The sequence below is a fragment of the Enterococcus camelliae genome, from assembly GCF_042685105.1.
In the GTDB taxonomy this organism is placed as follows: Bacteria; Bacillota; Bacilli; order Lactobacillales; family Enterococcaceae; genus Enterococcus_G; species Enterococcus_G camelliae.
In genome coordinates, this window is the sequence record NZ_JBHUMO010000044.1 from 156075 (window position 1) to 213745 (window position 57671).

57 protein-coding genes, 1 pseudogene and 1 riboswitch (2 of these 59 cut by a window edge) are annotated in these 57671 nt (G+C 40.2%); of the genes and pseudogenes, 15 read left to right on the forward strand and 43 right to left on the reverse strand.

The annotated features are described in order from the left end of the window. From deoB to ACFSR0_RS07795, 10 genes are all read right to left on the reverse strand, one after another. Positions 1–1079, reverse strand: partial view of a phosphopentomutase gene (gene deoB / locus ACFSR0_RS07750; protein WP_379981539.1) — the 5' portion only. The gene continues 88 nt to the left of window position 1, outside the view; the window shows 1079 of its 1167 coding nt (coding positions 1–1079); the start codon lies at positions 1077–1079; the stop codon falls past the left edge of the window. Positions 1080–1197: 118 nt separating this feature from the next. Then, positions 1198–2151 carry an ABC transporter permease gene (locus ACFSR0_RS07755; protein WP_379981541.1) on the reverse strand — a complete coding sequence of 318 codons (954 nt, stop codon included), beginning with the start codon at positions 2149–2151 and terminating at the stop codon, positions 1198–1200. After that, positions 2151–3302, reverse strand: coding sequence for an ABC transporter permease (locus ACFSR0_RS07760; protein WP_379981543.1), 1152 nt, complete (start codon positions 3300–3302; stop codon positions 2151–2153). Before ACFSR0_RS07760 ends, ACFSR0_RS07755 begins: the two co-directional genes overlap by 1 nt. After that, the gene (locus ACFSR0_RS07765) at positions 3295–4860 is read right to left on the reverse strand and encodes an ABC transporter ATP-binding protein (RefSeq protein WP_379981545.1); all 1566 of its coding nucleotides are present in this window, start codon (positions 4858–4860) and stop codon (positions 3295–3297) included. The genes ACFSR0_RS07760 and ACFSR0_RS07765 overlap by 8 nt, the downstream gene beginning before the upstream one ends. A 191-nt stretch (positions 4861–5051) precedes the next feature. Continuing rightward, positions 5052–6158 (reverse strand): BMP family lipoprotein, encoded by a 1107-nt coding sequence (locus ACFSR0_RS07770; RefSeq protein WP_379981547.1) that lies wholly within the window; start codon positions 6156–6158, stop codon positions 5052–5054. 60 nt (positions 6159–6218) lie between these two features. Beyond that, positions 6219–6623, reverse strand: coding sequence for a cytidine deaminase (locus tag ACFSR0_RS07775; RefSeq protein WP_379981549.1), 405 nt, complete (start codon positions 6621–6623; stop codon positions 6219–6221). A gap of 15 nt (positions 6624–6638) precedes the next feature. Then, positions 6639–7301, reverse strand: a complete 663-nt coding sequence (deoC, locus tag ACFSR0_RS07780; RefSeq protein ID WP_379981551.1) for a deoxyribose-phosphate aldolase — start codon at positions 7299–7301, stop codon at positions 6639–6641. 12 nt (positions 7302–7313) lie between these two features. Continuing rightward, a complete protein-coding gene (locus tag ACFSR0_RS07785) occupies positions 7314–8615 on the reverse strand; it encodes a pyrimidine-nucleoside phosphorylase (protein WP_379981553.1) in 1302 nt (433 codons plus the stop codon). Between the two features lie 133 nt (positions 8616–8748). Further along, positions 8749–9765 (reverse strand): LacI family DNA-binding transcriptional regulator, encoded by a 1017-nt coding sequence (locus ACFSR0_RS07790; protein ID WP_379981555.1) that lies wholly within the window; start codon positions 9763–9765, stop codon positions 8749–8751. Positions 9766–9777: 12 nt separating this feature from the next. Continuing rightward, positions 9778–10386 carry a class I SAM-dependent methyltransferase gene (locus tag ACFSR0_RS07795; RefSeq protein WP_379981557.1) on the reverse strand — a complete coding sequence of 203 codons (609 nt, stop codon included), beginning with the start codon at positions 10384–10386 and terminating at the stop codon, positions 9778–9780. A gap of 165 nt (positions 10387–10551) precedes the next feature. Here ACFSR0_RS07795 and coaA point away from each other — a divergent pair, with 165 nt between their 5' ends. Both coaA and guaA read left to right on the forward strand, forming a co-directional pair. After that, the gene (gene coaA, locus ACFSR0_RS07800; protein WP_379981559.1) at positions 10552–11475 is read left to right on the forward strand and encodes a type I pantothenate kinase; all 924 of its coding nucleotides are present in this window, start codon (positions 10552–10554) and stop codon (positions 11473–11475) included. Between the two features lie 103 nt (positions 11476–11578). Then, entirely contained in the window at positions 11579–13144 is a 1566-nt protein-coding gene (gene guaA, locus ACFSR0_RS07805; RefSeq protein ID WP_379981561.1) for a glutamine-hydrolyzing GMP synthase, read from the forward strand. 48 nt (positions 13145–13192) lie between these two features. Here the strand turns inward: guaA and ACFSR0_RS07810 are convergent. The 4 genes and pseudogenes from ACFSR0_RS07810 to ACFSR0_RS07825 form a co-directional block, all read right to left on the reverse strand. Next, positions 13193–13489: pseudogene (locus ACFSR0_RS07810) on the reverse strand (tyrosine-type recombinase/integrase); the annotation flags it as partial. Next, a complete protein-coding gene (locus ACFSR0_RS07815) occupies positions 13441–13584 on the reverse strand; it encodes a cysteine-rich KTR domain-containing protein (protein WP_379981563.1) in 144 nt (47 codons plus the stop codon). The pseudogene ACFSR0_RS07810 and the gene ACFSR0_RS07815, both read right to left, overlap by 49 nt. 39 nt (positions 13585–13623) lie before the next feature. Next, positions 13624–13824 carry a helix-turn-helix transcriptional regulator gene (locus ACFSR0_RS07820; RefSeq protein ID WP_379981565.1) on the reverse strand — a complete coding sequence of 67 codons (201 nt, stop codon included), beginning with the start codon at positions 13822–13824 and terminating at the stop codon, positions 13624–13626. Positions 13825–13837: 13 nt separating this feature from the next. Beyond that, positions 13838–14134: a hypothetical protein gene (locus ACFSR0_RS07825; protein WP_379981567.1), complete on the reverse strand. Its 297-nt coding sequence runs from the start codon at positions 14132–14134 to the stop codon at positions 13838–13840. A gap of 584 nt (positions 14135–14718) precedes the next feature. On the opposite strand from ACFSR0_RS07825, the gene ACFSR0_RS07830 reads away from it, so the two are divergent. Beyond that, positions 14719–15270, forward strand: a complete 552-nt coding sequence (locus ACFSR0_RS07830) for an NADPH-dependent FMN reductase (protein ID WP_379981569.1) — start codon at positions 14719–14721, stop codon at positions 15268–15270. A gap of 79 nt (positions 15271–15349) precedes the next feature. On the opposite strand, the gene ACFSR0_RS07835 is transcribed toward ACFSR0_RS07830, so the two are convergent. Further along, positions 15350–15850 carry a GNAT family N-acetyltransferase gene (locus ACFSR0_RS07835; RefSeq protein ID WP_379981571.1) on the reverse strand — a complete coding sequence of 167 codons (501 nt, stop codon included), beginning with the start codon at positions 15848–15850 and terminating at the stop codon, positions 15350–15352. Positions 15851–15988: 138 nt separating this feature from the next. Next, complete coding sequence (gene tenA / locus ACFSR0_RS07840) at positions 15989–16654, reverse strand: thiaminase II (RefSeq protein WP_251854438.1); 666 nt, start codon at positions 16652–16654, stop codon at positions 15989–15991. Positions 16655–16758: 104 nt separating this feature from the next. Continuing rightward, a riboswitch (TPP riboswitch) is annotated at positions 16759–16847 on the reverse strand. A gap of 518 nt (positions 16848–17365) precedes the next feature. Here tenA and msrA point away from each other — a divergent pair. Then, the gene (gene msrA / locus ACFSR0_RS07845; protein WP_379981574.1) at positions 17366–18190 is read left to right on the forward strand and encodes a peptide-methionine (S)-S-oxide reductase MsrA; all 825 of its coding nucleotides are present in this window, start codon (positions 17366–17368) and stop codon (positions 18188–18190) included. Between the two features lie 57 nt (positions 18191–18247). Here the strand turns inward: msrA and ACFSR0_RS07850 are convergent, their stop codons facing one another. Beyond that, the gene (locus ACFSR0_RS07850; RefSeq protein ID WP_449260601.1) at positions 18248–18616 is read right to left on the reverse strand and encodes a winged helix-turn-helix transcriptional regulator; all 369 of its coding nucleotides are present in this window, start codon (positions 18614–18616) and stop codon (positions 18248–18250) included. A 353-nt stretch (positions 18617–18969) separates the two neighbouring features. On the opposite strand from ACFSR0_RS07850, the gene ACFSR0_RS07855 reads away from it, so the two are divergent. Then, positions 18970–20088: an S-(hydroxymethyl)glutathione dehydrogenase/class III alcohol dehydrogenase gene (locus tag ACFSR0_RS07855; RefSeq protein WP_379981576.1), complete on the forward strand. Its 1119-nt coding sequence runs from the start codon at positions 18970–18972 to the stop codon at positions 20086–20088. Position 20089: 1 nt separating this feature from the next. Then, entirely contained in the window at positions 20090–20926 is an 837-nt protein-coding gene (gene fghA / locus ACFSR0_RS07860) for an S-formylglutathione hydrolase (protein ID WP_379981578.1), read from the forward strand. A gap of 122 nt (positions 20927–21048) precedes the next feature. Here fghA and ACFSR0_RS07865 read toward each other — a convergent pair whose 3' ends face one another. The 5 genes from ACFSR0_RS07865 to ACFSR0_RS07885 all read right to left on the reverse strand — a co-directional run bounded on the left by ACFSR0_RS07865 (position 21049) and on the right by ACFSR0_RS07885 (position 26835). Next, on the reverse strand, positions 21049–21825 hold the full coding sequence (locus tag ACFSR0_RS07865) for an ABC transporter ATP-binding protein (protein WP_379981580.1): 777 nt from the start codon (positions 21823–21825) through the stop codon (positions 21049–21051). A 1-nt stretch (position 21826) separates the two neighbouring features. Continuing rightward, a complete protein-coding gene (locus ACFSR0_RS07870) occupies positions 21827–22876 on the reverse strand; it encodes a taurine ABC transporter substrate-binding protein (protein ID WP_379981582.1) in 1050 nt (349 codons plus the stop codon). A gap of 1 nt (position 22877) precedes the next feature. Then, positions 22878–23663: an ABC transporter permease gene (locus tag ACFSR0_RS07875; RefSeq protein ID WP_379981584.1), complete on the reverse strand. Its 786-nt coding sequence runs from the start codon at positions 23661–23663 to the stop codon at positions 22878–22880. Positions 23664–23795: 132 nt separating this feature from the next. Further along, positions 23796–25499 carry an FAD-dependent oxidoreductase gene (locus ACFSR0_RS07880; protein WP_379981586.1) on the reverse strand — a complete coding sequence of 568 codons (1704 nt, stop codon included), beginning with the start codon at positions 25497–25499 and terminating at the stop codon, positions 23796–23798. A 22-nt stretch (positions 25500–25521) separates the two neighbouring features. Then, on the reverse strand, positions 25522–26835 hold the full coding sequence (locus ACFSR0_RS07885) for a YeeE/YedE family protein (protein ID WP_379981588.1): 1314 nt from the start codon (positions 26833–26835) through the stop codon (positions 25522–25524). 233 nt (positions 26836–27068) lie between these two features. Here ACFSR0_RS07885 and ACFSR0_RS07890 point away from each other — a divergent pair, with 233 nt between their 5' ends. Then, positions 27069–27938, forward strand: coding sequence for a LysR substrate-binding domain-containing protein (locus ACFSR0_RS07890; RefSeq protein WP_379981590.1), 870 nt, complete (start codon positions 27069–27071; stop codon positions 27936–27938). Between the two features lie 150 nt (positions 27939–28088). Here the strand turns inward: ACFSR0_RS07890 and ACFSR0_RS07895 are convergent, their stop codons facing one another. From ACFSR0_RS07895 to ACFSR0_RS07930, 8 genes are all read right to left on the reverse strand, one after another. Continuing rightward, entirely contained in the window at positions 28089–29147 is a 1059-nt protein-coding gene (locus tag ACFSR0_RS07895; protein ID WP_379981592.1) for a zinc-binding dehydrogenase, read from the reverse strand. A 13-nt stretch (positions 29148–29160) separates the two neighbouring features. Further along, a complete protein-coding gene (locus ACFSR0_RS07900) occupies positions 29161–30429 on the reverse strand; it encodes a PTS galactitol transporter subunit IIC (RefSeq protein WP_379981594.1) in 1269 nt (422 codons plus the stop codon). A 17-nt stretch (positions 30430–30446) separates the two neighbouring features. Beyond that, complete coding sequence (locus ACFSR0_RS07905; protein ID WP_379981596.1) at positions 30447–30743, reverse strand: PTS sugar transporter subunit IIB; 297 nt, start codon at positions 30741–30743, stop codon at positions 30447–30449. Between the two features lie 14 nt (positions 30744–30757). Then, on the reverse strand, positions 30758–31231 hold the full coding sequence (locus ACFSR0_RS07910) for a PTS sugar transporter subunit IIA (protein WP_379981598.1): 474 nt from the start codon (positions 31229–31231) through the stop codon (positions 30758–30760). Position 31232: 1 nt separating this feature from the next. Next, complete coding sequence (locus ACFSR0_RS07915; protein WP_379981600.1) at positions 31233–33302, reverse strand: BglG family transcription antiterminator; 2070 nt, start codon at positions 33300–33302, stop codon at positions 31233–31235. 289 nt (positions 33303–33591) lie between these two features. Continuing rightward, complete coding sequence (locus tag ACFSR0_RS07920; protein WP_379981602.1) at positions 33592–34959, reverse strand: MFS transporter; 1368 nt, start codon at positions 34957–34959, stop codon at positions 33592–33594. 156 nt (positions 34960–35115) lie between these two features. Further along, complete coding sequence (locus tag ACFSR0_RS07925; RefSeq protein ID WP_379981604.1) at positions 35116–36348, reverse strand: L-lactate MFS transporter; 1233 nt, start codon at positions 36346–36348, stop codon at positions 35116–35118. 274 nt (positions 36349–36622) lie between these two features. Continuing rightward, positions 36623–36916, reverse strand: a complete 294-nt coding sequence (locus ACFSR0_RS07930) for a hypothetical protein (RefSeq protein ID WP_379981606.1) — start codon at positions 36914–36916, stop codon at positions 36623–36625. A 78-nt stretch (positions 36917–36994) separates the two neighbouring features. Between ACFSR0_RS07930 and ACFSR0_RS07935 the strand changes: the two genes are divergently transcribed. Beyond that, positions 36995–37348: a MerR family transcriptional regulator gene (locus ACFSR0_RS07935; RefSeq protein ID WP_379981608.1), complete on the forward strand. Its 354-nt coding sequence runs from the start codon at positions 36995–36997 to the stop codon at positions 37346–37348. Here the strand turns inward: ACFSR0_RS07935 and ACFSR0_RS07940 are convergent. Continuing rightward, entirely contained in the window at positions 37345–38361 is a 1017-nt protein-coding gene (locus ACFSR0_RS07940) for an NADP-dependent oxidoreductase (RefSeq protein WP_379981610.1), read from the reverse strand. The two genes, ACFSR0_RS07935 and ACFSR0_RS07940, sit on opposite strands and share 4 nt — an antisense overlap. 189 nt (positions 38362–38550) lie before the next feature. On the opposite strand from ACFSR0_RS07940, the gene ACFSR0_RS07945 reads away from it, so the two are divergent. Then, the gene (locus ACFSR0_RS07945; RefSeq protein WP_379981612.1) at positions 38551–39498 is read left to right on the forward strand and encodes a Gfo/Idh/MocA family protein; all 948 of its coding nucleotides are present in this window, start codon (positions 38551–38553) and stop codon (positions 39496–39498) included. A 38-nt stretch (positions 39499–39536) separates the two neighbouring features. Here the strand turns inward: ACFSR0_RS07945 and ACFSR0_RS07950 are convergent, their stop codons facing one another. The 3 genes from ACFSR0_RS07950 to ACFSR0_RS07960 are packed head-to-tail and all read right to left on the reverse strand — an operon-like array spanning position 39537 to position 43102. Continuing rightward, positions 39537–40424 carry an ROK family protein gene (locus tag ACFSR0_RS07950; RefSeq protein ID WP_379981614.1) on the reverse strand — a complete coding sequence of 296 codons (888 nt, stop codon included), beginning with the start codon at positions 40422–40424 and terminating at the stop codon, positions 39537–39539. 13 nt (positions 40425–40437) lie between these two features. Continuing rightward, the gene (locus ACFSR0_RS07955; RefSeq protein WP_379981616.1) at positions 40438–41802 is read right to left on the reverse strand and encodes a glycoside hydrolase family 1 protein; all 1365 of its coding nucleotides are present in this window, start codon (positions 41800–41802) and stop codon (positions 40438–40440) included. Next, positions 41792–43102 carry a PTS sugar transporter subunit IIC gene (locus ACFSR0_RS07960; protein ID WP_379981618.1) on the reverse strand — a complete coding sequence of 437 codons (1311 nt, stop codon included), beginning with the start codon at positions 43100–43102 and terminating at the stop codon, positions 41792–41794. Before ACFSR0_RS07960 ends, ACFSR0_RS07955 begins: the two co-directional genes overlap by 11 nt. Positions 43103–43130: 28 nt before the next feature. Here ACFSR0_RS07960 and ACFSR0_RS07965 point away from each other — a divergent pair, with 28 nt between their 5' ends. Next, positions 43131–43931: a MurR/RpiR family transcriptional regulator gene (locus ACFSR0_RS07965; protein ID WP_379981620.1), complete on the forward strand. Its 801-nt coding sequence runs from the start codon at positions 43131–43133 to the stop codon at positions 43929–43931. Here the strand turns inward: ACFSR0_RS07965 and ACFSR0_RS07970 are convergent. The 9 genes from ACFSR0_RS07970 to menB all read right to left on the reverse strand — a co-directional run bounded on the left by ACFSR0_RS07970 (position 43919) and on the right by menB (position 54350). Next, on the reverse strand, positions 43919–45301 hold the full coding sequence (locus ACFSR0_RS07970) for a glycoside hydrolase family 1 protein (protein WP_379981622.1): 1383 nt from the start codon (positions 45299–45301) through the stop codon (positions 43919–43921). The two genes, ACFSR0_RS07965 and ACFSR0_RS07970, sit on opposite strands and share 13 nt — an antisense overlap. Before the next feature lie 149 nt (positions 45302–45450). Then, positions 45451–46185: an alpha/beta hydrolase gene (locus ACFSR0_RS07975; RefSeq protein ID WP_379981624.1), complete on the reverse strand. Its 735-nt coding sequence runs from the start codon at positions 46183–46185 to the stop codon at positions 45451–45453. Between the two features lie 127 nt (positions 46186–46312). Further along, a complete protein-coding gene (locus ACFSR0_RS07980; RefSeq protein WP_379981626.1) occupies positions 46313–46990 on the reverse strand; it encodes an HAD family hydrolase in 678 nt (225 codons plus the stop codon). A gap of 92 nt (positions 46991–47082) precedes the next feature. After that, a complete protein-coding gene (gene menC / locus ACFSR0_RS07985) occupies positions 47083–48183 on the reverse strand; it encodes an o-succinylbenzoate synthase (protein WP_379981628.1) in 1101 nt (366 codons plus the stop codon). Next, a complete protein-coding gene (gene menH / locus ACFSR0_RS07990; RefSeq protein WP_379981630.1) occupies positions 48180–49007 on the reverse strand; it encodes a 2-succinyl-6-hydroxy-2,4-cyclohexadiene-1-carboxylate synthase in 828 nt (275 codons plus the stop codon). Before menH ends, menC begins: the two co-directional genes overlap by 4 nt. Continuing rightward, entirely contained in the window at positions 49004–50725 is a 1722-nt protein-coding gene (gene menD, locus ACFSR0_RS07995; RefSeq protein WP_379981632.1) for a 2-succinyl-5-enolpyruvyl-6-hydroxy-3-cyclohexene-1-carboxylic-acid synthase, read from the reverse strand. The genes menH and menD overlap by 4 nt, the downstream gene beginning before the upstream one ends. Continuing rightward, positions 50697–52070, reverse strand: a complete 1374-nt coding sequence (locus tag ACFSR0_RS08000; RefSeq protein ID WP_379981634.1) for an isochorismate synthase — start codon at positions 52068–52070, stop codon at positions 50697–50699. Before ACFSR0_RS08000 ends, menD begins: the two co-directional genes overlap by 29 nt. Continuing rightward, positions 52048–53535, reverse strand: coding sequence for an o-succinylbenzoate--CoA ligase (menE, locus tag ACFSR0_RS08005; RefSeq protein ID WP_379981636.1), 1488 nt, complete (start codon positions 53533–53535; stop codon positions 52048–52050). The genes ACFSR0_RS08000 and menE overlap by 23 nt, the downstream gene beginning before the upstream one ends. Next, entirely contained in the window at positions 53535–54350 is an 816-nt protein-coding gene (menB, locus tag ACFSR0_RS08010) for a 1,4-dihydroxy-2-naphthoyl-CoA synthase (RefSeq protein ID WP_379981638.1), read from the reverse strand. The genes menE and menB overlap by 1 nt, the downstream gene beginning before the upstream one ends. 98 nt (positions 54351–54448) lie before the next feature. Between menB and ACFSR0_RS08015 the strand changes: the two genes are divergently transcribed. From ACFSR0_RS08015 to ACFSR0_RS08035, 5 genes are all read left to right on the forward strand, one after another. Continuing rightward, complete coding sequence (locus tag ACFSR0_RS08015; protein ID WP_379981640.1) at positions 54449–54826, forward strand: PaaI family thioesterase; 378 nt, start codon at positions 54449–54451, stop codon at positions 54824–54826. 231 nt (positions 54827–55057) lie between these two features. Then, positions 55058–55768 (forward strand): amino acid ABC transporter permease, encoded by a 711-nt coding sequence (locus ACFSR0_RS08020; protein ID WP_379981642.1) that lies wholly within the window; start codon positions 55058–55060, stop codon positions 55766–55768. Next, entirely contained in the window at positions 55761–56495 is a 735-nt protein-coding gene (locus ACFSR0_RS08025) for an amino acid ABC transporter ATP-binding protein (RefSeq protein ID WP_379981644.1), read from the forward strand. The genes ACFSR0_RS08020 and ACFSR0_RS08025 overlap by 8 nt, the downstream gene beginning before the upstream one ends. Before the next feature lie 26 nt (positions 56496–56521). Beyond that, positions 56522–57400, forward strand: coding sequence for a transporter substrate-binding domain-containing protein (locus ACFSR0_RS08030; RefSeq protein WP_379981646.1), 879 nt, complete (start codon positions 56522–56524; stop codon positions 57398–57400). A gap of 30 nt (positions 57401–57430) precedes the next feature. Then, a protein-coding gene (locus ACFSR0_RS08035; RefSeq protein ID WP_379981648.1) for a M20 family metallopeptidase crosses the window boundary here: on the forward strand, positions 57431–57671 show its beginning. Its footprint extends 947 nt past the window's final position; 241 of the gene's 1188 nt are visible here — the first part of the coding sequence; the start codon lies at positions 57431–57433; its stop codon lies off the right edge, out of view.

Sequence of the window (57671 nt, forward strand, 5' to 3'; positions counted from 1 at the left end):
TGGCCTTGACTTAACGCTCCTTGGTTGACCATTTTCTTGCTAAATGCTAATAAAGGAACATATTCACGGGTATGATCGGTTCCTGGGAAGGTTGGGTCATTCCCATGATCTGCCGTAATCAGCAACAAATCATCTTCCTGCATTGCTGCAATGATTTCGGGAATTCTGGCATCAAATTCCTCGATTGCACGCGCGTATCCCTCAACATCGCGGCGATGTCCAAATAATGCATCGAAATCGACCAAATTGGTAAAACTCATTCCTTCAAAATCAGTTGCCATGACCTTTAATAATTGGTCAACGCCATCCATGTTACTCTTTGTGCGGACAAAATCAGTTATTCCTTGACCATTAAAGATATCATTAATTTTCCCAACAGCAATAACTTGCTTCCCATTTTCTTTCAAGGAATCCAATACAGTATGTCCGAATGGGTCCAAGGCATAGTCATGACGGTTGGCTGTCCTTGTAAAGTTTCCGGGTGTCCCTACGTATGGACGAGCGATGATGCGACCAATCATATATGGATCATCTTTGGTAATGTCCCGAACATATTGGCAAATGCGGTAAAGTTCTTCTAATGGGATAATCTCTTCATGTGCAGCAATCTGTAAAACTGGATCGGCAGAAGTGTACACAATTAAATCCCCTGTTTCCATTTGATGCGCGCCATAATCATCAATCACTTTTGTGCCTGAATAGGGCTTGTTACAAACAATTTTTCTCCCAGAAAAATCTTCAATTTTTTTCAACAGTTCTTCAGGAAACCCATTTGGAAAAACGCGGAATGGCGTCTTAATATTTAATCCCATAATTTCCCAATGACCCGTCATTGTATCTTTCCCTACTGATACTTCTTCTAATTTTGTCGCATATCCTTGATGATTCGCCAATGCTGCGACCCCTTGCAAGGGACGAATCGTACCTAGACCTAGTTGTTCCAAATGAGGGATTGTTAACCCTGCTTGTTCTGCAATATGACCTAATGTATCCGCACCAACGTCGTGAAATTTCTCTGCATCGGGTGCTTCACCAATTCCTACAGAATCCATCACAATCAAATGTACACGTTTAAACATAATCTCCCTACTTTCTCTCAATCATTATTAGTGATTCTTTCCTGATTCACAATTATTATACAACACGAAAAGATAAGAGAAGATATCTAGCCCCCTTCTCTCACCCTTTTCCCATAAATTATTTAGATTTAATATAGTTTTTCCCATTGGCTTTTGGTCCAGAAGCTTTTCCTAAGAATAGAACCAATACCAGAATTGTTAGGACATATGGTGTTATTTGTAGATACACATTCGGAATCGATTTAACAAATGGAATGTTTCGGCCAGCTATACTCAAGTTTTGTGCAAAGCCGAAGAAGACAGCTGCACCCATCGCGCCTAATGGATTCCATTTACCAAAGATCATTGCGGCCATCGAGATGAACCCTTGACCGGAAATCGTTGTCACTGCAAAACGACCAGAAATTGATTGTGCAAATAACGCACCACCCATACCACCTAAAAAGCCAGAAATCAAAACCCCTGCATAACGCATCCCATAAACATTAATGCCTAATGTATCTGCCGCTTGTGGATGTTCCCCCACTGAACGTAGCCGCAAACCAAATTTCGTTTTAAAAATGATAAACCAAGCCAAAACGGAAATCAAAATAGCTACGTATGCGGGTAACATGGTTTTCGTAAAAAAGATTCGGCCGATAATTGGAATATTACTCAATACTGGAAATGTGTAGTAACCAAAAATTTGCGTAATATCATCGGTTTGCCCTTTATTGTAAATAACTTTTACTAGAAAAATGGCAAGCGAGGGTGCCATTAAATTCAGGACCGTCCCACTAATGATATGGTCTGCTCGAAAATTGATGGTGGCCACGGCATGCAAAACTGAAAAGAGCATCCCAACAAATCCACCAAATAAAGTGGCCAACCAAGGCGTCCAAGCACCAAATTGACTCGCAAACTCTAAGTTGAACACAATCGCACTGAACGCGCCCATTACCATGATGCCTTCTAAACCGACATTAACAATTCCACTGCGTTCAGAGAAAACACCACCTAAAGCAGTTAAAATCAAAGGTGCTGCATAAATCAACGTTTGGGTAAATAGGGATGCAATCATATCAATATTCATCAGATTGTGCCTCCTTTTTGCGAATCCTCTTCGTCTGTATCTGCCATCTCTTTCACAACAACTACTTCTTTTTTCGATTGGAATAGTTTTGCTAGAACGAAGTGAATCACAAAGCTAATCCCTACAAAGAAGATGATAATTGCAATATTTACATCCACTAGTTCTGAAGGGATACCAGCAAATTGCATTCCTTGACCACCTAGCTTCAAAATACTAAATAGTAATGCCGAAAGCAATATTCCAATGGACGATCCTCCACCGAGTAATGAGACCGCCATACCATCAAAACCAATACTTAACGATGAGCCTTGGACAAAGAAATTACCGAATGTTCCTAAACCTTGAATAACTCCTCCAAAACCAGCTAAAGCGCCCGAAATAACCATCGAAATGATGATTGTTCGTTTACTACTCATCCCTGCATATTCCGACGCGAATGGATTCAAACCAACCGAACGAATTTCAAATCCTAATGTTGTTTTTTTCATCAAGAACCATACCAACACGAGAAAGAGAAAAGCGAAAAAAATCCCAATATTCAATCGCGACCCATTACTCAAGGAGGCTAGCCAACTTGTTTGCATGGAGGCATTGGCGGAAATAGCTTTCGTTACTCCCTTGGTAGAAATGATGTTTTCTCCCATAACATCATTGACCAAATAAGTGCTGATATATAATAGAATATAATTCATCATAATGGTTACAATCACTTCGCTCGTGCCAAAGTATGCCCTAAGAATACCTGGGATAGCCGCTGCAATCGCTCCAGCAAGCACACCTACGACAATTGCTAAGGGTAACACAACCAATCTTGGCGCATCTGGCAATAGCAATGCCACCCAAATACTTGCAACCCAACCACATAACGCTTGACCAGATAACCCGATATTAAAGAAGCCCGCTGAATTTGCGACCGAAAATCCTAATGCTGTAAATATTAAAGGGGCGGCTGAAACAAAGACTTCTCCAATATTTCGTGTGTTTAAGCCACCAACTTGCATATCAATAAAAACAGTACGAAACATGGTCCGATAGCCAGCAACAGGATCATATCCAAAAATTAGCATGATAATCCCACCCAATACAAATCCTAGTAATACTGCAATAATTGGGACTAAGCCATTTCTTATTTTTTCCGAACGATTATTCACCTGTCTCACCTACCTCTGCCAATTCTTTTTGCGCATCTTCCAACGAATATCCTGTCATAAGCAAGCCAAGTTCTTTCTCAGATGTGGCCTTTGGATCCACAATACCAACGATTTTCCCAGCATGAATAACAGCGATTCGATCGGATACATTCAAAATTTCTTCTAATTCAAAACTAATCAGTAAGACGGCCTTCATCTTATCTCGTTGCTCAATTAATCGTTTATGAATGAATTCAATTGCACCAACGTCCAAGCCCCGAGTCGGATTGGCCACAATCAACAAATCGGGATCGCGACTGACTTCTCGAGCAATAATTGCTTTTTGTTGATTCCCACCAGACAATGCTTTCGCTGGAACCAATTCACTAACCGTTCGAACATCAAATTCCTGAATGAGTTCTTTTGCATGTTCATTGATTTCACCATAGTTCAATACACCCATTTTACTGTATGGTTCTTGATAGTAGGTTTGGATGCCAATATTTTCCGCTAGCGTCATCTCTAAAACCAAGCCATACTTGTGACGATCTTCCGGTACATGACCGACACCTGTTTCTGTAATTTTCCGTGGAGAAAGATTGGTGATGTCTTCTCCGTTAACGGTAATCCGGCCACTCTCTACCTTTCGCAAACCAGTCAGAGCTTGCAACAGCTCTGATTGGCCGTTACCATCAATACCAGCAATTCCTAATACTTCACCTGCACGTACTTGCAAACTTAAATTTTTTACAGCTTCGATGCCTCGGTTTTCTTTGACGACCAAATCTTTGACATCAAGAACCACTTCTTTGGGTTCCGCAGGTTTCTTAGTTGTTTTGAAAGAGACAGCCCTACCAACCATCATATCTGCTAGCTGTTGCGAGGTTACATCTTTAATTGCAACCGTCCCAATGCCTTTGCCTCTTCGAATTACTGTACAACGATCTGCAACTGCTTTAATTTCATCAAGCTTATGCGTGATAAGGATAATTGATTTTCCTTCTTTGACCAATTCTTTCATAATCGTTATCAATTCTTCAATTTCTTGTGGGGTTAGGACAGCAGTTGGTTCATCGAAAATAAGCACCTCTGCTCCTCGATACAACGTTTTTAAAATTTCGACACGTTGTTGCATACCAACAGAAATATCACGAACATAGGCATCTGGATTAACAGCCAAACCATATCGCTTTGAAACTTCTTCAATTTCTTGACGTGCTGCTTTTTTATTCAGCATCCCCAAATGTGATTTCTCACTGCCCAAGATAATGTTTTCCGTTACGGTGAACGCATCTACCAACATGAAATGTTGATGCACCATGCCAATCCCTAATTTATTTGCGGTAGTTGGACTCGTAATTTTTACTTCTTTCCCGTTCAAATAAATTTCACCTGATGTTGGCTCCAGAATACCCGATAGCATGTTCATTAAGGTCGACTTACCAGCACCATTTTCTCCAAGTAAAGCATGAATTTCCCCTTTTTTAACTTGTAAATTTACAGCATCGTTTGCTTTAAATGCACCGAACTCTTTTGTGATGTTGCGCATTTCGATAACGTAGTTTTCTTCTTGGGTCATTCTTTCTTCACATCCTTCTCTTTTCGTAGACACGCTCAAGGAATTTTTCCTTACCAAAAAAGACGGCTTCCGCATGCTTTGGTAAAAAATTTTTCTTGTTGTCATTAGTGAAGAGTTTGAATGACAAATCAAAACAGTGTTTTGATTTGTCATTCTTCCTCAAATTTTTGAAGCAATCCTTTTGCAAATAACTAATTTTTGGCAGGTTTTTCAGGTACTTCAATCTTGCCATCAATAATTTGTTGTTTTGCATCTTTGATGGCTGTTTTTGCATCATCAGATAAGAAACCTTCTGTAATATCAACACCACCATCTTTCAAACCGTAAACTAAATGTTCCCCACCAGGGAATTTATCATTCAATGCACGAGTTGAGATATCTTCAACCGCTGCACCAACACCTTTTAGCGTTGAAGCAAGGGTAAAGTTATCATCTTTACCATCTTTGGTTGTGTATTTTCCTTGATCTTGTTGATCGCTATCCACACCAATAACCCAAACTTTTTTGCTATCTAAGTCAGCTTCGTTTAATTGGCTATTCACTGCTTTGGCTTCTTGGAAGACACCTGCTCCGGTACCACCTGAAGCATGGAAAATAATATCAGCGCCATTTTGGTACATTGAAGCTGCTAAGGCTTTTCCTTTAGCAGGATCCCCAAATGAAGCCGCATATTGTGAATCAACTGTAACTGTTTTGCCTAATTTTTTGGCTGTATCAGCGACACCTTTTTCAAAACCTGCTTGGAAACGGTCAATTACAACGCCTTCTTCCCCACCAATAAAGCCAACCTTATTGGTTTTGGTTGTTTCAGCCGCTGCAATCCCTGCTAAATATGCTGCTTCATTGTCTTTAAAGGTTGCAGAAACAACATTTTTCGCATCAATTGTACTATCAATGATGGCAAATTGCACATTTGGATTTTGCTTTGCTGCTTCTGTAATAGCTGGTTGTAATAAATATCCAATCCCAAAAATGGTTTTAAAGCCATTTTGTACAGCACCTGATACATTGGTTGTATATTGGCTAGCATCATCTGATTGGATGTAATCATAGCCACCTGTACCGCGTTTGATATCGTGTTTTTTACCCCATTCTTGTAACCCTTCCCACGCAGATTGGTTAAACGAACGGTCATCAACACCACCAATATCTGTCACAATCATAACGCTGTGATTGTCAGATTTTGAGCTACTGCTATCGCTTGAACTTGTTGTACTTTTCTTTCCTCCACATGCTGTCAGTAACATCACACTTGCTAATGCTACTACACCGAAACCAAGTATTTTTGCTTTTTTCATTTCTGTAAAGCCCCCTATAGTTTTATTTTTCAACAGTCGTTACCGACCGAATGAACAAAGTTAAATAGATAAATCTTCTTCTTTGAAGAAATACGGCAATAAATCCTCCACCGTCATTTCTTTTGTTACCCCATTTTCACCGACTAACGTGACCGGCATATCAGCTTCGCAAAACTCTGATATAACTTGACGACACGCCCCGCAAGGCGAAATTGGCTTTGGCGTATGGCCTGCAATCACCAAATGTTCAAAAGAACGTTCCCCTTCAGATACGGCTTTAAAGATGGCCGTTCGTTCTGCACAATTACTCAGACCATAGGATGCATTTTCAATATTAAGTCCTTGGTAAAGCTTGCCATCTTTTGTAACCAGACAGGCCCCCACTGGAAAATGTGAATAGGGTACATATGCCTTATCCAATGCAGCAACCGCTACGTCAATCCATTCTTGCTTTGCTTTTGCCATTTTCTCGCTCACTCCCTAATATCCCGCTCCTGTTTGACCAGAAATAATTGCGATACTTGCGCTTGTTCCGAGACGGGTTGCACCTGCTTCGACCATTGCTAAAGCTTCTGCTTCATTATGAATTCCACCAGAAGCCTTCACGCCCATTTCTGGCCCAACCGTCGCGCGCATGATTCGAATGTGCTCAATTTTGGCACCTGCTGTTGAAAAACCGGTTGAAGTTTTAACAAAATCGGCTCCAGCTAATTTTGCCAACTCACATGCGCGGATAATTTCTTCATCAGTTAACAATGCAGTTTCGATAATCACTTTGACCAATGCTCGATCTTTGGCTGCTTCCACCACTGCTTCAATATCTTGGCGAACGTAGGCATCATCGCCATCTTTTAACGCCCCGATATTAATAACCATGTCAACTTCATCTGCACCATTTTGAATTGCATCGGTCGTTTCAAAGGCTTTTGTAGCTGTCGTATTCGCACCCAAAGGAAAACCAATAACAGTACAAACAGCAACTGGCTCATTTTTTAATTGCTCTGATGCGTAAGAAACCCACGTAGGATTGACACACACTGAGTAAAAATGAAACTTTTTGGCTTCATCAATTATGTTTTGTACACTCTCTTTTGTGGCATCAGCTTTTAATATCGTATGATCAATCATTCGATTTAATTCCATTTTTTTCGTCCCCTATTCTGTAATCATTTCATGAATCAAAATTGGTTCTTCACCTGAATCACCAATAGTTATGCTTTGCTCGATACGATCAATCACTTCTTGAATTTCCTCTTGATTGCTATAGATTGTCAGCAAGACTTCCCCTTCTTTGACTTCATCGCCGACTTTTTTATGCAATTTTATCCCCACTGCATAATCGATAGCATCTTCTTTTGTTTTTCTACCAGCACCCAGCATCATTGCAGCGATACCCAAATCATTTGCGACCATTTTTTGAATGACACCTGATTGTTTGGCTGGCAAAGCAATTTCATAGCGAGCGGTTAATAGTTTTTCAGGACAATCAACGACCGATTCATCTCCGCCTTGATTGCGAACCATCTCACGGAACTTGTTCAACGCTTTTCCATTATTCAAGGCCTCGGTCAAAAGGGTTCGTGCTTCGGTTAAAGAGGCTGCTTTTTTAGCAAGTACAACCATCTGGCTTCCTAAAACCATACACATCTCTGTTAAGTCAGCTGGCCCCTTCCCTCTTAACGTCTCAATCGCTTCGACCACTTCCAAGCTATTCCCGATTGCTTCTCCTAATGGCTGCGACATATCAGAAATTACCGCCATTGTTTGCCGATGAGCCAACGCTCCAATTCGAACCATTGTATGGGCCAATCTTCTAGCATCTGGCAAGTTCTTCATAAATGCTCCATCACCAGTTGTAACATCTAGGACGATTGCATCTGCCCCAGCAGCTATTTTTTTGCTCATAATTGAACTGGCAATTAACGGTATTGAACTAACTGTTCCCGTAACATCTCGTAACGCATATAATTTTTTGTCTGCCGGTGCCAAATCTCCTGATTGACCAATCACCGCCACTTTGCTAGTATTCACCATTTCAATAAAGGCTGTGTCCGACACTTCAATTTTGAATCCTGGAATGGCTTCTAGCTTATCAAGCGTTCCGCCTGTATAGCCAAGGCCTCGTCCAGACATCTTAGCAACGGGAACGCCCACACTTGCTACTAATGGTGCCAATATTAATGTCGTGGTATCACCAACCCCACCGGTAGAATGCTTGTCTACCTTCACTCCATCAATCGAAGACAAATCCATCACTTCTCCTGAATGAGCCATTGCTAATGTCAAATGAGTGATTTCTTCATCCGTCATATCGACAAAATAGATTGCCATCAAAAGTGCACTCATCTGATAATCCGGAATTCGATTGTTCGTGTATTCAGAAATAACCCATTCAATTTCTTCTTTGGTCAAAGCATGTCCATCACGTTTTTTTTCTATCACATCGACCATGCGCATAAAACTGATCCCCACTTCCTCAATCTGCTTTTATTATACATGAAAATACGTTCTAGTAAACCATTTTAGTAAACCGGTTTACTATATATGCTTTCACAAAGAAAGCCCTTACAAATCTAACTATACATGGGAATTACTCCCCTGTCAACGGTTTTACGCTCTCACGAATAATTAATTTTGTATCAAAAATTTTATTCGGAACCCGGTGTTTTGGAAATTCAATCGCATCTACCAAGAATTTGGCAGCTGTAAACCCTATATCAAAGGTTGGTTGCATCACGGTGGTAAGTGGAGGATTCATATATTCTGAAAATTGGATATCATCAAAGCCAATAATTGAGATATCGTCTGGTACTTTTTTACCACTCTCATAAATTGCTTTGTAACACCCCATCGCCATTAAATCATTGCTACAGAAAATCGCCGTAATCTCACGCCGGCGCAATAATTCTTTGGCTGCTGTATACCCTCCAGTAATCGTTAGTTCATTTGTAGCAACATACTGTTTACGAAAAGCAAGCCCGGCATCCTTTAAGGCTAATCGGTAACCATTAAAACGTTCTTCTAGCTGATAATAGCCTGTGTTTTCTTTTAACATGCCAATGTTACGGTGTCCTTGCTGGATGAGATATTTCACTGCTAAGTACGCACCTTCGTATTCTTTGATAATTAATCTTCCCGTATCACGCTGATTAATGCCTCGATCAATCAAAATAAGCGGCATTCTTTGAAAAAAAGGACTTTTTACTCGATAATGTTCAGGTAATAAATGAGGAGTAGCTAATAAAATACCATCAACAGAACGATGAGCAAGTTCTTCCAAAAATTGAATTTCCTTCTCTTGATTTTGATGCGAATTGCACAACACAAGCATATAACCCAGCGGATTCATATACCGCTCAGCACCTTCTACAATTTTAGAAAAAAATGCATCCGTCACATCAGGGACAATCATGCCGATTGTTTTCGAGTTACGCTTGATAACGTTCGATGCAAAAAAATCAGGTTTATAATGATTTTCTTCCACAATTGTCAACACGCGCCGTCTAGTTTCTTCGCTAAAGCGACTGCCTTTATTATTTAAAATTTGTGAAACGGTCGTGACAGATACTCCGGCTAATTCAGCAATCTGACGGATAGTCAGTTTCATCCCCCATCCTCCTTATTCTTTTTCTTTCACACTTTTGATAATGTAATACCCTTTTTCTTTTGCTACAATTTCAGCATTTCCAAATACTTCAACCATTTTTTTCTGTGCACTAGGAGCCCCTTGCTTTTTCTGAATTACAATTGTCAGTGTTCCTTTTGGCAGCAATCGTTCATAGGCATCAGCTAAAATAGCGTGAACTACCTTTTTTCCTGCACGAATGGGGGGATTACTGACAATAGCGGCATAGTTTTTTTCAAGAACCTCTTCATACAAATTTGATGAATGGATAGTTACATTTGTTAGTTGATTCAACGCTGCATTCTGTTGTGCCAAATGGACTGCACGTTCATTAATATCTACCATTTCTACCTTACGATTGGTTGCATAGACCAAGGCCAAACCAATTGGTCCATAGCCACAGCCGATATCCAGCACCGTTCCTTCAGGTAAATTTTCAGTCGAAAACGTGTCAATCAACACACGCGAACCAAAGTCAACGGTTCCTTTTGAAAAAACCCCACTATCGGTAGCAAAACGAAACACTCGATTTTTTAATTCAAAGGTCCACTCGTTCACATGATGAGCGGCATGGGGTTGCTTTGTATAATAATGATCTGCCATTGCTATTCTCCTTTACTCATTGCCTTTATCATACCAATTATTTCCAGATGAAACAAACATCTTTCGTGGCGCTTCACCAAAAAATAATTGAAAAAACAAGTCTTGTATGCGTTTTGTTTATTTTTTATGTTACACTGTTTGGGAATAAACGAAGGAGACCTTTTCATGAAGGAAATGACCAATTATTATCTAATACCACGAGAGGAATGGCAGGGTTTTTATGCAAAAGGCCATACCCCGCTTACCCAAGAAGAACTGGACAACATTAAAAGTTTAAATGATCGTATCTCGATGCAAGATGTAGAAGATGTTTATATTCCGCTATGCCACATGATCCATCTTTATATGAAAGAATTTGAGTCTTTGACTTTAAGTAAAGGACTGTTTTTGCATCGTTACGTCAAAATGCCTCCTTTTATTATCGGGATTGCAGGAAGTGTAGCTGTCGGCAAAAGCACAACAGCTCGTCTCTTACAGACCTTACTCGCACGTCTTTTTCCACGTCGCAACGTTCAGCTAATCACAACAGATGGCTTCTTGTATCCAAATCGAATTCTTGAAGAACGTGGCATCATGGATCGAAAAGGGTTTCCGGAAAGTTATGACATGCAAGCACTGATTAACTTTCTAAACAATGTAAAATCCGGGCAACCCAACATTCCTATTCCCATCTACTCGCATAGTGTTTACGACATTATTGATGACGAATATGAATTGATTGATTGTCCCGACATTCTACTAGTTGAAGGAATCAACACGTTGCAGTTACCTGCCAATGAACAAATTTATGTGAGTGACTTTTTTGATTTTTCAATTTTCGTTGATGCAAAACCTTCGTTAGTTGAAAAATGGTATTTGGAACGATTTGAGTCGCTACTTGATACCGCCTTTCGCGATCCAACGAATTATTACTATAATTTAGCAATTGGTAATCGCCAAGATGCAATCGAACTAGCGGAAGAAATCTGGCAAAAAATAAATTTAAAAAATTTGGAAGAGTATATTCTTCCAACACGTAGTCGCGCTGATATTATTTTACACAAAACGAATCATCATGCGATTGATAAAGTCTATTTGCGAAAATATTAGAAAATGAAAAGAAGTTTTTGCAAATTTTCACTTGCTCGCTTATTATAGGTAATAAACTTGTTTTAGTAGTAAAAAAATTCAGAAGAGAATAGGGGTAATAATCGTGACAAACGTTGACAATATGCCTAACGTTGAAAAAATCATTGTGCTGGATTACGGAAGTCAATACAATCAATTAATCACGCGTCGCATTCGTGAATTTGGCGTCTTTTCAGAGCTACTAAGCCATCGTATCACGGCTGAAGAAATCAAAAAAATGCAACCGAAAGGAATCATTCTCTCTGGGGGACCGAACTCGGTATATGATAACGGCTCTTTTGGCATTGATGAAGCAATTTTTGATTTAGGGATTCCAATTTTGGGTATTTGTTATGGTATGCAATTAATGACCAATCGACTGGGCGGCACTGTTGAAGCCGCTAAAAACAAAGAATACGGTAAAGCTGAACTGGAAGTATTGTCGAGTGACGCTGCTCTTTTCACGGCCACGCCTGAAAAACAAACTGTCTGGATGAGTCATGGTGATTTGGTCACAAAAGCTCCTGAAGGGTTTACAATCGTGGGTACTAGTAAAGATTGCCCCATCGCTTCAATCGAACATTCAGAACGAAAAATGTATGGAGTCCAATTCCACCCTGAAGTGCGCCATTCTGAATATGGCAATGATTTGTTGCGAAACTTCGCTCTAACTGTGTGCGGATGTAAAGGCGACTGGAGCATGGAAAACTTCATTGATATGCAAGTGAAAGCGATTCGTGAGAAAGTCGGCAAGAAAAAAGTTTTGCTTGGCCTATCAGGCGGTGTTGATTCAAGTGTTGTGGGTGTGTTATTACAAAAAGCAATTGGCGATCAATTGACCTCTATCTTTGTTGATCACGGTCTACTACGCAAAGGTGAAGCCGACCAAGTGATGGACGCACTGGGTGGCAAATTTGGCTTGAACATTATTAAAGTGGATGCTAAGGAGCGCTTCCTAAACAAACTAGCTGGCGTAGCTGACCCCGAACAAAAACGAAAAATTATCGGTAATGAATTCGTGTATCTGTTTGATGACGAAGCAACCAAATTAGCTGGAAAAGAAGGAATTTCCTTCTTAGCACAGGGAACACTATATACAGATGTAATTGAATCTGGAACGGAAACAGCCCAAACCATCAAGTCCCACCATAACGTAGGTGGTCTACCTGAGGATATGCAATTTGAACTGATTGAGCCGCTAAATACTCTTTTCAAAGATGAAGTGCGTGCGTTGGGGACAGAACTTGGAATGCCTGATAGCATTGTTTGGCGTCAACCTTTCCCTGGTCCAGGATTAGGGATTCGAGTGCTGGGTGAAATCACGGAAGAAAAATTAACGATTGTCCGTGATTCAGATGCCATTTTACGTGAAGAAATTGCTTTGGCCGGTCTGGATCGAGATATTTGGCAATACTTCACCGTCTTACCAGGTATTCGTTCTGTAGGTGTAATGGGTGATGGCCGTACGTATGACTACACTGTAGGTATTCGTGCAGTTACCTCCATCGATGGCATGACGGCTGATTTTGCTCGTATTCCTTGGGATGTTCTGCAAAAAATATCTGTTCGGATCGTCAATGAAGTGGCACACGTCAATCGAATTGTGTATGATATTACGAGTAAACCCCCCGCAACAGTCGAGTGGGAATAGTCGCAGGAGAGTCAGAAATCTTTTTATATCAAGGTTTTCTGACTCTTTTTATTTTGTCATTGCACTTTCATTGCACTTTTTCTTTTCAGGTTGCCTTAAATAATTAACCGTGAATTGATTTCTGGGCGACGTATCAAAATTCTTTTTCACAGGCTCAAAGTCAAGAATGCCATTCAATTTATCCGCTACTTGGAAATTACTGTTCAGATATAAATGTCCATAGATTCCTAGTGTCGTTTCGATATCCTAATGTCCTAGACGCTTTTTGATTATCAATGGATTTTCACTCATACTGATTAAGAGTGAGGCATGAGAATGACGCAGCGCATGGATTCGGATACGGTGGCATCTTCTTTTATCTTTAAACGTGTTTTATCTCCGCAAACTGGATATTGTATCCATTCTGTTATCGCTATTTCTATCACGTTCCTCGCTATCACGATTGATGGAGAGAATCGATATACAAATGTGCCCTAAGCTTATTTTCCTTCCTCCAATTCAAATAATTCTTCAACAGTTGTTTCTAATAACTTAGCCATTTTCATCGCAAGTTCTAGAGTGGGATTATATTTATCATTTTCAACTGCAATAATTGTTTGACGAGTGACAGATAATTTCTCTGCCAAATCTTCTTGACGCAATCCCATTTTTTTCCTTAATTCCTTAATTCTATTTTTCACTAGACTATACACCTCATTTCATAAGGAAAAATCCAACTGCTAAAGCAATCAGTGCAAAAACAAATGCAGCAATGATTCCTAAAATACCTTTAGACGCTCCAACCTTTCCTTTGAGAAACAATTGTGAAAGAAGAAGTACAACCCCTTGAGTAATTATCAGGAAAAACATAATACTATCTTTAGTTACTAATTCCTTTGCAGTGATACATTCCATGATCCAATAAACAATTTCAAAAATCATTGAATACAGGAAAGTAATTCTAATTGCTTGCAAAGTGTGTGCTTGTTCCATTTCATCCATTTTTTTCACATAAATACCTCCTTCTAAATGTAAATAACTCTTTACATTTATTGTTGTAACTTAACTTCGCTAAAATGGCAAAACCTTTTTACATTTTTCCATTTTAGAGTGTTCCCGTTACTTACTGCCATTCTTTTCAAGAGTAAATTTGAATTGAGATACTTGGATTTGCGTCAATAAAGCAGACTCATTTTTTGAGAGCCTTTTTTGAAGTCAATCCACTATCGCGTTGTTTCCTGGTTTCAGAGAATGGTCAAACCAAAATCTATTGACCATTCTCTGAAACCAGGAAAGGAAATTCTCGTGAGTTCGTTCAAAAAATGTGAATAGCTATTGCGCGTTGTCAGGCTCATTCTTCTGCCTGTTGTGGTTTGATGTACCCGATTGCTCCATATATATACGCTTGCAATTACACCATTCAATATATTGAATCCGTTCAAGTTGAGCTTCTTCAAAAGAATGATAAGTCGTTTGGTAGCCTTCTTCTTTCTTTACTTTTAATAAAAAAAATTCAAATTTCTGAGCATTTTAATTTACTTATAAAAAGTAAGTGATATACTAACTCTTGTAAATAAAAAAAAAGAGGTGCTCATATGTTAAAAATTGGTGTTATTTTAGGAAGCGTTCGTGAAGAAAGAAATGGTTTGGCTGTTGCAGAATGGACAGTTGAAAAAGCAAAAGCATTTAGCAATGCTGAAGATGTTCAATTTGAATTAGTAGATTTAGCGAATTACGATCTTCCGTTTTTAGGCAAAACTCCGACGGCTGAACAAGGTGCTGCAATTGGTGCTTGGTCAGAAAAAATTGCTTCATTTGATGGATATATCTTTATCACTGCCGAATACAATCATGGTGTAGCCGGTGCGTTTAAAAATGCATTGGACTTTTTGAAACCTGAATTTAAAGACAAAGCAGTTGCTTTTGTTGGTTACGGTGGTCTAGGAGCAGCACGCTCAATCGAAAACCTACGTGTGGTTTTAGCAGAACAAGGTCTTGCTTCAACACAACGTACCGTAAACTTTTCATTAATGACAGACTTTGAAAATATGTCTACTTTTAAACCAGCCGCTTTCCATGAAGGTGAATTACAAGAACTTCTTGGTCAATTAATTGGCTGGAGTGGTGCTTTAAAAACTTTACGTTAAAAAAATAAGCAAAAAAACTGTTTGTAGGGCTATGCAATGCCCCTCAAACAGTTTTTTTGCTTAAACTTATTTTCCTGCGCTAGGAATCAGCTTCCCTTTTGCCTCTGAGTAGCCTTAATTGGTAGGTGAAATCATCCACCCATTGATTAGCCAGAAACAGTGTCCCATTTTTTTCTTCCATTCGTTTGAATCCCATATATTCATATAAGCGGATTGCTCGTGGGTTTGTCCCGAGAACATGCAGTTGAATAAATGCTATGTGTTGTTCTTCAGCACAACAAAGCAGCTGCTTCAATAATTTTTTAGCGATTCCTTTGCCTTGCTCCTCTGGTCGAACAAATAGTTCAAATTCCCAAAAGGTATATTCAGGTGTTGTGACTGGATAATAGATGAGGGCACCTAAAACAGTCAGGTTTTCAATCATCATAATAGCCTTTCCCTGCTGAATTTTTTGCAAGAAGCGATCGTATTCATCTGGTCTGTAAGGATGAGGATCCACTTCAATGGTCATCGTTTGTTGGCTGATCTGCCACAATTGTTTTTTTTCATCAGGATTGACTATACCTACTTTGATTTCCAATGCTTCGCATCCTTTCTTTAGGCTTATTTCTGTCGACAAGCAAAATGTTGAACCTTTTTTCAAGGCTCGTGCTGGACTTACCCTCGTGATCTACGTGGTGTTTTTCTATGAATCTGCGATGAATTGCTATAACTAAGGCTAACTATCCCATCGTTCCATTGTATATGCCATTTCCCAAAAGCGGAGTTCATAGATACTGCTTCGATAGAAAGCTTGTTTCATTGCTTCGCGTTCTTGTTCATCCACTTCACTGGCTGCTTGATTGGTCAAGTCAAGCATTGTTTGGACATCCTCCGTATAGGCTTCGCTATCATAGGTGGCAATCCATTGCTGATACAAAGAAACAGGTGATCCCTCAGCAATCAGACGTTTGCCAATCTCATTATACAGCCAATAGCATGGCAATAGACTGGCTATTGTCCGCTGAGTGGTTCCATGATAAAGTTGCTCGTACATATGGTTAACATAATTGTATGCACTAGGAGCAATGGGTGTTAACTGAATTTCATCAGAAGAAATGGCAAGTTGCTGGAAGAACGCTTTTCGAATTTCAACTTCGCCATTCTTTAGATTTTCTGCATTCGCTCTTAAAAATTCAGCTGTGCGAGCATCACTACTTTTTTGAGCAGCTAGGCCATGAATTTTTCCAAACTCTTCTAAATAATAGCGATCCTGCAATAAATAGTATCGGAACACGGAGGGTGCTAGTTCGCCGGAAGCAATCTCCTTGATAAATGGATGTTTATAACTTTTAATCCAAACGGGTTGTGCCATATCGAATAATTGATCTGTGAACTTTGTCATTTTAACCTCTCCCACTAACAAATTATTTTTTGATGTCTTATTGTAGACAATGGATACTAATCAAAAAAAGCCCAACATTTTCATGCGGGCGCCTACTCAGAATAATCATTCTTTGCTCAGCTCCCTACGCTAGTACTAACTAGATCAGGTAATATGGGTAATTCTCAGCCATCAGGCACCCCAGCTTCTTTTTTAAAATTATAACAAGCCTTTTCTTTGCTGTCAAAATTATTTTAAATCGCTTTCTTTTAACGACAATTGTTTTTTGATGCAAAAAAAAAAGAGACCTAGCAGGATTTATTGTTTTTTTCCGTCATACATTTCATGATGGAGTGTCTATTTGTTGCTCCAACGTTGACTTAAACACCTGCTAGGCCATATTCAGTTAGTAAGGAATTCGTCAATCTCCCACGCCTTTCTAAAATTTGTAACCTTTAATTCACTTTCACATAGTCAATTACCCTATGTTTCAACTAGCTTTTTGTTTCACTGACTTTGTATTCACTGTGTTGCCTTACAAACTCATTTGACTCAATTTAACTAATTGTGGGAATCATTGGTTCCTTACAAGTTCATTATAAGGGATGGCGTCTTTTTTTGCAAGCGTTTTCTATTAAAAATTCTTTTGCTTTATCAGGCATTCTCGATTCTTCCTCTTAACAAACAGGGTATAATAAATACAGTTGCTAACAGATTACGAAAGGAGCCTTTATGAAACAATCAACCGAAGAAGCATTGACTACACTTTACAATCTCATTCTTAATCCTCGGACGCGTGATTGGGAACGTCAACAATTAGAGACTGCCAAACAACGTCTGTACAATCATGAGCGCTTAGCGGATACACTTGCCCAGCTTGAAGTCGTTCTTCGTCCTTTGGCTACACGACACTCACTCACACCCGATGTTGCCGAATTTTACGCAACGTTAGCCGGCAATTCTGATTTCTCACAACCTTTTGATGATCACCTTCATTTTACCAAGGATGGTCCGTTTATCGAACGAGCAATTTTCGCTGGTGGTTGCTTTTGGTGTATGGTAGAACCATTTGAGACACGAACAGGTATTTTAGCTGTTTATTCAGGCTATACTGGTGGGTCAACTGCTAATCCTAGCTATGAAGAGGTTTCTAGAGGACAATCAGGCCACGTTGAGGCTGTTGAAATTATATTTGATCGTCGAAAAATTTCTTATCAACAATTGAATGCAATCTATTGGCAATTGATTGATCCGACCGATGCCAATGGTCAAATTAATGATCGAGGGACACAATATCGACCAATAATCTTTTATCAAAATGCGGAACAACAGCATCTTGCCGAACAAGCAAAGCAAGCGGCAGCTGCTCGCTACCATCGACCAATTGTCGTGGAGATTCAACCCGCTCAGCCCTTTTGGTTGGCAGAGAACTATCACCAACAATTTTATCAAAAAGAAAAGCAGCGTTATCATCGAATCGAACGTGCCCGTAAACAATATCTGCTATTTTTAAAGATGCAAAACAATGTGTGCTCTTTTTTTCATAAAGCGAAGTAATTCTTGTTATCCCTGCGTGTACTTGCTTTGCAAAGGGGCCTTCGTAGCAAACGTTCCTTACGCTTTTTCTTCAAGCGAATCTGGAGACTCTTTTGCTGCAACCTCTTCCCAAAACTGGTCACCCCATTGACAGATGGATTGAACGATGTCGGCCAAATCCGTTCCTATCTCTGTCAATTCATATTCTACTTTTGGTGGCACAATGGGATAAACACGTCGTTTAACAATCTGATCTTGTTCCAATTCTCGAAGTTGCCGAATAATCATTCGTTGATTGATTGTTGGTAGTATCCGTTCAAATTCACTTAGTCTTAAGACTGGCTCTTGCAAAAGTGCCCATACGATGGCAATTTTATATTTTTCTCCTATCACAGACATTGCCAAGTCTTTCGTAGTTATAAATCGTTTGTTTCGATATTCGTACACCGCTGCTCCCCCTTATCACTTTCTTCCAATTTCATTTAGTTGCTCGATTGATTGTAGTTTATGGAATCAAAAAAACTGCCTTCATTGGCATTTTTCAAATATCCAGTACCAGTAGCCATCCTCCTCATCTATACCAGTCAGGTAACAACGATTGTGTCCGCGAATGGCGACTCGTCGCTTAACTATAAATAGTATAGCCTACAACTGACAAATTTGTCAGTATTGTTTTTTCTCTACGTTACTTTATGATAGAAAAGAGTTCATTTCTACTCATTCCTAGATTAAGTACCTTTATATGAAGGGCCGTTGAAGTGAGTAGCACCTCATCAATTACGAAAGAAGGAAGACAACGTATGAAAAGTAAAGCTGCTGTTGCATTTGCTCCAGGAAAACCCCTAGAAATTGTGGAAATTGACGTGGAAGATCCAAAAGAAAATGAAGTAATGGTAAAAATTTTATACACATCTGTGTGCCATACAGATGCATTCACTTTGTCTGGCGACGATCCTGAAGGGGTTTTCCCAGTTGTTTTAGGCCATGAAGGTGCAGGCGTTGTTGTAAAAGTTGGATCAAATGTGACCGATTTTAAAGAAGGCGATCACGTTATCCCATTGTACACGCCTGAATGTGGGAAATGTGAATTCTGTTTATCTGGGAAAACAAATTTATGCTCTGCTGTTCGCGAAACGCAGGGTAAAGGACTAATGCCAGATGGGACCACTCGCTTTTCTTATCAAGGAGAACCTGTGTATCATTATATGGGGACCAGTACATTCAGTGAATATACCGTCGTGAATGATATTAATCTGGTGAAAATTGATAAACAAGCACCCCTAGACAAAGTTCCGCTACTAGGATGTGGGGTTACCACTGGTTTGGGTGCGGTTGAAAATACTGCCAAAGTGGAAGAAGGAGCCACCGCTGCCGTTTTTGGATTAGGAGCGATTGGACTAGCTGTGATTCAAGGACTGAAAAAAGCGAAGGCGCAACGAATTATCGCTATTGATATGAATCCTGATAAATGGCCTTTAGCCCAAAAAATGGGGGCAACCGATTTTGTTAATCCAAAAGATTATGCTCGCCCAATTCAAGAGGTTCTTGTTGAAATGACCAACGGTGGAGTTGATTATAGTTTTGAATGTATTGGAAATGTTGAAGTGATGCGTTCAGCTTTAGAGGCTTGTCACAAAGGCTGGGGTGTTAGTGTGATTATTGGTGTTGCTGGTGCCGGAAAAGAAATTCACACGCGACCATTCCAATTAGTAACCGGGCGCGTTTGGAAAGGGTCTGCTTTTGGGGGAGTGAAAGGGCGTACCCAATTACCTGGAATGGTGGAAGATTTTATGAACGGTGAAATTGATCTCGATTCCTTTATTACACATCATTTGCACTTTTCTCAAATTAATGAATCCCTCGAACTGCTACATCGCGGGGAATCAATTCGTACAATGCTAACTTATGGAGGAGAATGAGATGAGGATCGAACGTATTGAACAACATCAAGCATTCGGAGGCCAACAATTGAAATACCGGCATCATTCAGATAGTTTGCATTGCTCGATGACTTTCAGTTTGTATTTGCCAAAGCCCTCCGCATCTCCAACCTCGTTAATTTGGTGGCTTTCTGGCTTAACCTGCACAGACGATAATTTCAGTCAAAAGGGCGCCTTCCAAAAATATGCTTCCCAAGAAAATGTTGCCTTTCTCATCCCTGATACATCACCAAGAGGCGAACTTCCTGACGATGAAGCTTGGGACTTAGGCCAAGGTGCAGGGTTTTATGTCAATGCAACTTGCGAGCCTTGGAAGCAAAATTATCAAATGTACGACTACTTGGTAAATGAATTACCTGAAATTGTTTACGACCTGATTCCAAACTATTCCGGCAAAGAAAGTATTATGGGCCATTCCATGGGTGGTCATGGTGCATTGATTGTGGGACTAAAACAGCCTGAGCGTTTTTCTGCAATCTCTGCTTTTGCACCAATTCTTAACCCGTCTAACGTACCTTGGGGCAAAAAAGCCTTCACAGCCTATTTAGGAACCGATGAAACTACTTGGAAAACCTGGGATGCAACCGAGCTTTTACAAAAAGTTGGCGAAATTCATCCTCCCATTCTGCTTACGCAAGGAACAGCGGATCCTTTCTACGCGGTTCAATTAAATGAAACAGCCTTCTTAGCCAACGTGAAAGATACAGACGAACAAGTACGGTACGAAAAAAAAGAAGGGTATGACCATAGTTATTTCACCATAGCAACTTTTATTGAAGAACACCTTGCGTTTCACTGTCAACAATTTCATAAATAGCAAGCGAGTATTGCCCTAACAAACTTGGCGGATACAGGGAACTTGATGAGTCTACCTTGCGTTTCATTCCTCAAAAAGGCCTTTATCACGTCCCGCTAATGGACGCTGATAAAGGCCTTTGTTTATTCTTTTCCTTGGATGAGGGATAGGATTGTTTCTTTCCGTTCGAAAAATTGCTCATCCATCGTTATTTCTTCCTGTTGCGCATCAACTGCCTGTTGCGCATAGTTTACCATCATTTTGTTTACAATCGTTCCTGGACTAGGCGACATCACATAAATCGTCGTAGCCAAAGAGAGGGCTTCTTCGATATCATGTGTAATCATAAAAAATGTTTGTCGTTTTTGCGCCCATAATTGACGCAGCAATCGTTGCATACTCATACGAGTAAGTGCATCCAATGCGCCAAATGGTTCATCCAATAATAAAATTTCAGGTTCATTCACGAGTGCTCGTGCTAAGGTGACTCGTTGCTTCATCCCACCAGATAGTTCAAATGGGTATCGCTTCTCTGCCTCTTGCAAATGAACTTGTTGTAAGGCTTGTGTCACACTTTCTTCAATTTGTTCTTTGGAAACATGACGCATACGCAAGCCATAACTGATATTTTTGGTCACCGTTAACCAAGGAAACAAGGAAGGCGTTTGGAAGACTACTCCCCGATTCCAATTGGGTCCTTCTATGGTTTGACCATGCATCTGGCACAAACCTGTCGTCGGTTGAAGATACCCTGCTATCATTTTTAAAATCGTACTTTTGCCACAACCTGACGGCCCAACCAAACAGACAAACTCCCCTTCATGAATTGCTAAATTAATTGTTTCTACCGCTGGAACACGTTGCTTTTTGGTCTGATAATGAACGGCAACATCTGTTAAGGTGATGAGTTCTTGTTTCATCTTATTTTTCACCTTTCACTAATTGTTCAATATAGGATGGATCAACGAAGGACTGCACTTCTTTTTCTGATGGCACCTGATCAATTGACTTTTGTTCTTTTAAAAATTTAGCTGTATCCAAAAAGATTTTTTGAAATTGACCCGTTTCTTTTGATGTGCCGAAATAATCAGGTGATAGCTGTTCTTGTGGTGTCAGCCACGTGGAACCCTTCATTTGTTGCAACGTTTCTTCTGCAGTTAAATTTAAGCTACCTGCTATTTTGGCTGCCGCGGCTGTTGGATCTTTTTGATAAGCGTTATTGGCTTTTGCCAATGCACCTAAATAATCAACCACCAACTGAGGGTATTTCTCTGCAAAAGCCGTTCGCACGAGTTCAATATTCGTCGTCATATACCCTTGTTGTGCTAATTGTTTGCTGTCCGTTATGACCGTTCCCGTTTTTTTCAATTCCGTTAGCGTTGGCTCCCAGGTATAGGCTGCATCGATATCTCCTCGTTGCCAAGCCGCCACAATATCGGCTGTTTGCATGTCTAAAATTGTTACATCTTTTTCAATTCCGGCTGCTTCGAGTGCTTTTAGAAGGCTGAAATGAGAAGTGGAACTAAAAGGCGTGGCGATTTTTTTCCCTTTCAAATCTGAGATCGTTTTTACCCCAGATTCCTTTCTTGCTACGAGTGCTTCATTCTCTCCTAGGACATCATGAATCCAGATTAATTTCACTGGAATTTGCCGATTTAATGCGACCACCCCGTTTGTGTAGCCCATTTCCGCAAAATCAATGCTTCCAGAGGCAAAAGCTTGATTCGCAGCTACGCCAGAATCGAAGAAAACAAATTTGACCTTGATTCCTTGTTTTTTATACGCATCATCAAAGTAGCCTTCAACTTTTGCTAATTGTTGATCATTTGGTACTCGAATTGTGCCTATCTTAATTTCTTTTGGTACAGTGGTCGAATCGGCTTCTTTTTTTCCGCATCCGCCAAGCACACTCAGCGATAGCATGATAAAAATGACAGAAAAAATGAAGGAAGTGCGTATTCGTTTATCCATTTTATTCTCCCTCTTTTCCTTTCCAAAATACTATGCCTTTTTCTAACAAAACAATCATGCGATCCAATAAAATACCGGTAATCCCCATCAGGATAATCCCTACGAACATCACATCGCTTTTTAAATAACGACTTGCATCAATAACCATCCAACCAATTCCACTGGTGGCGGCAACCATTTCTGCGGCAACCAAAGTAGTATAGGCTACTCCTACCGCTGTCCGTAAGCCCGTAAAAATTTGAGGTAAACAGGCAGGTAAAATAACCGAAAAGAAGACTTGCCAAGAAGAAGCTCCTAATGAGCGAGCACTTAAAATATATGTATCATTCACAGTATCCACAGCAGATGCGCTCGCTACATAAAGTGGTGCAAAAGCTGCTAAGTATAACAGAACAATCTTAGAGGATTCTCCAATGCCCAACCATAAAATAAGCAACGTATAATACGATAAGGGTGGCAAAGGTCGATAGAATTGAACAACCGAATCAACCAACGCACGAAAAGGCAAAAAATACCCACTCAAGAGTCCCATTGGTAGTGCAGTAATGAGTGCAAAAAATACGGCAATTCCTAATCGTGAAAGACTCATCCCCATTTGATGAGATAGCAATACACCATTATAACCATGTTGAAGAATATCTAGAAAGGTTTGCCAAGTCTTTTGAGGTGTTGGCACTAGACGTGTGTTCACAAATCCACCATTTGTGGTTACGGTCCAAATAATAAAAATAATCACCCATGTCACTAATGCTAGCCATTTAAGCATGGATCGATCTTTTGTTTTCATATGGTTTCCCTTTATCAAAATTTATTCGTGTACAGTTGTGTTGATTTTCAAATGATAAGTGCTTGGAAACACCACGGTGGTGTTTCCAAGCCTTATCCTCAAAAATAATAATCCGTTTGATTTACTTTCCTTTTAAAGTAAATCAAAGCGATAATTCGTTACAATTGGCTTTCTACCTTTCGTTTGGTCATTAAAGTATTCATACATTGACAAGCCTAAAAATGACCCCATTAAGTTATAGACATTGGTGAAACCAAGATTACCCAATGCTCGAACCATGTTATAACTACGTTGACTAGATAAGCAATGAACGTAGACCGGTTGATCGGTTGGAATTTCATCCAACCGTTGACGAAATTCACTAAGTGGTATATTCACTGCATTCACAATATGCCCTTCAGCAAATTCTTTTGGTTCACGAGCATCAACAATATACGCATTTTTTTCAACTAGCTCACGAATTTGAGTTAGTGGGACTTGTTTGTATTCACCGTTTAATACATTTAGACCAACCAAAGCAGCCATGTTGACGACATCTTTTGCCGTACCAAAGTCTGGAGAATAACACAATTCAAGTTCTTTCAAGTCTTCCAATGTGCCTCCCATCGAAATCATGGTAGCAATGACATCGACACGTTTATCAACATTTCCTTCACCTACAGCTTGGGCCCCTAAAATTTTGCCGGAAGGATCTGCAAAAATCAATTTGAAAAAGAGTGGACGAGCATCTGGCATCAATCCTACTTTATCTTTTGGAATAACCATTGCCGTTTGATATGCAATTCCTGCTTTTTGACAATCTTTTTCATTGAGTCCTGTGCAGGCAGCATTAAATTGAAAGACTCGGACAACAGATGAACCAATCACGCCTGTATTGACATATGTTCTGCCATAGATATGATCTGCAGCTGCCCTAGCTTGTCTTTGAGCAGGACCTGCTAATGTCAAACGTGTTTTCTTTTGGGTAATGCGATGGGTCACTTCAATGGCATCGCCTACTGCATAGATGGCTGGATCAGACGTTTTATAATGATGGTTTACTTTAATACCACCTGTTTCGCCGATTTCCAACCCACAATCCGTAGCCAAAGCTGTTTCTGGTCGGACACCAATGGCCATTACTACTGCACCGGCAGCAATTTTTTTGCCAGAAGCTAGGAGCACATCGGTATCAGTAATTTCCTTGACACTATCTTCCAAAACTAACTCGATTCCTTGATCCATCAATTCTTTGTGGAGAATTTGTGCCATATCATAATCAAAAGGCATCATTACTTGGTTTGCTGCTTCGACTAAGGCAACTTTTTTGTTGTCCATCCGTAAGTTTTCTGCCACTTCTAATCCAATGAATCCCCCACCAACGACGGTGATTTCTTTAATGTCATTGCCATCCACAAATTCTTTAATTTTCGCAATATCTGGAACGTTACGTACTGAAAAAACATGTGGTTTATCAATGCCAATAATGCTTTTTGGCATTACAGCGTTGGCACCTGGTGAAAGAACCAACTCATCATAAGCTTCTGTATAAATTTTGCCAGTTGTTTCTTCTTTTACTTCCACTTGTTTCGCTTGACGGTCGATGTGAAGAACTTCATGATTGACTTTCGCAATAATATTGTATTGGTTTTTAAATTGTTCTGGCGACATGAGCACCAAGTCACTTGCTTTTGCAACCGTTCCACTTAAATGAAAAGGTAAGCAGCAGTTTGAAAACGACACGTACGGACCTTTTTCAAACATAATAATCTCTGCTTGTTCATCCAATCTGCGAATCCTAGCTGCTGCGGAAGCTCCTCCTGCTACCCCACCAATTACAACAATTTTCTTACTCATGATTTATCCTCCTATATGTTTTTTATTTCTTAGGCAATGTGCAAGCTTTTCCTGCAAATGTTTTTAGTGCAAAAATTCCACCCAATGTCATTGCAACTAAAAAGACCCAACCGGAAAGAGAGAACGTACTAATACCTGAATACAAAGCGCCGGCGTTACAACCTCTGGCAAACCGTGCGCCAAATCCCATTAATAAGCCACCAAAAATGAAGTACATCGAATCACGCCATTGAAAGTCTGTTTTAAAACGGAAACGACCAGCTAAAAGGAACGTAAGCAAGGCTCCTGCAACTAACCCAAGATTGCGGATTGTTCCACCATCTTGCAATAATCCTCCACTAACCTTGTCAGATAATTCAACTAAACGTGGGTTGGTAAATGTCACACCAAACTTTTCAAGAACGTAAACGCTCAGTGTAGAAAATGGTGTCGTAACGCCCCATGACTTATGTTGTGAAACAAGAATGAACAACCATGCAAACGCAACAACTAAGGCACCCTTCATGAAACTCCAACGTTCAACAAATAAATGATGGTACATTTTTTGGCCTGCAGTTGGGCGAATATCTTCTTCACCGATTGGTTTTTCAAAATCTTCCCAATCACTAACAGGATCCATGTACGTTCCTGCTTTTTTTCGTTTTTCTTCATAGCGGACAACTAACCAATAAATGAATAACAGTCCTGCGATTGAAACAAGCAAGGCCCCCACGTACCCAAATACATCAGGTAAATAGACCCGTGCACTTATTTTTCCCAGAGAACTCGTTTGTACTCCATACATAGCCAATTCTCCAGGAATAGACCCGATGATAAAGAATGGGATAGTCAACCATGCCCGTCCTTCTCCTTCACCCATGTCAGTCAACGTTCCTGACGCACAGCCACCAGAAAAGATCATCCCTACTCCAAATAAGAACCCGCCTACTATTACGCCAAGGTCAGCCGGTTCCACATTTTGGGTACCGGGAATAACATTTTGACCATCCGTCGATAAAAAGTTTGGAATGGCTCCTGCTTGTGCGGAAAACCATTGTATCCCCATGGTGACAATCATAGTTAGTCCAAACATTAATAAAAGCGCTTTCGTTAAACTGCCTTCTCCGCGTACATAAATTCGTTTGATTCCTCCAGCAAACCCGAATCTTGAACGTGAAAGTGCATAGCCCATCATCACACCTGCTAAAAGATGCATTGCTAGAGCAGGCTTCACTGCATTTAAGTGAATTCCCCAAACAAATAATAAGATAAGAAAAATAAAACCAATGGTGATTTGGGTTTTCGAACGATTCCAAGCATTGCCGACAGGGACTTCCTTATTTCTTGAAACTTCCATTGTAACCCTTCCTTTTCTTTATAATTTTTTCACAATAAAAGTGAAAAATAGAAAAAATATCTTCTAATTATCTTCTATGGCCACATATTTTTATTAGATATTTTCTTCACAATCATCATACAGCAGAACCTTTTTTTTGAGAAATGATGATTTTTGATAGCATCATAACGTTTTGTTATAGATGAAACTGTTGTATACTAACAGCAGAAACGTAACAGCGAGGAGTGAACGGTATGCTTGATTATCGTTATGATACTTTTTACACGTTGGCAAAACAGCTAAATTACACCAGAGCCGCAGAAGAACTGAATATTACGCAGCCAGCAGTCACGAAACATATCCAGTCGTTGCAAGCAGAACTTGGTGTCAATTTGTTTATTTATGAACACAGGGAACTCTCTTTAACTCCTAGTGGTGAATATTTGTTTCAGCAGTTAGATCAACTAATGCCGGAGCTCCACACCATTTATCGAACCCTTACCCAAAACTCACAATTAAAAATTGCTGTTGGTCGGACCATTGGAGAATGTTTTTTGTTTCAACACGACACGGCGTTTTCTGCCTTTTTTGATCGTGAGGATATCGAACTGTCCATTGACACTACCGACGTGATTTTGCCTAAACTATTTTCTAATGATATCGATATTGCGATTGTGGCGGGTGAAATTGATGAACATAAATTCACGAAAACCCATTTTTTAAATCAGCGATTAGTCGGTATTTGCTCTCCATTGAATAACGAAGTACGTACAGCAACGACACTAAACGAACTCACCCATTCATTCCTGATTTTGCGCGAACGAGGTGCTGGTGTGATTCAAGTTCTAAAACGAGTCCTGGCTCAGTCTGGACTTAGTATTCCTCAATTTAAAAAGCATACGCACATTGCCAATACAGATGCAATCAAAAAAATGGTTATTCAAAATAAAGGCATTAGTTTTTTATTTGACTGTTCTGTCAAAGAAGAGCTCGATAAGGGCATTTTATTGGAAATTCCCTTGCGACCGATCACTTCCTTCGCCTTTTATCTCGTAACAAAAAAGGGACGTGAAAGAGAACCGTTTATAAAGCAAGCAATCAAAGAGTTGAAAAAGACTATTTAACATTCAGGAATAATGAAAAACTAACCAATAACCATTTTTAAATGCCAAAAAAGAGGCTCACAAGTAAAATGGTACCTATAGATTGAACACTCTTTTTTACAAGTGTCCTATCTACAGGTACCATTTTATAGAGCTAGGCCTCTTTTTTTATCAAAATTTATCTGGATTTGAAGCAATCAATACTTTGATATCATTCCCTGCCATCACTGTATCAAATGCAGCTCGCCAATGATCCAAGTCAAATTTTTTGGTAATCATCTCGTCAATTCTAATAGCGCCCTTTGCTAAAAGGTGAATCGCAATCGGCCAATCATATGGATTTTGCGAGCGGCTACCCTTGTATGAAATTTCTCGTTGAATAATTGATTCTGTATCAATATCAACAATTTTTTTGGCAAACAATCCAACTTGGATGAACTCTCCTTGTTTTTTGACCAATGGCAAGCTTGCGTTGACCGCGTATGATGATCCCGAAGCATCATATACCTTATCCACCCCATAGCCATCCGTCACTTGCATCACAATTTCAGCCAAGTCTTCCACTTGAGTATCAACCACAATATCTGCCCCTATTTTCTTCGCCAATTCTAAACGATGCGCATCCTTTGTAATTCCCGTCATAATGACAAATGAGCCCACTTCTTTCGCAATTTGTAGTAAGAATAAGCCAATTGGTCCCGGTCCCATAATAATGATTACATCTTTTAGTTCCAACTTACTTACTTGATACATGGCATGAACACAGCATGCTAGCGGTTCGCTCATTGCTGCCCCTTCGTAACTCAAGTTGTCTGGAAGAATATGCACACTTTCTTCTCTTGCTAAGACGTAATTCGCCATACTGCCATTTTGTTGTGTTCCCAATCCTTTTCGATAAGGACAAAGATTGTATTGTTTTCTCTTACAATAATCACATTGATTGCATACGGCGAAGGTTGTTTCACTTGTCACTCGGTCGCCTACTTTAATTTTGGTAACCTCTTCACCAATCTTAACTACCCTCCCTGAAAACTCATGTCCTAATACAACTGGGGTCGTGGGATTCGCATACTCTCCTTTGAACGTATGAATATCCGAACCGCAAATTCCTGTATAGGCCACTTCAATCAGTACTTTATCCTCTGTTACTTCAGGGACAGGCAATTCAATCATTTCCATTTTATCGTAGCCTGGCTCTTGCTTTGATACCCCTTTCATAACTTCTAACAATGTGACACCCTCCTTAAAAAACCATATTGTATAATTCTGCTAATTTTAAGAAAATCCAGTTTAAGATATTCCCGCCTGTGTCTAAATTACTAATTTCCGCAGCTCCTTTTGGAAATTCCACAATTCCATTTGCCATTTGCGTCAAAACTGGTGCGAAATTGGTAGCCATTAATAGTGCCAAAGTGATAACAACTGTTAAAGAAATAACGGAATGCAAAATGTTTCCTTTTCGACTAGGAACAACCAAAGCAGCGAAAAACGGAATTGTTGCCAAGTCGCCAAAAGGTAATACGCGGTTACCTGGTAAAATCACTGCGATAAATAAAGTAATGGGTACCATCAAGAGCCCTGTTGCTAGAGCTGCTGGCGCTCCAGTCGCAAGTGCAGCATCCATTCCCAAGTATATTTCACGATCGCCATATCGTTTTTGCAGCATTTTTTGTGCACTTTCTTGAATTGGAATTAATCCTTCCATTAAAATTTTCACCATTCTTGGCATCAAGAACATTACGCCGCCCATGGTCATACCGATTTGTAAAATGCCTGCAAAATCATAGCCACCTAAAATTCCTAAAAATGCCCCAATAATAATCCCCATAATCATGGGTTCGCCAAAAATACCAAAGCGTTTTTGAATGGTTTCTGGTTTTACATCAAGCTTGTTAATTCCAGGAATTTTGTCCACTACCCAACCAATTGGAATGCCAATCAATGCATAGCCTTGCGCCGAACCGGTTGTAAAGCTAACACCTTCAAGCCCATAATACTCTTGCATTTTCGGTGCTGTTTTATCGGCGACAATTTGTACAATGACGGTATAAATAATTCCACAAAAAATTCCGAAAATGAAATTCTTCGTTACAATATAACCCGTTGCTGCTGCTGCGCTCATGTGCCAATAGTTCCAAATATCAATATTCAAGGTTTTCGTCCAATTCATGGCAAGCATAATTAAATTAACAATTAAAATAACTGGAATCATTACTGCTGCAATAGGTTGTGCCCATGTTCCTGCTGCTACTGCGGGCCAACCAGCATCAATAATGGTTAAGTTCAACCCAAATCGTGCCACCATTGCTTGGGCAGCTGGTCCAACACTAGTTGTTAATAAGTTAATCACTAGGTTGATACCAATCATTCCAATCCCTACCGTAATACCTGATATAATCGCTTTCTTAGGGGGTACGCGGAACACCAATCCAACAATAAAAATAATAATCGGCAGCATAACACTTGCCCCAACACCCAAAATTCCTTGGACAATATTCATTAATCCATCCATTCATCATTCCTCCTTATCTAGTTTCCATTTATTTTGTTCACTGCATCCATGATTTCTTGTTCGACTTTTTCAGTACCAATACCTGTTAGAAATGCCATCGCTTTAATCGCTGGGATTCGATAAGATGTTGGTAACATAGTTGTAGAAATTAAAAGATCTGCATCATCTTGCTTCGCTGCTGCCTCCGCAATTTTAATTTGTGTAATATCAACTGGCACATGATTGGTTTTGAATAAATCCTCTACTTTTTTCATTACAACCGTTGATGTAGCAATGCCTGCACCACATGCAACTAATACTCTAATTTTTTTCATTGTTCTTCCTCTTTTCATAAATGATTTTGTTTGATAATTGTTAACAACTCCTGACTATCTTGAGCTGCAATTAATGCCGCAAGTAGTTCATCATTTTGTAGCAGTCCCATTAACGACTGCAACATTTCTAATTGAGCGTGAGGCTCATTCAAACCTAATACAAAAATAATTTTTGTTGGTACTATCATCTGATTGTCTTCCATACTTTTAAAATCAATCGGACACTGATTGACAACAATCGCCACGAATTCTTTGCTTACTAAATCGGCCTCTGTGTGCGGAATTGCTGCACCAAATTTTTGAAGAGGAATCCCTGTCGGAAATTCTTTTTCACGATCAGTCAACCCTTGAAAAAAACCGGGCAATACCAATTCAGCTTGTTCTGCATCAGATGCTATGGTTCGAAACACCTCCTCTTGCGATTGAAAGTCGGCTTTTGTATAAATCAAATCAGTTCTTAAATAATCACTCAGCTTTTTTTTCGTCATGCTATTTCCCCCAGTACTGGTCATTGTGTTCTTTTAAAAGTTGGAGTCCTTCTTGAATGGTCGCTACCTCAGCCAACTTTTCTGCATAGATTGAGCCCGCAAGATGCATCATTTCCAACAATAAGTCAATATGCTTTTCCTTGTCATTCGAAGCCAATAAAATAACTAAATAGATGAGTTGTTCGTTCTCTTGGATGAGCCCATTGCGAACAATTCCCATGCTGATTCCTAAGTCAAATGCTCCTGCCTCTGCCACCGTATGCGGGAGTGCAATTTTATTTCGTAAAACGATATATTCCGGAATCGTAGGCATTTCAGCTTGAATGGTTTGAATATAATTTGGAGATATAATCTGCGCTTTTTCTAATGGTCTCGCCAATTTAGCTAGTACTTCGGGCCAAGTCGTCTCCTCTTCAAATAATTGAAGGGTTTCAGTATTCACTAAATCAATTAGATGGTTTTGTTTGGGTTCAAAAATAGGTGCCTTTTCGCTCTGAAGCAAGCCCATCAATTCATCATATAATCCAGCTTCATTTTCAAGAGTGGTATGTTTTTTGATTAGTGCCATAATTTCTTCGGGATTTACAGCACTGTATCCTAGGTTCATTGTCTTTGATAAAAAATGTTTTCTTAGTTGTTTTTTTTCATCTTTGGATAGAAAACTATCTACTTCAAATACGGGTAAATCCGTTTTAAGTGGAACTGCCGAAAAAACATAGTCAACCTCATATGAATACTTGTAGAAATCTCTTTGGGAGACAACATCAACAAAATTAATTTCTGGAAATAATTTTTGTAAGGTGCTTTTTAGCAACACAGCAATAGCTGTGCCATTTCGGCAAACAATTATCGCCTTTTTTTGCTCTTCACCATTCAGTTTGAATGAATGATTTTGTAAAATATGACTTGATATGAATAGGGAGATATAAAATACTTCTGGTTCAGGAATCTCCTTTTGAAAATATGATTCTAGTGGACCCAGTGCTTTTTTCACCAAAAAATAGAAAGAGGACAAATCATTATTTATGGTATGTGGCAAATATTTTGATTGAAGATTTAAGTGGTACTTGATTCGATAATAAGCTGGTCGCATATGAATCATTAAATCATTTAACAGCTGCTCTCTATTTTCAATTTCAACACCTGCAATCCGCTCGAAATTATCCATCACTTGGATCAGTGACTCGTTAATATCTTTTAGCACTTTATCGTTCAGAAGTTCTGCTTTTGAACTATTCGATGTCAAGATTAGTAACGTCAAATACACCCGTTCATTTTCATCTACTTCTGCTACATCTCCTATCGTGCGTTCAATCAAATGATACTCACGTGTATCCGCCAATTCCCGATCATTAATGCGAAAATCATATGCTACCTTTTTCCCTTTTTTGATTCTACAAATGATAAGCAGAATCAAATATGGGAGCATCTCCATGCGTTCATCCGTAAATTGAATATTCAGTTCATTTTCGACCGTTTCCAATCGTTCCTTCATCCCAAGTTGTTCGGCTAACTGAATATTGGCAAAGTGTGCAACTTGTTGTTCTCCTATTGGTAAATGAAATACAGCAGTCAGTGTTTCGACAAGGAGATTTCGTTTATCCCATTCAGAGCCATCAATGTAGTATCCTTTCCTTCGGGTATAAATCAGATCCAGTCCCATTGCTTCTAATGACTTACGTAGAACTGACAAGTCTCGTAATACCGTATTGCGGCTGACCTGAAATTCATATAGGAAATGATTGACCGAAATAAAATCTTCTTTACTTAATAGCATCAATTGGATGAGTTGAACCCGTTCTTCACTAGAAAAAAGATAGTCCTCTTGGGTTGTTTCAAATGATTCTGCCTGATAAAATTGGAAAATTTCTTTCTCAATCAAAAAATGACCTGTTTTCGTCCGTTTGATTACTTTGAGTTGAACTTCTTCCAAGGAATCATTCAGCTTATTTAAAGAATAGCTCAGCTGACCCGGAGTAATGGCTAGCTTTTTGCTTAATTCACTACTCGTTAGTTGTGGATTCTTCATCAGTTCTTGAAATATTTGTTGTGTTCTCTCTTCTAAATTCATATCCATCCCTCTTTATGAGTTCATTTTATAATAAGAACGCTTACATTTTAAAGCATCGTTAAGTCCAATTATTTTTGTTCATTTTTTCCTACATGGTGCTCATACTAAGAAATTCATTTCACATACTATATGATAACACAGCTACTTTTTCCTTTCTCTTTCGCAAAAACGTTCTGAGGAGAAAGACTGATTTCTTATGAGTGTAGCCATAATAAAAAGAATAAGAGATCATTCTTACCTAATTAAGTAAAAACGATCTCTTATTTCGTCAAAATTCTTTTAAATCATTCTATTTTTTTCTTATTAAAAAGTAATAACTACTTGCAATCAAACTACTTAGCAAAAGTAGGGACAATGTTAAAACAGAAACAATTGATCCGGAGATTGTCCCTTGTACAATCGATGTGTTGGGGATTGTTTGAAAAAAACCTAGGATAGCAGCAACAATAGTGGTCGCAATTGCCCCTGAAAATTGTTGCAGCGTATTATAGATGGTATTGCCATCACTATACGCTTCTTTTGCTAGTTGGTTCATTCCCATAGTCATCATGTTACTATAACACAGGCCATTTCCAATCATGAACACCACATGTCCCAATACAAGAAGGGAAACTTGTGCCATTTGCATAAAAAGAGCAAGTGAAAGCCAACCAATACAGGCAATACTTAATCCAAGCAGAATTGGGTATTTCGGGCCTCTTCGATCAAATAGCTTGCCAGCAACAGGCGCCAACAATGCCCCTACCAAAGCACCAGGTAACATCATCAATCCAGCGATGAAGGATGTTTTTCCAAGAACGAATTGAACATAGTTTGGCAATACAAAAGAAATTCCTAGCAATAGAAACTGACACACTAAAAACCCAAATAAAAAAATTCGAAAGCTTTTTTGTTTCATCACATCTAATCGCACTAGCGGATGTTTCGTTGTCTTCACTCGGCAAAAAAACAATCCGAATCCTATCATGGCAAATGCCAAGCCTATCCATCCAATTGGTTGCGTAAGTTGATTCAAAAAGAGTAAGCTTCCTGTGAAAAAACAGCCGATGCCAATTAGTCCAGGGACATCTAACTTACTGGTTAATGCAACACTTATTTCAGGAATCCCACGTAATCCAATGACAAGCGAACAAAGTAATACTGGTATTAAACACAAATAAATTGCATGCCAAGTAAAAACAGATGACAAAAATCCACCATACGTTGGACCAATCGCTGGAGCAATTGCCGTCGTTAGCGTTCCCACCCCAATCATTGTGCCTCGTTTTTCCAAAGGATAGTATGTAAGAATGATGTGAAACATTAACGGTAAGGCTATTCCTGTGCCAATTCCTTGCAATAAACGACCAAGCAAAAGTAACCCAAACGTCGAGGCAATCGCATTTAAGATCACCCCTATTAAAAAGAGCAGGTTGGCACTCATAAATAATTTTCGAATTGAAAAACGTTTGATCAAGTCATTGGATAATGGGACCATTATAGAAATCATCAGGAGATAGATGGTTGTTACCCACTGGACATCTTTCGTCGAGATACCAAATTGTTGAATAAGATCCGGAAAGGTGACATTCATCGCCGTTTCGATCAATACACCTGAAAAGGTCAAGATGCCCGTTGCCAAAACGGCAAGTTGTTTATTAAGTTTTGCTTGTTTCATTCTTTTCCCCCATTCTGTCCAGAAAAAAAGAGACGATTTCTATCGAAATAGAAACCGCCTCTTTCATCGATATGTTCTTTCACATACCCTCTGTACGATTAAACAAGGTTAGTTTACCGAGGAATATGGATGCTGTCAAACTTCATGAGAAAATCATTAAAGGACTGTTCGTTCCTTCAGTGACGGGGCAAAGGTCTTACGTATAACCAACGACACACCTAGACCCACCACATTCAAACCAATAAAGATTAACAGTGATGGTCGATAACTTCCTGTTACTTCATGCAGATAAGAGAGCAGGACAGGGCCAGCAATACCAGCCATCGCCCAAGCCGTAAGGACGTATCCATGAATTGCTCCTAGTTCTTTCGTACCAAAAACATCCCCTAAATACGCCGGAATAACAGAGAAGCCTGCACCATAACAAGACAGCAATAAACAAAAGGCTAAAACGAAGAAATACATATTGCCGAGAATAAAAATACTTGCAAACATCACTAGATTCACGACAAAGATGACTGTGAACGTATTCGGCCGACCGATATAATCTGAAAGTGTGGCCCAAATCAATCGACCAAAGCCATTAAATAACCCTAAAATTCCCACCATAAAGGCTGCGACAACTGCCGACATATTGGTCATCTCTTGCGCCATTGGAGATGCCGCAGATACTAAACCAATTCCACAAGTGATATTAATAAATAGCATCACCCATAAGTACATAAAAGAACGCGTCTTGACTGCTTCATTAGCTGAAAGTTGCTTTCCCCCAGTTAGGCTTGTGCCAACAGGTACTCGCTTCTGCGTTGAATGGGGGAGTGGCTCATCTGGCTTGCGAATAAATTGAGCAGCCACAATCATAATAACAAAATAAACAATGCCTAAACTATAAAAAGTCGGAACTACGCCAATCGTCCCTATCAATTGTTGCGCAATCGGACCAGTCAACATTGCTGCAAATCCGAAGCCCATTATGGCTAAGCCCGTCGCCAATCCGCGTTTATCGGGAAACCATTTGATAATCGTCGATACCGGCGTCACGTAGCCTGCTCCCAGACCCAATCCGCCAATAACGCCGTACCCTACGTACAACAACCAAAGTGCGTCCGTCTGAACGGCTAAACCTGTTAATACAGTCCCTAAACCATAACAAATACTAGAAATCGTCCCTGTGATATGTGGTCCAAATTTTTCAACCAACCGTCCCATAAAGGCTGCCGACATCCCTAAGAAAAAAATTGCGAGACTAAAAGCCAATGAAATGGAAGATTCTGACCAAGTGGTTGCTTGAGCGATAGGAACGGAAAAAACACTCCACGCGTATACAGAACCAATCATTAAGTGTAGCAAGACACCAGCAAAAGCAACGACATACCGATTTTTCTTCAACATAACCCCTCCAAATCGTTTTTAAAAACGAACATTTTTTCATAAAAAGCGTGTACTGTTCGTTTATGAATTCATAATAAAGAAAGTTTGTGCAAAAGAAAAGTGAAAGATAACAAATTTGTTCAAATAAAATCCGAACGTTCTTCTTTTCCTTCTTTTTCGGTTCCTTTTCTCACAATAAAGAGGATTTTTCAATTCAGCAACCATTTGCTAGTATCTATTTTCTCCATTACCGCTTCACAAAAATCCTTCTCAAATTCACAGTCTTTGGTTATCAACTGATCCAGTAGACGAAACTAACGAGAATAAGTGAAAAAATCAAACGAATCAGAATGTGTCTGGGTGTTACTTTTTGGAACACAATCACACCATTTAAAATAGCCGCAAAGAATAATGTCTCTATTCCGAAATACAAAAACGGCAATTTTACTAAGGCTAGAAAAACCAAGACTACCCCCATTAAATTGCACAGTAACGTGCTTGGATAGTGTCGGATGGAAATCGCCTTAATTGCGGCTACTCCCATCGCACTCGCATACAAAAGTGACAGACCAATCAAGAAATGCATCCTCTAACCTCCTTTTTTGCTATACTGATAGTAAATCATACGTGGTACACCACCTGACAAGCATGGGAGGATTAGCTTTTGTACATTGGTGAATTTATCAAAGAAGTTGCTTCAACGAGGGAAACTGTTCGGTACTATATTGAAGAACAATTACTGATTCCTCAAAAAAAGGAAGGTAAATACGATTTTACCAGAGAAGATCTAGCTGATTTCATGGCAGTTAGAGAATTACGTGCGCTAGGTCTCCCCATTCGATTAATCAAAGAGATTAATCAAAATCGAAAAGCTTGTGGTACTAAGACACAATGGCAAGCCAATTTACAAATCATTGAACAAGAACTCAACCGAGTACAAACAGAAATCAATACCTTAACTCAACAGCAAAACCAATTGCTAGATTTGCAAAACCAATTGAGAAAGAAACTTTCTTAATGCGTAGTAGTCATCTCTTCCTCTGGTCGAATGACAATGACAACTTTTCCTTTCACATGACCTTTCTTCACTAAATTGATGGCCGCTTGCCCATTATCCATCGAAAATTGCTCTTCAATATGAATAGGATACTGATTTTGATCAATTAACTGAGCAATCTTTTGCAATTGATTGCCATTTGATTGGGTAAAGAAGGCATAAAAATGGCCTTCTTTTTTACGTGCAAGTCGTGTAAATCTCGAAGTGGCTACTTTTACGAACAATTGGGCTCCCTTACCAAGACCAATTTTTTGAGCAAAGTCTGCGGTTGGTAGCGAAACGATGGTTGCGACGCGTCCACCTTTTTTTAACACGGAAAAGGAATCAACTAAGGTTTGGCCGCCCCTCGTATCAAAAACTGCATCTACTGAAGAAAGGACTTCCTTGAAATCGGTTGTTTGATAGTCAATGATTTTTTCAGGATGATAGGCTGCTAAAAATGCTGCTCCTTGTGCACTAGCAGTGGTCACCACTTGGGCACCCATTGCGTGAGCTAACGCAATCGCGGCAGACCCCACACCTCCCGATCCACCAGTAATCAAAAGCGTTTGCTTTGGTTGAAGTTGTAGGCCTTCTTCCAGACCTTGCCAAGCAGTTAAAGCGGCCAAAGGGACAGATGCTGCTTCAATTAAGGAAATGGTTCGTGGCGCATGTGCAATATCGTTGGGGTGGACAGCAATATATTCACAAAAACTTCCTGTGTGAGGAGCACGACCAAATACTTTGTCCCCAATTTGGTATCCTTGAACATTCACACCAACCTCCTTTACAATTCCTGAAAAATCATGACCTAATGTCAGAGGAAGCTTGTTGCCCAATACCCACTTTCCATCACCTTGTTGAATTTTATAATCAACTGGATTGACACTTGCCGCAACAACTTCAATACATAGCTGCTCCGCTGTAATTGTTGGTTTCTCAACTTCTTGTATCTGCACATCTTCACCATAATGATTTATTTGTAATGCTCGCATTTTTTCTCCTACTTTCTTTTATAGTTGACCAGTCAACTATAAAAGAAGCGAAATCATTTTACAAGAAAACAGAATTAAAAAATTTCGTGTATACTGATAATGAATGTATACTTATTGCCATTCCTAACTTTGACGAATAAAACCACCCACCTGATTCAATAAAATACCTAAGAGAAAGTAGGTCAACAAATGATTAAATGGGGAATTATCGGCGCTGGGAACATTGCCCATCGTTTTGCAACTAGTCTCGCATCCTTTGAAAACGCCCAATTAGTAGCAGTTGCTAATCGCACGATGGCCAAAGCCCAGTCCTTTCAAGAAAGACATCACGCACAGATGGCTTTTGATAATTATCAAGAACTACTAGACCTGGAAGAAATTGATATGGTCTATATTGCCCTACCACACGCCTACCATGCCGAATGGATCAAAAAATCCATTCTTGCTGGCAAAGGCATCTTGTGCGAAAAACCAATCGTGATTCACGCTGATGAATTGATAGCCATTCAGCAATTATTAGCTAAGCAACCGGTATTCTTTATGGAAGCGATGAAAAATCGCTTTACGCCAGCTTATCAAAAAATGGCCCAACTAGTGAAGGGAGGTGCGATTGGTACGATCCAAGAGATTGAGACTTGTCTACGGCGAGACATGCCAAAAGAAGGAACAACGTACCATTATCTACCTGAACAAGGTGGTTGCTTACTTGACATGGGAATCTACAATATTGCCTTGCTGACTGATTTTGTTCACGGAACACCTACAATTGATTCTTTAAACGCTACCTTTGCTGATAGCATTGAAATTTCGGTTGAAGCAACCCTAACTTGTAATCAAATCCCCTTAATCATCGAAAGTGGCTTTGACTTATTCAAACCGGCCCTCGCCACGATTAAAGGAACCAAAGGCATAATTACGATACCTGACTTTCACCGTCCGACGTCCTTTCACATTGATTATCTGGATGGTCAGAGCCAATCGTACTCTCTTCCTTATATTCAGGATGATTTTCATGGAGAGGTTGCCCACGCAATGAATTGTTTTCGTCAAGGTCTTTACGAAAGTCCCCAGATGTCTTGGTCAGACTCCTTACGCTGTGCTCAATGGATTGACTGGTTGAAGGCTACTGGCAAATAAACATCCAGGACAACGAAATAACTTCGTTGTCCTGGATGTTATTGTCCATATATAGTTTGGTATTGTTTCACGGCGCCAATTAAGTTAGCATCATTGTGAAACAGACACGTGTCCAACTCTAACGCTGGAATGGGGATTGGTAAACGTGTATAGAAAAGCGTCATGCGTTCTTGTAGTTTTTTGAAGAAGAAATCATTTTGACTAATTCCTCCGCCAATCAAGACGCGTTGTGGGTCGTAACACATTTGAAAATTAAATAATTGTTGGGCAAACTGATCCAAATATTCTTCCAGCACGGCTACTAATTCGGCATCACCTGCTTCCATTTGAGCAAACAGTTTAATGCCGTCTAATTCTGTCTCGCGCACAGCATTTAATGCGTTCATTAAATTAGGGATTCCGACTTGCGGTCCTAGTAATGCTTTAGTGTGATACTGCCGAATATCTTTTGTTAGAACAATCGACAATTCACCAGCAAACAAATGCGTACCTTTGTATAACTGACCGTTAATAATGACCGATCCACCTAAACCCGTCCCCAGTACCAACACTAACCCATTATCAATGCCTTTCAGATTACCTTGCCACATCTCTGCCAAGGCGGCACAACGCGCATCGTTTTCGATTGAGACTGGGCAGCCGTAGCGTTGGGATAATAGTTTTTGCAAGTAGACACGATCATTGTATCGTAAGGAGCCACCTTGTCGTACATAACCTTTGTCGGTATCGATTGTTCCAGGAAGACTCATCGCGATACCCTCCCATCCAGTCGGCAATGTTTGACAAATTTCATCAATGGCTTCTAGAAAAGCTTGTTGCGTAGTTTGAGGTGTGGGTACTTTGCCATTATAAGACAGTTGTTTCGTCGCTGGATCATATAAGGCATATTTCATAAATGTTCCGCCAACATCAATGACACAAAGCATATTCCTTCCCTCCTTATACTGTTTGACCATTTGAAGAAATGACTGTTTGATACCAATAAAAGCTATCTTTCTTATAACGTTTCAAGTCTTTTAAATCAAAGTCGCTACGGTTAACATAGATAAAGCCATAGCGTTTGCGCATCCCTTCATGCGTACTAATGACATCAATGGCACTCCATGGACAATACCCAATAAATGGTAAGCCTTCATCAACACATTTTTTCAGTTCTACAATATGATCACGTAGATAATCAATACGATAGTTGTCATGAATGGTACCATCTTCTTCTAATACATCGCGACCACCTAAACCATTTTCAGTGATGAGCATTGGCAAATGATACCGTGAATAAATTTGATGCGCTGTCACACGTAGACCTACCGGATCAATCGTCCAACCAAATTCTGTTTTTGGTAGGGTTGGATTTTCAGCACTGGCAAAGTAGCCAGCAACTGTCAATCCTTTTTGTTGGTCGCCTTGCTCAGTCGTGCCACTCACTGGATTAGCTTTGGCACAAGCCGTATTGTAATAATTAAATGCAACGTAGTCACACGTATTTTCTTTCATCATTTTGCGATCTTCTTCAGTAATTTCTGGCTCTGCATCCAATGAACGCAATACTTCTAAGGCTTGCACATTATAGATACCATACACCGCAGCATCTAAGTACAACCAATTACGAAACGCACTCATATAATCGGCAGCTAGTTGGTCTTCGGCGGAAGAGGTCGCTGGATATACGGCACAAATATTGGGCGCAGGTCCAATTTTTCCTGGATAGCCACCATCATGATAGATCCCCATCACTTTGGCTTGAGCGACTAACATATGGTGATTTTCTTGGAAAATATCTTTCCAAGATTTTTGATTTCCTGACAGTAATTTGCCTGCTAGTGTTAGCATGTTTTGTTCATTAATCGTTTGCCAATAGGTCACACGATCACCGAACGTATCAAAAAGAAAGTGACAATACGTTGCAAATGCGTCGATGGTTTGACGATTGCCCCAGCCACCTACCTCTTTTAAAGAAGCAGGTAAATCAAAGTGGAAGACAGTCACGATGGGTTCAATCCCATTTTTTTTCAGTTCATCAATTAACTGACTATAAAAGGCAACACCTTTTGGATTTACTTTGCCATTTGGCATCACGCGACTCCAAGAAATAGAGAAGCGATATGCTGTCAATCCTAACTCCTTAAACAAAGCAACATCTTCTTGCCAATGATGATAATGGTCGGCAGCTACTTTGAAGTCTGTTGTATCTTTGGGTACTTGACGAACATCTTGAACTGATGGTTCTTTGCCGTCTTCATTCCACGCTCCCTCTACCTGATAGGCACTCGTTGAAGCTCCCCATAAAAAGTTTTTATTGAACATTGTTAAGCTCCTTTTCATTTTGTAATTCTTTACGATCTAATGCTTTCACAAATGGTAAGTAAACAAAGACCATCACGACCAAACAAATAATTCTTAGAGTCAAACCTTGCCAACCCATTGAAAAGAAGCTTGCGATCATTTTAGGCGTCGTCCATGGTAATCCTAAACCAATGACTGGGTTGTAGTAAGATACAAAGCCTGTCACAGAACCAACGTAACCAATCAACGCAGTGATGACTGTACTTAGTAAAAATGGTACCAATAAGATTGGATTTAACATTACTGGTAAACCGAAAATAACTGGTTCATTCACATTGAAGAAGTTTGGTACGATTGATACTTTTGCAAACGAGCGATAGCGTTTGCTCTTACCAAAAATCAAGATAGCAATCAATAAACTTAAGGTACTACCGACAGCATCGTTGTTCAGGAAGCTGTTTAAAATCATAATGTCTTTGTACGGTAATGTTACTCCTTTTTGAAATGCTTCAATATTGGCCATTGCCATGGTCATCAATAATGGCACTAATGCGCTATTAATGGCATTAGGATGAATGCCAAAAAAGAATAATCCGTTTGCAATGATTGTAATAAGAATTAAAGCTGGTGCGGAACTTCCTAGTTTCATCAATGGTCCCCCAATGACCGTTTGCACCAATGTAAAAACATTTTCAAGTGGTGTATAGCTTAAACCTATTCGGATAACTACAACTCCAATTAAAATAATTAAAGCGATGATTAATGGTTCAAAAGATTGCGTAACCATTGGTGGTACACCTTCAGGCATTCGAACAAGTAATTTCTTATTTGATGCTAATGCTAAATAAATTCTAGTGACAATCAATCCGACAATAATTGCAACAAACATCCCTGAACTACCTAAATAATCATATGAAAGGGCAGCAACTGGATCTTTTGTTCCGACTGTTTGTGGCATTAAAATAAGAAATGTACCTAAAGATAAGAAAGCTGCCATCATCGGATTGCCGCTTGACTTATTTAACAATTTTGTGTAAGTATATGGAATGGAAACCGCAATCAATAAGGCAATCGCATTTAACGTTCCACCCATGACTGCATTAAAGTGCGTGATTAATCCAATTTTGGTTAACCATGTGTTGATTGCAGGAATTGGGAAGTTAGCTAAGATTGAAAATAGTGACGCACCTAACGTTAATGGTAACGTATACATTAGCCCACCAGATATAGCCTGAATCGTCTTATTTTCACCAAATTTTGTTGCTAATGGTAAGACACTTTTGTCAATAAATGTTTGAAAACTGCTATAAGCTTTACTCATTTCATTCACCTTTCTTATGGAGGAAATTATGGATCCAATTTCAAAACTATTGCAATACTTTAACGAAGAAGCGGCCGAAAGCACCTATTATTCGTTAGTATTATTTACTTTACAAAATATCAAACAACTATCTACCTTATCTATCGTCGAATTTTCGGAAAAAACTTTTGTATCAAAACCTACAATCACGCGCTTTATTCACTTTATGGGCTTTGAAAACTACAAATCATTTAAACTTTATTTTCAAACACTGAGTACTTCTTCTAGAAATTCTTTTCTACGTCTAACCGCTCATGAGGCCGAGCAAATTGTTCAACAGCCGTCCGAATATTTCTCCGACTACGCGCAACAAGTCATTCGTTCGATTGAAGATGCCACTAAGACCGTCCGCAGTGAAGAGGTAGACCAAATTATCCACTCGGTCTTAGCTGCAAATCGCGTATCCTTCGTTGGCTTTAGTGATGCGCGCCATATCGCACGGGACATTCAATTAGGATGTCTCTCAGCTGGCAAATTAGTCACAGTACCAAAAACGACAGCGAAATTTAGCGATATCCAAAACACTTATTCAAGTGATGACTTAATAGTTATTTTGTCAAATTATGGGAATTTCTTCCACGTCTACTATGAGTTCTATCAAAAATTAATTAAAAATCATGTTCCTGTAATTTTGATTACGCAAAACTATTCGTCGATGGACTCATTTGATTTTAAACAAACCCTTTACCTCTGCTCACAAAGACATCTAAGTGTCGGCAATTATCCAATGCGTTTGTTTTCTGATTACTTTGTTCGCCGACTGATTTTTTTAGCCAATCATGATTGTTGATGATTGGCTATTAAGTTTTGATAATAATAATAGCTATCCTTCTTATAACGTTTTAATTCTTTTTCATCAAAGTCCGTCCGATCTACATAGACCAAGCCGTATCTTTTTTCCATGCCATCCCCGACACTTAACAAATCAATAAACGACCACGGATTAAATGAAATCACATTGACCCCATCTTCTACTGCATAAGCAATTTGCTGTATATGTTCTTCTAAATAAGCAATCCGCATTTTGTCATGAATTTCCCCATCTTCTAGTTTTTCTTTTTCAGACCAGCCACATTCTGTGATGATGATTGGTGTCTCTGCATAACGATCCATTAGCTGTCTCAAGCCATAGTGAATACCTTGAGAGTCGAAGTTCCAACCCCAATCCGTATACACCAGATCTGGGTCTTCAATGCGCTTCATGCGTTTTAATATCGGCATTTGTTGCGTTTGATTCGGTAGTGCTTCGACAATCGTTGTGCAATACCAATTGACTCCTAAAACGTTGGCTTTCCCCTGCGACAAAATTGTTGCATCGCCACTTTCTGTAACAATTGATATGCCCATTTTAATCAGTTCATTTTGGAAGTATTGCGGAATTTTACCTTTTAAAGCAACATCCATCTGTGCAAAAGAATAAAAATCTTCGAGTTGTTTGGCTACTACCATATCCGCTGATTTTCTAGATGCAGGTAATGTCGTAATATACGAAATCGCTGGACCAATCAAGCCATTTGGATATTGATCACGGTACAGTTTGTATACTTGTGCTTGCGCTAACCACATATGATAATTTGCTTGATAAGCTAGTTGAAATCGTTCTTTTTCTGGCAAATCTAGGGAAATCCCTAGCATATCCGATGCAACAACTAATACCGCTTGCTCATTGATTGTTAACCAATGGGTCACCTTATCACCAAACTCATCCAAAAGGCACTTGGCATACTTCACAAAATCAGCAATAGATTGTCGATCAACCCAACCACCATATTTTTCAATCAAGCCCATTGGTTGATCAAAATGATACATAGTAACAATTGGTTCAATCCCATTAGCCAATAGATGATCAATTAATTGATGATAAAAGGCAAGACCGTCCGCATTTGGTTCCTGTTCATCCCCCATCGGAAAGATTCGTGGCCAACTAATTGAAAAACGATAACTTGTTAGTCCCAGCTCTTTCATAAGCTGAATATCTTCTTCCCAATTGTGGTAATGGTCGACGGTCACTTTTGTGTCTAATTGTTTACTACTTTTCTTAAATGAGCGAATATCTGCAATAGAAAGTCCTTTCCCATTTTCTTGGTATGCGCCTTCGACTTGGAAGGCACTCGTAGATGCACCCCATAAAAAATTTTTGGGTATAGCAGTTATATCCATAGATGATGCCCCTTTCTTGATAAATCTATTATATAGAACGCTTACAAATATTTGTTTCCACATTTAGCTATTGAATTTTCAAAAACAAGGAGGAAGTTTCAAAAAACTGAAACTTCCTCCTTGTTTAACTATTTATTTTTCAATTTTAACTACTTTACTTGTTGAGATATCCATTTTTCAGCTAATGTTGGCCAAATGGATATTGCCTCCTCTTGTTGTGCAAGACCTAATCCATGTGGACCATCTGGAAACAGATGGCTTTCACAGGAAACACCGGCATGATTGAGACAATCTAGCAGCAAGAGCGAGTTTTGAATGGGGACAGCCGGATCGTTCCATGTACTCCATAAAAAAACGGGTGGCGTTTGGGAATCAATTCGATTTTCCAAAGAATACTGCTCCTGCTCTGTTGGCTTAACATGATGAAGAAAGGTTTCTTGGCACCCTTTGTGCGCAATAGGAGCAGTCAACGTAACGACTGGATAGGATAAAATCAAGCCATCTGGACGATTGGCCAGACTTGTTCCAAATAAGCCAGCAGTATGGCTACCTGAAGAAAAACCAATCACAAAAACGTTACTAATCCGCTTATCCTCCTTTAACCAATTCAATGTTTCTTGTATTTCCTTTAAATAGGTTTCAGGATAGATATCATTTAAAGGATAACAAAAAATACCACTATGATACCCTAATTGTCCCAACCATTCTTTTATCCGTTGTCCTTCCTTTTGGTAAGACAGCTTTTTGTAACCTCCGCCTGGACAGATGACAAAAAATGGTCGAACTTGTTCATCCAAAAAGTAGGTTTCAAGCCGACTTTCCCGATTTTCTGTAATAAATTCTGGGTACGTTTCTTCTTCCGTCTTTCCTTTCATAATCTTCATTATGATCGCTTCCTTTGATATACATGTTTACTTCTCTTCTGCACCCTGTGAGCCAGAGAAGTCGTAACAACTGAGTTCCAACTTTACTATAGTCTCCTGTGAAAACTTTCGTCAAGCAATACACTAATTACCGAATCATTTTTGTTTGCCGTAGCCATTGCATAGCCGCTTGAAAATCAGGTGCTTCATGCAAGACATTTTGCCAATCAGCCGAGTGGGTCACCCCGCCGGTATTCTTTTCTGGAATGAGTACTAATGGAATACCAGCCGCTTCTGCCGCTCGTGCGCCTACCAATGAATCTTCAAAAACAAGACCCTGATGTGGTTCAATCTGCAACTTTTTTAGAGCCAATTGATAGATAGCCGGATTGGGTTTTGCTTCCTGAACCAAGTCACCCGTCACCACTTCATCAAAGTACGCCCCCAACTGATACTTTTCAAAAATTTGACTGGTCCGTTGACTAGCTGTTGAAGTCACTAATGCAGTTACATAGTGCTGTGTTTTTAAATAGCGAATGCTTTCTAGAAAATAAGGCTTAAGAGGAATGCGATTGGCCTGTAATTCTTCTACAAAATAAGCTTCTCGTATCTGGCGAATGAGCGGAATCTTAGTGACATCGCTAACGATTTTTTCCAGCTGCGCAACTGTTTGTTTCGAGCTCTTGCCTGCCGTCTGCTTTAAAAAGCTCTCAGGCAACTCCTCCCCCGCTGCTTTGGCACCGACCCGCCATCCCTCACGGTACACGCGCTCGGTATCAATAATTAATCCATCCATATCAAAAAGAATTGCTTGTACTTGGGTCATTGTCTTTTTTCCCTCTCCTTCACTTTGAACGTTATTCAAAAAGCCATCGTTTCTCTCTATAGTAGCAGATAAACGATGACGAATGGCAAGTATTACGTAAAAAGACGATAGTTGGTTTGAAATTTATCATGATGAACCGTTACCCCTATTCCAATCGAATCGGGAATCATCAATGCGCCTTGGCCCATTTTGGCTTCTGGTGTTACAATATCGGCCGCAAAATACCGGTTGGTTGCCGACAAATCGCCAGGAAAAATCAACTCAGCTAAGGATGAAAAATGCAAATTCAATGCCCGACCAACACCCAGTTCATACATTCCACCCAACCACACAAGCATGCCCTGTTGTGTGGCTTCTTGTAAAATGGCTTGTGCCGCCGTTATTCCCCCGACACGTGGAAGCTTGAGATTGATTGCTCGACAACTTCCCAGTGCGGCAGCAGTTTGGACATCTTCGACGCTACGAATCGTTTCATCTAAACAAATGGGCGTGTGCATTTGTCGTTGCAACGCAGCATGCCGCGTAAATTCTCTTGCCCCAAAAGGTTGTTCAATCATGGCCAATTGCAGGGTATCTAACTGCCGAAAAATGGTCCAATCCTCCTCCTTTTGATAGGCGGAGTTTGCATCAGCCATCAAGGAAAGGGAGGGAAATGCTTCCCGAATAGCGCTTAATGGTCCATAGTCATAGCCTGGCTTTATTTTTAATTTTACCCGGGTGTAGCCTTGATCAATAGCTGTTTGTACTTTTTTGATTAGCGTTGAAATCGATGATTCTATTCCAAAGCTAATGCCCACATGAATCGGCCGTTTTGTCCCTCCTAATATCTGATAAAGCGGTTGTTTTTGCACACGAGCAAAGCAATCCCATGCGGCAGTTTCCAGTGCTGCTTTCGCCATAAAATTTCCTTGAATGCCAGCAAAAAAAGCGCCAATTTCTTCCGGTCGATGCCATTCTTTTTTTAATAGCAATGGAATCAAATAGGTGGCAATCGTTGCTCGCGCGGTGGACAAGTATTCTTCAATATAATCCGGGTGAGGGAGTGCATCCAGCTCTCCTACGCCCCTCACACCGCTTTCATCGTGAAGTACATAAATCGAGGCTTGTTTCTCTGTTGTGCAACCATAACTTGTTTGAAAGGGATGCAAAAAAGGAACCGAATAATCAAATTGTTCAATGCGTAGTATTTTCATTCAACTTTCTCCTTTGCCTGACCGAGCCACTGTTCAAAAAAAGCGCCAAATAGCTGAGGTGTTTCCAAGTGAATGCAATGACCCACTCCCGAAAAAACCGTCAATGTACTGTTTGGAAATAGCTGGTGCATTTGCTGACCGATTGCAACGAATTTGGTGTCTAACGCTCCCACAAGGATGGCAACAGGGCGGGTGAATTGAGCCAATTGTGGCCAATAATTGGGTTGACTGCCTGTGCCCATTCCTCGTAGGCTATTTGCTAACCCTGTTGCCTGTTGACTTAGCCGTTCGTGACGAACAGTCAGTTGAACTTGAGTTGGTAGCTTGCTTTGACTAGCAAATAATGGCAATTTTTCCCAATCAGTGACAAATGAACGAACCCCCTCTTGTTCAATTTTTTGTGCCAGACGGGCATCTTTTTCCCGTCGTTTTTGTCGCTCTATTTGGGTCGCAAGTCCCGGTGAACCACTCTCCAAACTAAGTGTCTGAATGCGCTCTGGGTAAACCGTTGCCCAGCCTAACGCGAGCCGAGCTCCCATAGAATAGCCGAGTAAATGATACGTTTGAAGCCCTAGTTGTTGGACAAAATGAGCAAGCTCGGTTACGACGTTTTCAAATTGATAGGCTTCACTTTTAATCGCTATCGGGCTTTCACCATGCCCTAGACAATCAATGAGTAACCAATTAACTGTTGATAACTGATCGGCGATTGATTGGAAGGTATGACGAGTACCGGTAAAGCCATGCAGGCAAACAATCGTTGGTAGCTGCGATTGATAAGGTCGTGCCCATTCGTAGGCAAAAGTGTGCTCTTTTTTCTTCATTCGCCTGACTCAACTTTCTTTCGAAGTCGAGTGAGTGTCTCGTTCCAAATAGCAACCGGTTCATCAAACGTGCCTTGAATTTCAATCAGGGCAGGTTGGCCATTTTGGATGGCGTGACTTAGTTGTTCTTGATAGGTATTGAGCGTCTGCGGTTGCAGATAGGTCATCTGATACAAGGTCGCGACTTGACCAAAATCCATTGCCAATGACGTGGCAAATAAAGGATCAAAATCAGTTGGGTCTAACGTACGCTGACTCAAAAATGAAAAGATTCCGCCACCTTGATTGTTCAATAAAACAATCGTGACCGGCAACTGATAGGCACGAATGAGCTGCAATCCATTCATATCATGAAACAGGGCCAGATCTCCAACCAACAAGACGGTCGGCTGTTGTGTTGCAGCGGCAATCCCAGCTGCGGTCGATAGGGTACCATCAATGCCATTCACTCCCCGATTCCCCCAAATTGTGCATTCCTTTTGCGTGGGAACGAGAAAACGATCGACCATTCGGATAGCATTACTATTGGCTACCATCACTTGTGTTTGTTCAGGTAAGGGAGCAAAAAAATGGTAGGCGGCACTCGTTTCTGATAGTTGATGAAGCCACGCTCCTTGTGCAATCACTTCTTCCGCCTGTTTTTGTAACGTTTGCCATTGTTCTAGCCAATCAAGTGCGCACGGTTGAACAACCATTTCCAGAATGGCTTGGCATACTTGTTTTGTTGAATAGGGAAGCGGATGCGTGGTACATTGCAATTGATCAAGCCACTCCTGTCCGTCATCCACCAGTAGCCAAACAGCTGGCGTCAACGTTGCTTTTGATAACCATTGTGCCAGATTTTTACTAATCGGTAGCCGACCGAAACGTAAAACAACTTCCGGTTCAAGCTCAGAAATGGCTGGACAAGCACCGAAAATACTGTCGATTTGGCGAATATATGAGGTACTTTTGTAACCACAAGTTGCCAAATTAGTAAGGGGATCGCCCACGATAGGCCAATGTAATGTTTCTGCCACTTGCAAAAGCATCCGAGCTTCTGCTGGTGTGTGTGCTTCTCCCACCACAATGATGCCTTTCTTTTCAAACAACGCCGTATAAGAAGCCAATGAAATATGAACCGCCACTTTGTCATCTACGAACACGTTTGCGGGATAAGAAGATCGTGATAAATCAGGCAACAACGGTTCGCGTAAAGGAATGTTTAAATGAACAGGGCCTTTTGGGGCTTGTATCGCTTGCCTCGCTGCTTGTTCACCTTGCCAGTAGCTAGAACGAAGGAGCGCAGGAGTCTCTTCTGGCACGGTTAACTGAGTAAAGGATTTGACTTGTTTTCCAAATAACTCTTGTTGGTTCATGGTCTGTGGTGCCCCAACACCTTGTAATTCTGGTGGTCGGTCCGTCGTTAAAATGACTAGTGGGATCCGGCTAGCCTTCGCTTCACAGATAGCTGGATAATAATTTGCGGCGGCTGTCCCAGAAGTACAGACCAAAATGACAGGCTCTTGGCTAGCTTTTGCCAACCCTAAAGCAAAAAAAGCGGCCGAGCGTTCGTCTACGGCAACGTAATCCGTCAACCGTGGATCACGGTGAATCAACAGTGAAACCGGCGTTGAACGGGATCCAGGACTGATGACTGCTCGTGTGCTACCAGTTGCGACCAGTCCATCCAGTAAAGCGGACAAATACTCAGTCATCGTCTGTTGTGGTGTCTTCATCTTGAATTCCTCTTTTCATCGGTTGAAATTTCATCTTTGTTTCTTGACGTTCTTCTTCAGCGTTGGAATCCGCAACAATGCCACATCCAGCATATAATAACGCGTGCTTACCAGAAATAACTGCCGAGCGAATTCCCACCGCAAACTCGCCCGCATCTTCCGCCAGTGAAACCCAACCAATCGGTGCACCATAAAGACCTCTGCCGACTGGTTCATGGGTTCGAATCCACTCAATTGCTGCCTGTTTTGGTTCTCCGCCCAAGGCTGGCGTTGGATGCAGTTGCTGAATCATTTCAAAAAGTGATGCTCCATCATCGGCTCGCGTACCAATTAATTCCGCATACAAATGTTGAATATCACGATTTTTTAATAACGTTCGTTGACTGACATTTACCGTCGACTGACTAAATGGCTGAAGATTTTTTTGCAGACGCTCTACAACGATTTGATGTTCCTGTAGATTTTTTGCTGAGTGCAATAATTCTTGACCCAATCGTGTATCCTCTGATGGCGTTTTTCCGCGTTGAATCGATCCAGCTACCGCTACTGTAGTCACTTTCTTCGTCGTTGCTGCCAGTAATTTTTCAGGTGTCGCACCGATAAAAGTACTGTTTCCTTCTTGTAAATAGAACAAATACGTTTGCGGCTGTTGCGTTTCCAGACGTTGAAGCAACGCCACTTGATCGATTGGTTCATTCATTTCTAATGCTAATTGTCTCGCAAGCACGATTTTTTTTAGCGTATTGTTGGGATTTCGAATGGTTTTTACCGCTTGGTCAACAGTTTCCATCCATTTCTTCACTGCGATTTCTTGACTGGTAACCAAGCGATTTTTTTGCACTTTGGGGGCTGCTTGTGATAAGGCTAAAATGATGCGGTGTTGTTCTTTTTGGAACCTTGTCGTTAAAGCCGCAAAGGTAGCGGGACGTTTTACTGTCAGCGTAACTTGCCAACGTCCTTGATTGAACGTGAACAATACTTTAGGAAGCAAAAACCCTCCTTCTGCTAACTGGTTCCATAACGGGGCGGCATTTGCTTGCACATCAAAAGGAAATGCGCCAAATAAACACAAGCGATTGTCCGGGTCCATCGTCTGCTGATGCAATCTTTTTTTCTGATTATTCATCGTTACACCATCATCAGGAAAAAGCTTTGTTCGTTGACCAAAGCCGACAAGTAGGTGTTGACGATCGGGTGTCTGCCAAAAAAAGCGGGTATTCTCTTCTGGAAAACTACGCAACAGAACAGCCAACGACAAATCCTGTTCATAGTCAAACGTATAACTAAAATATAATTTCGCATCTTGGTACGCTTGTTCGTACTCAGGTGCTAAGTGGATACTCAATGTACTTCACTCTTTCTTCTGTTAAAAATAATCGTTTCAACACTTTGCCACTCGCTGTTTTCGGAAAAGAATGAACGACATAAATCATTTTTGGGTGTTTATAGGTTGCTAACGAAGCAGTTAAATATGGCTGCAAAGCTGCTCTTGTTAACACGTTTGCTGTAGTCAATTGAATAAAAGCAATCGGCACTTGTCCCCATTGCTCATCCATTTGTCCGATAACGGCAGCTGCCGTTATTGCAGGATGGCGCATAAGTATCTGTTCAATCTCACCGGGATAAATATTTTCTCCTCCTGAAATAATTAACTCACTCAAGCGACTTTTTAAATACAACGCCCCATCTTGATCAAGATAACCAAGATCACCTGTTTTCAACCACCCATCTTCCGTCCAAGAATCCTCACTTCTTTGGTTTAAATAGCTCGTCACAATGGATGGCCCTTTAACGAAAATTTCACCAATTAAAGCCGTAGCATTCATTTGATTAGTTGATGGCACAATCTTCACCTTCACGTCATTCAATGGATAACCAGCTGAACCCACTTTATGTGTGAGCTCTTTAACAGGTAATGCCGTAATCTGAGAGCAGGTCTCTGTCATACCAAATGAAGGCATGATGGGAATTTTGCAAGCCATTGCTTCTTCAATCAGCGAAGGCATGATAGGCCCTCCACCTAATAAAATGGCTTTTAAGTGAGCGTACCCTCTGCTAGGAGCAACTGGCAAGAGAGCTTGCAAGGTACTCGTAACCAGTGACAAGACGGTTACCTCACCCGCTTGAAGTGAAGCGTTCAGAACAATTGGATCAAATTGTTCATACAATCGCACAGCCAAACCAATTTTTAACGAACGTAGCAAAATGGACAGGCCACTAATATGAAATAAAGGCAACACTAACCCCCAACAATCATCGCCGGTTAGTTGCAGAGAATGTTGAGTTGCAACAATACTTGCATGATGGTTACCAAATGTTTGAGGGACCCCTTTTGGCTGACCCGTCGTACCTGAAGTGTACATAATTGAGGCAATAGCTGAAGATTCATAGCCAGCATCTATATAATCTGCCTGCGCGATATCCTTCTCCAAAAGATCCGGAATGGCTAAACAGGCGATTGTGTCTGGGATGGCACGCACGTCATCACAAAGGAGCCATTCAGTCTGTGCATCATTCAGTTGAAAACGCCATTCTTCTACCGTTAGCCGACGATTTAACAGCTGAACTTCCATTCCCAATTCCCACAAACCTAAAATGGTCAAATACATGGCCGGCGAATTTTTACTATAAATGGCAACACGCTTACTCGTTGCTGGCAAATTAGCCGCATAGTAATGTGCATAACGTTGCGCGATTTGAGCAAGCAAAGAAAACGACCAACTTTCTTTTTGCCACAAAAAAGCAGGTCGTTTCGGATGAAGTAACGCTTGCTGTTGAAGCCAGCTTCGCGGTGCTTGATTGGTTTGCATTACGGAAATTTCGGAAATTGGTCAAAATCCGGTGTTCGTTTTTCCTTAAACGCATCACGACCTTCTTTTGCTTCATCCATCGTATAGTATAGAAGCGTCGCGTCACCAGCTAGTTGTTGGATTCCGGCAAGACCATCTGTATCAGCATTCATCGCCGCTTTAATCATGCGTAACGCCAACGGACTTTTCGTCAGCATTTCTTCAGCCCATTCCATTGTCACTTCTTCTACTTCAGCTAATGGAACAACCGTGTTAATCCAGTTCATCTGCAAGGCTTCTTCGGCGGTATATTGTTTGGTCATAAACCAAACTTCTTTTGCCTTTTTGTGGCCGATGACTCGCGCAAGATAGCCAGAGCCATAACCACCATCAAAACTACCCACATTTGGACCGGTTTGCCCAAATTTGGCATTGTCTGCCGCAATCGTAATATCACAGACCAATTGCAAGACATTTCCCCCACCAATCGACCAGCCTTTAACCATGGCGATGACTGGTTTAGGAATCACACGAATCAGGCGTTGCAAATCCAAAACATTCAAACGTGGCACTTGATCTTCTCCCACATAGCCGCCGTTTCCACGAACTTTTTGATCCCCGCCCGAACAAAAGGCTTGATCCCCTTCACCAGTTAAAATAATCACGCCAACATCCGTTTTCTCTCGACTAATTGTAAAGGCATCAATCATTTCAAATACTGTTTTTGGGGTGAATGCATTGTGTACATGCGGCCGATTGATACTTATTTTTGCTACTTTTCCGTATTGTTGAAACAGAATTTCGTCATATTCTTTAATTATTTGCCATTCTCTCAAATTATTGACCTCCTTAAGTCATTTCCTGTACTATTATACACAATTAGATCGTTTTTCCCAAAGAACGAGATTAAAAACGAAGAAAGGGGCGAAGAGCTATGGATACACTCTCCTATCTAGGTATTAAAACGGAATATGAAGATCAAGAGAAGGTTGAGCTCTCCTTGCAACTAGATGAACGTCATCTACAGCCATATGGTGTGATGCATGGGGGAATCAGTGCCATTTTAATTGAAACAGCTTGCAGTATTGGTGCCAATTGTGCACTTGGTTCAACCACACATTTTGTGGTTGGAGTGGACTTAACCGTTTCTCACTTAACCCCTGCCACTACAGGTAAGTTAACCGTCACGGCCACACCTGATCGGGTTGGTCGAAGCCTTCAAGTATGGCAGGCAACGGTTGTAAATGAAGACGGAAAAAAAATCGCAGTTGGTCGTTGTACGCTGACTGTTGCCCAAAAAACAATTAACTAACCGAAATCATCTAATGGAAAGGGCGCGTTCGCCACTTAGCCACTAGATGGTTTTTTTGTGCCTTTTCTTCGTCTTTGCACGTATTCCTCTAAAATCCCAGCAACCTGTTTTTTGCACTTTTTTGTAATATTTATTCATTTTCTCTTTACTTTTGCCTAATTTTATCTTATTATTAGCACACTTAATTGAATAAAAATTCAAAATAGAAAGAATAAATCGAGGTTTTTGTATATGAATGTCTATTTAGGAATCGTGATTGATTTTAGTAAAATTGTCAAATGGCTACCTACCTTTTGGCAAGGGACCATCGTAACGATCGTCTTAGCAATCATGACGGTCATTATTGGTTCAATCATTGGTTTGATTGCAACGATTATGAAGCAATCGAAAGCTGCTCCCTTACGCTGGATTGCCAAAGTCTATACCCAAGTGGTACGGGGAACTCCTTTGCTTTTACAATTGTTTATGTGGTTGTATGGCTTTCCCATTATCGGACTCTCAATTCCCTCGATTCCGCTTTTTGGCGACGTTTTTGGCTCACGTGAATTCTTGACGTCTGTCGTGGCATTGTCAATCAACTCAGGTGCCTACATTTGCGAACTACTCCGAGGTGGCTTAGAGTCCATTGATAAAGGGCAAATGGAAGCGGGACGCTCGCTAGGATTAAGTCGTTGGCAGACGATGAAAGCCATTATCATTCCACAAGCCATCCGAGTTGTCTTACCCGGACTTGGCAATGAATTCATTATGATGATTAAGGAATCCTCTATCGTATCAGTCGTAGGTGTCTTTGATGTAATGTACACTTACAATATCGTTAAAGCATCTACTTATTCGATTTTTGAACCTTTGATTGTGGTTGGTATCATCTATTTTCTTTTGACAGCTGGTCTAACTGCCTTAATGAATGTATTGGAAAAGAGGATGCATGTGTATGATTAAAACCATTGATATCACCAAAAATTTTGGTGATTTAGCAGTATTAAAAGGTATTTCAACTGAGATAAAAAAAGGAGAAGTGGTGGCTATCATTGGTCCATCTGGATCTGGTAAATCTACGTTTCTTCGCTGTTTAAACTTGATGGAAGCTCCGACAAGTGGTCAAGTAATCTTTGAAGAACAGGATTTAACCGCCAAGAAAATGAAAGAAACCGAAATCGATAGCATTCGCGAAAAAATCGGCATGGTTTTCCAACACTTTAACTTGTTTCCAAATAAAACCGTGCTCGAAAATATCACCCTTGCACCAATTATGCGTAAAAAAATGACAAAAGAACAAGCCGAACAAAAAGCCGACGCTCTTTTGAAAAAAGTCGGGCTTTCTGATAAAAAATATGCTTACCCTAACCAATTATCCGGTGGTCAAAAGCAACGGGTAGCCATCGCTAGGTCATTAGCAATGGAACCTGAGTTGATGCTCTTTGACGAACCAACCTCTGCTCTCGATCCTGAAATGGTTAAAGAAGTGTTGCTTGTTATTCAAGATTTAACTAAAAGTCACATGACCACCATCATCGTGACCCATGAAATGAATTTCGCAAAAAAAGTGGCCTCTCGTGTCCTATTTATTGATGAAGGACATATCGTTGAGGAAGGAACACCCGAAGAATTATTTGAACGACCAAAAGAAGAACGGACAAAAGTCTTCCTTGATAAAATTACCTTTTAAATAAAAAAATGAAATGAGGAAAAAAAATGAATAAAAAAAAGTGGCTCTTTTCAACAATCATCACCGTATTGACCGTCGTTTCACTTGCGGCTTGTGGATCATCTTCATCTAACAAGTCAAGCAGTACTTCAACAGATAAATTGGCCCAAATCAAAAAAAGTGGCAAATTGACCGTGGGAACGTCGCCTGATTTTCCTCCATCTGAATTTTATATTTTGAACGATAAAGGAGAAAAAGAAATCGTAGGGAGTGATATTTCCTTAGCCAAAGCCATTGCTAAAGAGATTGGCGTGAAACTGGATATTAAAGCCACCGATTTCAATGGTGTCTTAGCCAATATTCAAACGGGGAGTGTTGATATTGGTATTTCAGGGTTTGTTGGAACAGATGAACGCAAAAAAATCATGGATTTTTCGGATGGGTATGAACAAGAAGTCAGCGATGGCTACCAAGGAATTCTGACCACCAAAGAAGTTGCCCAAAAGTACACAACTTTAGCGGACTTGAAAAAAGCCAAACTAAAAGTTGGCTCGCAATCTGGCTCCATTCAATATGAACTAGCAACGGCAATCACTTCGGCGGCAAATATTAAGCAATACGGTACAATGGATGCTGCGGTACTCGCATTGAACTCCGGCGATATTGATGCCGTAACTGTCTCAACCACTTCTGTTGAACCCTTGTTAACGTCATTTCCTAATCTAACATTGTTAAGCAAAGAAGAATTTAATCTTGATCCAAAAAATAAATACGCGACCAATGTCATTGGTATTCCTAAAGATGACGCCAACAAATCTCTTATCAAACTCATTAATAAAGTCATCAAAGAGAACAAAGACAACGGCAATTTGAAAAAATGGAAAGATGAAGCAACTGAGCAAGCCAAAAAAGCAATCAATGAATAACCCAGGAATTTAGAAAGAAGGAACCTCTTTATGACAGCAAAAGAACAAATTATCTCCTCAATAGAAGACCATATTGATGCCTATATGAACATTGTCCAAACCCTCTATGACAATCCAGAAATTGGTAATGAAGAATTCGAAACGATGAAGTTATTGGTCAACTACCTGACACAAGCAGGTTTTGATACCCAATCCGCCTATGTGGTGCCAACTGGTTTTTTGGGAACGTATGATACCCATAAGCCCGGTCCAACCATTGCCGTTATGTGTG

What these genes read in the sequence shown, in the direction of transcription:
- ACFSR0_RS07945 (WP_379981612.1), top strand. Translation starts at nt 38,551, where the DNA reads ATGATTAAATGGGGAATTATCGGCGCTGGGAACATTGCCCATCGTTTT.
- ACFSR0_RS07915 (WP_379981600.1), bottom strand. Translation starts at nt 33,302, where the DNA reads ATGAATTTAGAAGAGAGAACACAACAAATATTTCAAGAACTGATGAAG.
- deoC (WP_379981551.1), bottom strand. Translation starts at nt 7,301, where the DNA reads ATGGAATTAAATCGAATGATTGATCATACGATATTAAAAGCTGATGCC.
- ACFSR0_RS07770 (WP_379981547.1), bottom strand. Translation starts at nt 6,158, where the DNA reads ATGAAAAAAGCAAAAATACTTGGTTTCGGTGTAGTAGCATTAGCAAGT.
- menE (WP_379981636.1), bottom strand. Translation starts at nt 53,535, where the DNA reads ATGCAAACCAATCAAGCACCGCGAAGCTGGCTTCAACAGCAAGCGTTA.
- ACFSR0_RS07890 (WP_379981590.1), top strand. Translation starts at nt 27,069, where the DNA reads ATGCTTGATTATCGTTATGATACTTTTTACACGTTGGCAAAACAGCTA.
- ACFSR0_RS07775 (WP_379981549.1), bottom strand. Translation starts at nt 6,623, where the DNA reads ATGGCAAAAGCAAAGCAAGAATGGATTGACGTAGCGGTTGCTGCATTG.
- ACFSR0_RS07970 (WP_379981622.1), bottom strand. Translation starts at nt 45,301, where the DNA reads ATGGATATAACTGCTATACCCAAAAATTTTTTATGGGGTGCATCTACG.
- ACFSR0_RS07865 (WP_379981580.1), bottom strand. Translation starts at nt 21,825, where the DNA reads ATGAAACAAGAACTCATCACCTTAACAGATGTTGCCGTTCATTATCAG.
- ACFSR0_RS07980 (WP_379981626.1), bottom strand. Translation starts at nt 46,990, where the DNA reads ATGACCCAAGTACAAGCAATTCTTTTTGATATGGATGGATTAATTATT.
- ACFSR0_RS07900 (WP_379981594.1), bottom strand. Translation starts at nt 30,429, where the DNA reads ATGGATGGATTAATGAATATTGTCCAAGGAATTTTGGGTGTTGGGGCA.
- fghA (WP_379981578.1), top strand. Translation starts at nt 20,090, where the DNA reads ATGAGGATCGAACGTATTGAACAACATCAAGCATTCGGAGGCCAACAA.
- ACFSR0_RS07785 (WP_379981553.1), bottom strand. Translation starts at nt 8,615, where the DNA reads ATGCGCATGGTCGATGTGATAGAAAAAAAACGTGATGGACATGCTTTG.
- ACFSR0_RS08030 (WP_379981646.1), top strand. Translation starts at nt 56,522, where the DNA reads ATGAATAAAAAAAAGTGGCTCTTTTCAACAATCATCACCGTATTGACC.
- ACFSR0_RS07870 (WP_379981582.1), bottom strand. Translation starts at nt 22,876, where the DNA reads ATGGATAAACGAATACGCACTTCCTTCATTTTTTCTGTCATTTTTATC.
- ACFSR0_RS07830 (WP_379981569.1), top strand. Translation starts at nt 14,719, where the DNA reads ATGTTAAAAATTGGTGTTATTTTAGGAAGCGTTCGTGAAGAAAGAAAT.
- ACFSR0_RS07880 (WP_379981586.1), bottom strand. Translation starts at nt 25,499, where the DNA reads ATGAGTAAGAAAATTGTTGTAATTGGTGGGGTAGCAGGAGGAGCTTCC.
- ACFSR0_RS07885 (WP_379981588.1), bottom strand. Translation starts at nt 26,835, where the DNA reads ATGGAAGTTTCAAGAAATAAGGAAGTCCCTGTCGGCAATGCTTGGAAT.
- ACFSR0_RS07960 (WP_379981618.1), bottom strand. Translation starts at nt 43,102, where the DNA reads ATGAGTAAAGCTTATAGCAGTTTTCAAACATTTATTGACAAAAGTGTC.
- ACFSR0_RS07940 (WP_379981610.1), bottom strand. Translation starts at nt 38,361, where the DNA reads ATGCGAGCATTACAAATAAATCATTATGGTGAAGATGTGCAGATACAA.
- ACFSR0_RS07975 (WP_379981624.1), bottom strand. Translation starts at nt 46,185, where the DNA reads ATGAAGATTATGAAAGGAAAGACGGAAGAAGAAACGTACCCAGAATTT.
- ACFSR0_RS07930 (WP_379981606.1), bottom strand. Translation starts at nt 36,916, where the DNA reads ATGCATTTCTTGATTGGTCTGTCACTTTTGTATGCGAGTGCGATGGGA.
- ACFSR0_RS08015 (WP_379981640.1), top strand. Translation starts at nt 54,449, where the DNA reads ATGGATACACTCTCCTATCTAGGTATTAAAACGGAATATGAAGATCAA.
- tenA (WP_251854438.1), bottom strand. Translation starts at nt 16,654, where the DNA reads ATGACAAAGTTCACAGATCAATTATTCGATATGGCACAACCCGTTTGG.
- ACFSR0_RS07790 (WP_379981555.1), bottom strand. Translation starts at nt 9,765, where the DNA reads ATGAAACTGACTATCCGTCAGATTGCTGAATTAGCCGGAGTATCTGTC.
- msrA (WP_379981574.1), top strand. Translation starts at nt 17,366, where the DNA reads ATGAAACAATCAACCGAAGAAGCATTGACTACACTTTACAATCTCATT.
- ACFSR0_RS08025 (WP_379981644.1), top strand. Translation starts at nt 55,761, where the DNA reads ATGATTAAAACCATTGATATCACCAAAAATTTTGGTGATTTAGCAGTA.
- ACFSR0_RS07955 (WP_379981616.1), bottom strand. Translation starts at nt 41,802, where the DNA reads ATGTTCAATAAAAACTTTTTATGGGGAGCTTCAACGAGTGCCTATCAG.
- menD (WP_379981632.1), bottom strand. Translation starts at nt 50,725, where the DNA reads ATGAAGACACCACAACAGACGATGACTGAGTATTTGTCCGCTTTACTG.
- ACFSR0_RS07910 (WP_379981598.1), bottom strand. Translation starts at nt 31,231, where the DNA reads ATGACGAAAAAAAAGCTGAGTGATTATTTAAGAACTGATTTGATTTAT.
- ACFSR0_RS07950 (WP_379981614.1), bottom strand. Translation starts at nt 40,424, where the DNA reads ATGCTTTGTGTCATTGATGTTGGCGGAACATTTATGAAATATGCCTTA.
- coaA (WP_379981559.1), top strand. Translation starts at nt 10,552, where the DNA reads ATGAAGGAAATGACCAATTATTATCTAATACCACGAGAGGAATGGCAG.
- ACFSR0_RS07920 (WP_379981602.1), bottom strand. Translation starts at nt 34,959, where the DNA reads ATGAAACAAGCAAAACTTAATAAACAACTTGCCGTTTTGGCAACGGGC.
- menH (WP_379981630.1), bottom strand. Translation starts at nt 49,007, where the DNA reads ATGAAGAAAAAAGAGCACACTTTTGCCTACGAATGGGCACGACCTTAT.
- ACFSR0_RS07795 (WP_379981557.1), bottom strand. Translation starts at nt 10,386, where the DNA reads ATGGCAGATCATTATTATACAAAGCAACCCCATGCCGCTCATCATGTG.
- menC (WP_379981628.1), bottom strand. Translation starts at nt 48,183, where the DNA reads ATGAAAATACTACGCATTGAACAATTTGATTATTCGGTTCCTTTTTTG.
- ACFSR0_RS08020 (WP_379981642.1), top strand. Translation starts at nt 55,058, where the DNA reads ATGAATGTCTATTTAGGAATCGTGATTGATTTTAGTAAAATTGTCAAA.
- ACFSR0_RS07905 (WP_379981596.1), bottom strand. Translation starts at nt 30,743, where the DNA reads ATGAAAAAAATTAGAGTATTAGTTGCATGTGGTGCAGGCATTGCTACA.
- ACFSR0_RS07755 (WP_379981541.1), bottom strand. Translation starts at nt 2,151, where the DNA reads ATGAATATTGATATGATTGCATCCCTATTTACCCAAACGTTGATTTAT.
- ACFSR0_RS07875 (WP_379981584.1), bottom strand. Translation starts at nt 23,663, where the DNA reads ATGAAAACAAAAGATCGATCCATGCTTAAATGGCTAGCATTAGTGACA.
- ACFSR0_RS07965 (WP_379981620.1), top strand. Translation starts at nt 43,131, where the DNA reads ATGGATCCAATTTCAAAACTATTGCAATACTTTAACGAAGAAGCGGCC.
- ACFSR0_RS07855 (WP_379981576.1), top strand. Translation starts at nt 18,970, where the DNA reads ATGAAAAGTAAAGCTGCTGTTGCATTTGCTCCAGGAAAACCCCTAGAA.
- ACFSR0_RS07765 (WP_379981545.1), bottom strand. Translation starts at nt 4,860, where the DNA reads ATGACCCAAGAAGAAAACTACGTTATCGAAATGCGCAACATCACAAAA.